This is a genomic window from Mucilaginibacter angelicae, from assembly GCF_042434235.1.
GTDB classification, from domain to species: domain Bacteria; phylum Bacteroidota; class Bacteroidia; order Sphingobacteriales; family Sphingobacteriaceae; genus Mucilaginibacter; species Mucilaginibacter angelicae.
Genome location: NZ_JBHLTS010000020.1, coordinates 115,343 through 173,013 on the forward strand (window position 1 = coordinate 115,343; position 57,671 = coordinate 173,013).

The window sequence follows — 57,671 nt, forward strand, 5'->3', positions numbered from 1 at the left end:
TCATGTTATTTAGGGCTGCTCCCTGCGGAATATCGGACGGTTTAAGCTCTGAAACAGCCAGCGCGGTTAACGGTACAATGAGCAGTGCCGCTCCTACACCACGGCAAATCAGGGGAATAAAAAAATAAGCGCCCCCGGTTTCGAGGTTCGAGCCCGACATCATAAAACCAAAAACAGCCGATAAACCGAAACCCAGGATAATAAGATATTGAGGCCGGATCCCGTTTTGAAGCATTTTACCTAAAAACGGCGAGATCATGGCAGCCATGAGTGTTCCGGGCAACAGCATAGTACCTGTTTGGAAAGCAGAGTAGCCAATAATGCGCTGGGCATACAATGGAAAAACAAATACGGCGCTGAATAAACCAAAACCCAGCACAAAGGTCATAATAGCCGAAATAGATAAAGTTGTACTTTTCAGTACCCGCAGATTGATAACAGGGTGTTCGATCCGGAGCTCCCACCAGATCAGTATTGCTAAACTTAAAGCGGAAAGTATAGTGAGCACAATGATATAACCTGCAGCAAACCAGTCATCGGTTTCGCCCCTTTCCAGCACTACCTGCAGGCAGCCAACCCCTACCGCCAGTAAAAAAATCCCAAACCAGTCAATGCTCCGGCCATCGGTTGAAGGCTTGCTGGGTTTCAGGTAAATGTATGATAACAAAGCAGCCATTAACCCTATAGGGATATTTACATAAAAAATCCATTGCCATGACAAGTTATCTACAATATAACCACCCATTACCGGGCCTATAGATGGGCCAATGATAATACCGAGACTGAAAATACCGCTGGCCGTTGCCCGTTCCTTCACCGGGAAAGTTTCAAACAGGATCGACTGTGAGGTTGATAATAACGCACCGCCGCCTATGCCCTGCAAAAACCGGAAGGCAACAAGTTCCCAAAGATTATGTGAGAACCCGCATAGCGCCGAAGCGAGTGTAAATAAAAGGATGGAGCTAATGTAATACTGCTTCCGGCCAATTTTCTCGGCCAGGAAGCTGGTCATGGGGATGATGATCACATTTGCTATAGCATAAGAAGTAATAACCCAGGCCGTGTCTTCAAGCGACGCGCCTAAATTGCCGCTCATCGTATTGATCGATACATTCACAATTGTAGTATCGATAAGCTCTATAATGGTTGAGGTGATAATCGTCACCACAATGATCCATTTTCTGAAACCTGTTTCCATAAAGCAAAAGTACCTTCACTCATTGCGCAAGGGCTTATAGTATTCAAACAGGAATTTATACAATTCAAACAATGGAAGTTTTATTAATCATTAAAAAGTCATAAATATTTATAATAATCAAATAAACATTAACTTCGTTAATGCAAACAATCGAAACGCTTGAAGAATTTTACAGGCGCCATCCTGTAGACAATCAAAAAACATTTGCCGAAAACAATACCGGGCAGGGACACTTTAATGTGTTTATGCGTAAGCCCTGTATGGTGCGCACCCCGTTTACCCGTCGCGATTTTTACAAAATAGCACTCGTTATCGGCGACGGAAAAATGCATTATACCGATAAAGAGGTAGTAGTGAACAAGCCTGCCCTTGTGTTTTCCAGCCCGTCTGTAACATCTTCCTGGGAATGCAGTACGGGGCCGCAAAGCGGCTGGTTCTGCCTGTTTACACAAGCTTTTATAGAATCAGGCGACGCCCAAAATGCAGTAAAGGATTTCCCTTTGTTTAAAGCCGGCGGCGGTCATATTGTTTTTCTTACCGAAAGTCAGCAGGATTTTTTGTCGGCCCTGTTACAAAAAATGATGGAAGAAATGGATTCCGAATATCCAGGTAAATACGACCTGCTCCGCAATTACCTGCGGATCCTGATGCACGAGGCTTTAAAAATAAGCCCTTTAGCCCCTGCCGAAAACAATACAAATGCCCCGGCGAGGATCACCAACCAGTTTCTGGAATTACTGGAAAGGCAGTTTCCTATTGATTCGCCCGGCCAATATCTTAAACTAAAAACAGCCAATGATTTTGCAAGCTGCCTGGCCGTACATACCAACCACCTAAACCGCTCGGTTAAAGAAATTACCGGCCAAACAACCAGCCGGCATATCTCTGTGCGCATTTTGAAGGAGGCACAGGCCTTATTGAAACATACCGACTGGAGTATTGCCCAGATTGCCGCCGGGCTTGGGTTTGAAGAACCTGCTTACTTCACCAATTTTTTTAAAAAACATACAGGTATTTCTCCTGCCTTATCCCGGCTGTCAAATAACTAATAAATGATAAATTACAACCAACAGTCATTATCAAATCGCTATTATCATAAATCAGCTATCATTGCATCGTTAATTTGCACATTAATAACTATACCTAATACATTGACGGGGCCATGCTAAACATTCAATTTTAAAAGTAAGGCATTTAAAACTGATTTAGCTATCACTCAATATATGTTAAAAGTTTTTGTTGCCGGCTTGCTGTACCCCTGCAATAAAACTCAACCTCGATTAAAAACAATTGATTATTAATAAATTACAGCAAATAGTATTGCTTAAAATTAGCAGATACACTTGAATATACTTAATTTTAAAAAAAGATTGATGCATACAAGCTCTCAACCGAAAACGAGAAGAGCTGATATGATACGAAAGTGCAAACTGATTATACCCTGTTTCCTTTGCATCATTTCAGTAAGGGCGCAGGAAATCACCCGGCGCCATGCTGATTCTTTGCTTTTACAAAAGGAAGCCACAGGTTCTGCTGCCGTTCGGCTCTCGTCGGTATTACAACTCGCGGAGTTTTTCGCTCATCTGCGCCACCCTACCCCCGCGCAATTAGATAGTGCCTCTTACTTTATCAATCAGGCCGAACAACTTAATCACCGCTTTCCGCAAGCGGAAGCTAACTTTCGCATTGCATTGATCCGTTCTGCGTTTTATAAATCAAAAGGTGAGCTAAAAAGCGGCAGGGTGTTACTTGAACAAACCATACAGAAAATCAAGCAGGCGCGCAACTGGCCGTTGCTTGGTAAAGCTTATTTTGAGCTATCAGAATATTATAGCCAGGATTTCCTGCAGCAAACAATGGTTTCCCGCATTTATTTTCTGAACCAGGCTGTCAACGCTTTTGAACGTACAAACCATTTGGTTGAGCTTGCAAGGTGCTACCGGTTATTAGCCGACCTGCACCAGATGATGAATAACTACACCATGGCCTTTGCCGAAGCAAGAAAAGCATTAACCTACTACAAGCAGGCACATTATACAGAAACACAAGGGCTTTATGCTTTACTGGGCAGGCTTTATTATACCCAAGGCGATTATAGAAAGGCGATAGATTATGAATTTAAAGCCCTCAAAATTGCCACGGCAAGCAGTGCAGACAATGTAAGGCTAATATGCCAGATCAATAACAACCTGGGCTATGATTTTATAAAGCTTGGTGATAACAAAAAGGCTATCACTTATTTTTCACGCGCTTTGGAAATTGCTAAAACCGAAAAAGACAATGCAACCATATACCTGCTTGCGGGCAATATAGTTGATGTTTACCTCCGGATGAACCAACCTCTAAAAGCCAAAACTTTTTTAACTCAGATAACTCAAAAATTTATATATCCTTCCGGAAAATTATATGAAGGAGGTGATGAGGTAAGTCAAACCTATCTTAAAATTTACCTGGCATTAAAACAGTATGATATAGCTAAACACTACTGCGATGAGTTGGTCCGCCGAACTAACAACCCTAACCTTAATACATATGCCCGGAGCAGCTACTATGAACTGATCATAAAGTATTACACCGCAACCGCCGGATTCGCTGAAGCACTAAAATATCTCAAGCTGAACCAAAATCTATTGCAAAAAATTGGCAATGACAATGATCTTGGCACTAATGAAATTCTTTGGTTTCACCTGGATACCTCCCGGCGGCAGTATCAATCGGCTATTTACCACCTTATATCAGCCAATACCATTAAAGACTCTATTTTTAACAGCACCAAAAGTAAACAAATAGAGCAGCTGCAAATTGAATATGAAACGCAGCAAAAAGAAGAAACAATCGCGCTTTTAAACCAAAAGAGCACGCTTGAGCAGGCCAATTTACGGCAGGCTAACCTGGTTAAAAACCTTACTATCGGCGCTATATTTTTATTGCTGATCATAGCCATTTTATTATTCAGGCAAAATGTACATAAGCAAAAGAATAATGAAGTGATCACATCCAAAAACACCCTGCTGGAAGACCTGCTGCAACAAAAAGAATGGCTGTTGAAAGAAGTGCACCACCGTGTAAAAAACAACCTGCAAATTGTAATGAGCATTCTGAATACGCAGTCGGCCTATTTACAAAATGATGTTGCCCTTGAAGCCATTCGCGGCAGCCAGCACCGGGTAAATGCTATTGCGCTCCTGCACCAGAAACTTTACAGCGGGGCCACCGCAGCTCTTGTATCCATGCCGGCCTATATTGCCGAATTAATTGATTACCTGAGCGATTCATTTGATACAAGTTTCCGGCATATTAAAATAAGGCAGGTATTAGATCCACTGAGCCTTGATCCGGCCATTGCTGTGCCTATTGGTTTGATCTTGAACGAAGCGATCACCAATGCTATAAAGTACGCTTTTGACCCTGATGGCGGAGAGATCCTGGTGAGCCTGTTTGTATCCGATAATGGTCAGGCTATTTTAAAAGTATCCGATACCGGCCGGGGCCTCCCACCCGATTTTGATTTTAATGAAGCTAACTCCCTGGGCATGGAAATGATGAAAGCACTTGGTAAACAGCTAAAGGGGAAATTTGCAGTTGAAAACAGTCATGGTGTTACACTAATGATAACTTTTCCTATTGAACAAAACCGGGTGGAAGTTTTTGAAGAAAAGGATTATTTCAGTACACTCTGATAATTACAATTTAACCTTTTGAATGGTAATTATTTTATCCCAGGTAATCGGGTGGATACAGCTTTTGACCATATTTTTCCGCTGCAGATTTCAACCTGGCCAAATCTTCTTCAGTTAAAACAGGCGGGGGCAAAAACGTTCCTGCTGCAACCGGGGTCCCTATTGTCTCAAAAAACTCATCCAGTCCTGAAGGGATAACCGTGCACAGCATGTGGGCAATTGTATTACCTGTATTTTTGAAACAATGTACCTCCCCGCCTTTTGGGATATTTACAAAAGAACCTTTTTTTGCAGTATACGGCCCTCCTTCAGTTTTAAATTCAATCTCACCCTCAATTACATAAAACGATTCCTGGATCCCGTCATGGGCATGCGGCCCGGGCCCACCACCCGGCGGTACCAGCATATCAATTACAGCATAAGCGCCACCTGTTTGCTTACCCGAAATAATGATCCGGTAAGCATCGCCAACCACAGCAAGTGTTTGGCCCTCATTTTCGTTTACGGTTATGATATTGTGTGTCATTATAAAAGCCTGTTAATGTGTATACTAACCTAACCAATATTGGCTGCATTAGTTTATAAAAATCTTAAATTGCATATGCCTATTAAATAAACCGCAATGAAAAATAACATCCGATTAATAAAAAGCATTTTTGCATTGACTATAGTCTTTTTTACGGCGCAGTCCTTTTATTACCGTTATCAAAAAAACACTTCAACATCATCGGCATTCCTGTATAAAGGCACAGTTAAACGGGCTGTAGTTTGTGGTTTTGTATACAATGGTGCGGATAGTATTCCGGATATCCCGGCATTAAAGGGTTGGGGCAATTACCAATGGAAAATTACCACCACATCAGATAGTGCACAATTTTATTTTAACCAGGGCATAAGCATGTATTATGCTTTTCATTCTATCGAAGCAATAGCATCTTTTATCAAAGCTACCCGTTTTGATCCAGAATGCGCAATGGCCTGGTATGGAAAGTCGTTGGCTATGGGGCCTACTATTAATTACCCTAACGGCTATGCCCCTCCTGCCGACGCTTATGAAGCTTCTGAAAAAAGTAAAAAACTAAGCCCCAACTGCACTCCGCTCGAAAAGGAACTTATTACGGCCATGCAGCAACGCTACAGCAAGGATAGTACTGTTACAGTAAAGCAGCTAAGAACTAATTATGCCGATGCCATGCAGGTGGTATATTTAAAGCATCCTAAAAATGCCGAAGTATTAACCTTGTATGCCGATGCATTGCTGCTACTCCATCCCTGGGACCTGTATACGCATGATTTTAAACCCAAACCCTGGACCCCTCAAATCCGTTCCCTTTTAGAACAGGCCATAGCTATTTATCCAAAACACCCCGGAGCTAATCATTTTTATATCCATACCATGGAGGCTTCCGCAACACCGCAAATGGCTTTGAAGAGCGCACATTTATTGGATACCCTGATGCCGCAGGTATCACACATAACCCATATGCCTTCGCATATTTACATCCGTACCGGTAATTATGAACAGGGTATTACAAATAATACCGCGGCCGTTGCAGGTTTTAATAATTACCTGAAACAGTATAGCCCTGTAGTAAACGGAGATATTTTATATAAGATCCACAACATCCACCTAAAAGTAAATTGTGCACAAATGGCCGGCAATTACCAAACAGCGCTCAGCGCCGCTTACGACGTGAGGGCAACGATAACGCCTTATTATTTAGGCGCTAAGGGTGCCGATGGTAATTTTTTCCAGTACGTTTATATGCAGCCGGTGTTAACCGCAGTCCGCTTTGGTAAATGGGCGGATATTTTAAATATCAAACCTGTTGATACACTTGTTTATGCATCGGTATTGCTGCATTTTTCGAAAGGGTTGGCATGGTGCAGCAAAGACAATGCTACAAATGCCAGGCATGAGCTCAAATTGCTGGAAACCAAAATGCAGGACCCGTCATTAAAAGCACCGATAGATAATTTCAGCAGCGCCTACGAATCTGCAGGAGTCGCCCGCCTTATATTACAAGGCTGTATTGCCGCTGCCGAAAAAAAGCACAATGCAGCCATTAATATTTTACAAAAAGCCGTTACTGCAGAAGATAACCTGATCTATAATGAACCCCGTGACTGGCCACTGCCCGCAAGGCATTATCTTGGCAATGCTTTGTTAAAAGCAGGCAGGTACAATGAGGCTATAGCTGTATTAAATAAAGACCTGGTAATTAATCCCAACAATGGCTGGGCATTAACCGGGCTTCAACTGGCCTATCAAAACACAAGCAATACCATAGCTTTAAATAAAGTAAAACAACAATTAAAAACCGCCTGGAAAATAAAGGATATAGCGATTGATAAGCCTGTATTTTGATGTGTGTTTACATTTCATGGTTGATAACGCCTACCCGGGAAATAAAAAATAACATTGTTTTAAAATGTTCCCGGTTTTGATTCGTCTGCATTATTAAGGATGAATAAATTAATCATTTTAATAAATAACAACATGAAAACACAGGCAATAACAGCCCTGAACAACCGGCATTTGTGGGAGGGCATAGACGACTAAAAACATAAATTGACCAGGGTTATTAGCGGCTGGTGCTGTATCTTAGCGCCATGATGGATTATAAACTGGAAGCAGCAAAAGCCGCTTTAACCTTGATAGCCCCCAATCAAACTATTGGCCTTGGGGCCGGAAGCACAATAGCTCATTTGGTTAATATGTTAGCCCAAAACCAGGAGCTTGCTGCTTCATTAACATTTACCTCATCATCATTTAAAACAACACAGCTGTTAAGCAAATACGGCTTGCGGATTCAATCGCCCGCCCTGCTCAATAAGCTCGACATCTACTTTGATGGCTGCGATCAGTTTGACAGTGAGCTAAATGCACTGAAAAGCGGCGGCGGCATCCACACTACCGAAAAGATACTGGCTTCAATGGCACAGGAATTTATTTTGCTGGGCGATGAAGGGAAATTCAGTCCTCAGCTTAATGCAACATATCCGCTGGTTATTGAGATCATGCCGCAGGCTTTACAAATTGTACTTGCAAAACTGGCTGCCTTATTTCCGCAAGCCACGCTTACCCAGCGCATGAGCACACAAAAAGACGGCGCCCTGATATCAGACAACGGCAATATGCTGGTTGATGTACAATTTACTGAACTGCCCCAACCGGCAAAATTAAATACGCTTGTTAAAATGATACCGGGTGTTGTTGAACATTCTTTATTTTACCAGATAGCAACAAGGGCAGTTATTGCAGGCGAAAATGGCATCCGGACTATAATGCCTCAGCGATAAGCGGTTAACCAGCGTTATTTAAAACTGTTATACCTTTTATGGTACAAACGCCATAATTAAAATGGTTTAAAAGCTGCAGCTGAACATCCCATAAATTAAACCCGGTATGAGGATATACGGAAGAGTTAAAGCCAAGCTCAATTTGGTTAACCCGCATAATGGCTATTATCCTTGCATCAATTTCGGGACGGATATAACCTTGTGCAATACCTTTTTTTAAAAGCTTCTCAATGATGTTTACCAGGAAACCTGTTTTAAACTTCAGGTACAGTCCCCAGCCTTCATAATGGTACTTTTGCAAATCGTACATTACGGCAGGGTTCATCCGTGAAAAGATCTCACCTGTACACCTCGTTAGCTCCATCATTTCATCTATCATATTGCCCGCATCACTGATGATAGCGCAAAGCATTGCCTCATCATCGGCAAGACGCTTTTTTACCAGTGCGGTAACAAGCTCATTTTTATCCCTGAAATGCTGATATATTGTTTTTTTGGAGATGCCCAGGTGCCGGGCAATATCATCCATGGTAATGCTTTTTATTCCCGCTTCAAGAAAAAGCTCCTCGGTCCCGGTTAAAAGCCGATCCTTATCAATCATCTCTATCTCTTTTCATTACAAAGTTATCGAAGCGGCAATCCCCCGGATGGCATCCTGCAGGATCTGCCTGTTCATATTTTCATCACGGGTAAGCTGGATCATATTAATAGCTATCAACCCATGAATCACCGACCAATAGGTATAATATTTTCTTTGCACTTCTTCGTCACTTACTTCCCGGGGCAAATATAATACACGTATCACTTCCGAAACCATTTGCGGAAAAACTATTGCTTCGGCTATCTGGTTTTCTACCGGGCTGCAGCCGGTGCCAACAGAAAACATAAGCTGGTAAAGCTCCTTATATGTACCTGCAAAATTCCAATAAGCCAGCCACATAGCCTCCATTTGTTCCAGGGCTTCGCTATGTGCTTCTTTTGCTACTTTTACCATTGCGGCCAGCTTCATGTGCCCCTTACGGGCAAGCTCAATGTATAAAGCTTCCTTGTTTTCAAAATACTCGTAAATGGCGGGGGCTGTATATTCGATATGATCGGCAAGCTTTCGCATACTTAACGCATCACAACCATCACATTTAATCATATCCAGCGCTGCGTCCAGTATTTTTCGGCGGGTATCGTCCTTTTGCCGTAATATCCGTTCTTTACTTCCCATGTTTTAACCTCTCCATTACAAGCAGAATTTAATTTAAATAATTCATTAACAAACAATTAACTGCAATTAAAGTATTAATGCAGTTTATAGGTGATGGTATTGTAACAGGTTTATATAAATATCAATTAGTTGGCATAGATAATAAATGTTTAAACAACTTCAAAATATGTCAAAATCACCACGACAATAAAAAAGCCCGGCTGCTGAATTGCAAACCGGGCTTTCACTATTAATAGGGGAATTAAATACTGTTTATTTCCAGCCGCCGCCCAAAGCGCGATAAAGGTTAACTATGGATTGCAGCTCCTGCAAACGGTCATTAACGCCGCTTAACTGGGCAGCAAGCAGGCTTTGTTCGGAAGTTAAAACATCGGTATAATTTGTAGCCGAGCTGTAACGCAGCAACTCCTTGGTATAATCAACCGATTTTTCAAGCGCCTGTAACTGCTTAGCCCTGGAGCCTTGCTTTTCAATAGCATTTTGATAAGAGAACAGCGCGTTGGTTACCTCCTGCCCTGCTGTCAGCAACGATTTTTGATAGGTATAATAAGCTTCCAGTTGCTGGGCCTGCGCCGTTCTTAAACGTGCCCTGTTTTGCCCTTTGTTGAAGATAGGCTGCGTAATGCCACCAACAAAGTTGTAAAATATGGAATGATCAAAAAAGTTCTTCAGCTGTAAAGTCGACAAGCCTGCCTGCCCGGTAATGGTAAGCTGCGGATAGAAATAAGTACGCGCCAGGTTGGTATTTTCAAAAGCACTCCTAAATGCAAACTCAGCCTCCTGCACATCCGGGCGATTTTTCAATAATTGTGAGGGAATACCAGTTTTTAGGTCTGCTACAGGTCTTTGTTCGTTCAGAGTTGTACGTTTGATGATGCCCGGAGCCCTTGCCAATAAAATACTTAAAGCATTCTCAGCTTCTCGGATACTTTGTTTAAGATCGGGAATAGTAACCTCTGCAGCATAACGGTTAGCCTCGCTTTGTACAACAGCCGCGCCATTTACAACCGCGCCTTCTTTCAGGGCTTTTACAGTTTCTACATCTTTTACCCTTATGGTAAGCGTTTGCTGCGTGATTGCCAATTGCTGATCGAGCGCCAACAGGTTATAATAAGCGTTTGCTATATCGGCTATCAGTTGAGTTTGTACAGCCCTTTTAGCCGCATCACTTTTTAATAAATCAGCCAGTGCCGCTCTTTTGGCACTGCTCAATTTACCCCAGATATCGGCTTCCCAACTGGTATTCAGAGCTGCCTGGTAAGTGGTTGTTTTCAGGTTAAATGAGCTCGCAAACTCTGGCGGGAAGTTTAAACTTGCTGCCGATGTTTTTGCCCTTGTGGCAGATGCGCTTCCTTCCAGGCTTGGCAGATATGCTGCCTTACTCTGGTTAAATGTTGCCTGGGCCTCATTAATACGCTGTACAGCCGTTTTCAGATCGAGGTTTTCGCGCAGGCCTTCCTGGATCAGGTTTACCAACACTGTATCAGAAAAAAGCTGGTTTACCGGCATGTTAGCCATTGATGTACTATCGCTGATGGTGGTATCCCGGTACAGCTTATCGGTATTTACTACCGGCTGCTGGTATTTTTTTGTAACACACGAGGCAAATACCGCCGTTGCTGCCAGCGTAGCCAATATTTGTCGTTTATATGAATAGATCATTTTATGCTTCTTTATTGTTTCTTAAAAATTTGGCCCTTAGGCCACTGTTTCTGCTTCAACCTCAATTTCTTCTCCAACCGGTGGTTTGCCGCTTATGCGTTCCTGCAGTGATTGGAAAATGATGAACAGCACCGGGATCACAAACACACCGAATATGGTACCAATCAGCATCCCTCCTACAGCACCTGTACCTATCGAACGGTTACCCTCGGCACCTGCTCCGGAGGCAAGCATCAGGGGCACCAAGCCCAGGATAAAGGCAAAGGAGGTCATCAAAATAGGCCTTAAACGGGCAACTGAACCGTCGATAGCTGCCTGCACAATACTTTCGCCGTTACGCCTGCGCGCTACAGCAAACTCAACTATCAGGATGGCGTTTTTGGCCAACAGACCAATAAGCATGATGAGGGTGATTTGCAGGTAGATATTATTTTCAATCCCGAAGATCCTGGCGAAGATGAAGGCACCGGCCAAACCAATCGGCAGTGAAAGCAATACCGCAAAGGGCAGGATATAGCTTTCGTATTGGGCACTCAATAAAAAGTACACGAACACCAAACACAACAAGAATATGAAAATAGTTTGGCTGCCGCTGGAAATCTCCTCGCGGGTAAGGCCTGAAAACTCAAATCCGTAACCGGCAGGCAATGTTTTGGCACCAACCTCTTGTATAGCTTTAATAGCATCACCGGTACTGAAGCCAGGTTTTGGCGCCCCTGTTACCGAAATAGAAGTAAACAAGTTAAAGCGGTTGATAGACTCCGGACCGTAAACCCGCTTCAGTGTAACAAACTCAGATATAGGCGCCATGGTATTATTGGCATTGCGCACATACATATTGTTCAGGCTGCCGGTGGTGCCCCTGTAAGCGGCATCGGCCTGGATCATTACGCGGTATTGCTTGCCAAACTCGTTAAAGTTAGACGCATAAACACCACCGAAATATCCCTGCAAAGCGCTCAATACCGAGTTTACGGTAATACCCGCATCCTTACATTTAGCCACGTTAACATCAACCAAAAATTGCGGGAAGTTGGTATTAAAGAAGGTAGACGCATATTGGATTTCGGGACGCTGGTTCAATGCACCAAGGAATTTACCGTTTATTTCGGCAAATTTTACAATGTCGCCCCCGGTTTTATCCTGCACCTGGAACTCGAAACCGCTGCTGTTACCAAAGCCTTGTAAGGTTGGCGGAGCAAAAAACAGAACGGTAGCACCTTTAACGCTGGCTGTCATGCCAAAAAGTTTACCGATAACTGTGTTAATATCCGTTCCCTTGGCAGTACGTTTTTCCCAGGGTTTCAGTTTGATCATGATCAGGCCGTATGAGCCGCCCGCACCGCTCAAGATCCCCTGACCGGCAACCCTGATCGTCGACTCCACCTCGGGCAGGGACCTTATCATGCCCGATACCTGGTCGATAACCTGGGTGGTACGCTCCAATGATGAAGCAGGAGGCAACGATACATCGCCAATAATAAATCCCTGATCTTCATTAGGCACAAAACCCGATGGGGTTGTTTTAAGCAGGAACCAGAAAATCAAACCAAAAACTGCGATCCCCGCAATAGCAATCCATTTTTTAGCAGCAAGAAAGCCAACCGATTTTTTATACTTACGGGTAAGCGTATCAAAGCTGGTATTGAAAGCCGTATAAAACCGCTGTAAAAGACCTGTTTTATGATGCTCTCCCTCGGGATGGGGCTTTAATAACAACGCACATAATGCCGGGCTTAATGTTAAAGCGTTTACTGCTGATATTAAGATCGCGATAGCAAGCGTTAAACCAAACTGTTTGTAAAACACCCCGGTTGAGCCGGTAATGAACGAAACCGGGATAAACACCGCCGCCATTACCAGCGTGATAGATACGATAGCCCCGCTGATATCATTCATGGCGCTGATGGTAGCTGCTTTTGCAGATTTGGCACCATGATCCAGCTTGGCATGTACTGCCTCGACCACCACAATGGCATCATCTACCACAATACCAATAGCCAGCACCATGGCAAACAGCGTAAGCAGGTTAATGGTAAAGCCAAACAATTGCAGAAAGAAGAATGTACCAACAATGGCCACAGGCACTGCAATAGCCGGGATCAGCGTTGAACGGAAATCCTGAAGAAATACGAATACTACGATAAACACCAGTATAAAGGCTTCAATCAGCGTATGTACTACTTTTTCTATCGAGGCATCTAAAAAGTCGTTAACGCTAAAAAGAGAAGTATAGCTAATGCCCGTAGGGAACGTTTTTGAAGCAGCCTCAATGGTTTGTTCGCAGTTTTTAATTAACTCATGCGCGTTTGAACCCGCCGTTTGGTAAATGGCTATAGCTACTGCAGGTTTGCCATTCATGGTAGTAGCGTTGGCATAACTTTGCGCACCAAGCTCTACCCGTGCAATATCCTTCAGGCGTAATAGTTGCCCCTTGGTTGATGAGCGGATCACGATGTTTTCAAACTCGGGCACGCTTGTAAGCCTGCCTTTGTACTTCAACACGTATTGGAACGACTGGTTATCGTTTTCTCCAACTTTACCCGGCGCAGCCTCAATATTCTGCTCGGCAAGGGCGTTGTTCACGTCATCGGGCACAAGGCCATATGTGGCCATTACATCAGGCTTCAACCAGATACGCATGGAGTAATCCTGTATACCGAATGATGACGCCTCGCCTACACCATTGATACGCTTGATCTGCGGCAGCAGGTTAATGTTGGCATAATTTTGCAGAAATTTCTCGTCATAGCTTTTATTGTCACTCGCCAGGGTAAATACCATCACCATACTGCTTTGTCGTTTGCTGGTGGTAACACCGGCCTTTGTAACTTCTGCAGGGAGTAAGCTGGTGGCTTTTGATACCCTGTTCTGCACGTTAACTGCCGCCAGATCAGGATCGGTACCTTGTTTGAAATATACCGTGATAACTGCACTGCCATCATTACTTGCGGTAGAGGTCATGTAGGTCATTTTCTCTACGCCGTTGATTTGTTCTTCAAGCGGTACAATAACGCTTTTCATCACCACTTCGGCATTGGCACCCTGGTATGATGCTGATACCTGCACCGTAGGCGGCGCTATATCGGGGTATTCGGATATGGGCAAGGTTGTAAGGCCCAGGATACCCAGTATTACTATAATTACCGATATTACGGTAGATAGTACTGGTCTTTCAATGAATGTACGTAACATATTGTTTATATTGATGTCAGGAAAAAGATCCCCGGCAGATGCTTTGAAAATTATTTTAGATCCTTGTATACTGCGGCGCTCTCCTGAGCTTCCGGCTTGATAACCATACCGTCTTTCAAACTGCCTGCACCGTCGGTAACAATGGTGTCGCCGGCTTTGAGGCCATCAGTAACCACATAATATTGGCCTGCGGTAAGGTCCATAACGTTTACCTCGGTATTTTTAACTGCTCCTTTGCTATCAACCAGGTAAACAAAATGTTTGCCCTGCAATTCGTAGGTAGCTTTTTGAGGTATCAGCACCGCATCTTTAATTGTTTGCGGGATTTGTATCGTAGCGCTACCGCCGCTGCGGATCAGGCCGACAGGATTAGGGAATGTTGCCCTGTAACTTGCCGACCCAGTTTCGGTATTAATTAAACCGCTGATGGTTTCAACCTTACCTTTTTCAGCATAAGTGCTGCCATCCGGCAATACCAGTGAAACAGGCGGCGTATTGGCCAATTTTTGGTTCATGGTGCTGCCTTTTACTGTTCTTGAAAAATCAAGCAATTGCTTTTCATTGAGGGCGAAGTAGGCATATACCTTACCGATATTTGATACTGTTGTTAAAGGCTGTGCGGTTGAACTGGTGATCAGGCTTCCTAACTTATAAGGGATAGCGCCTACCACGCCATCAACCGGGCTGGTGATAACGGTGTAACCCAAATTGGTTTTGGCGTTGGCCAAACTGGCTTTTGCCTGGGCGAGGGCGGCTTTGCGCGCTTTTAGCGTATACTCGGCCGATTCAAGCTCATAATGGCTGATGATGTCTTTTTCTACCAGTGGTTTGGTTTTATTAACCTGCAATTCGGCCGCGCTCACGTCAGCTTCAGCACTGGCGATGGCTGCATTAGCGGTATTTACTTCCTGCGCATATTGCGGCGCACTGAGTTTGAACAGTAACTGGCCTTTTTTTACCACGCTACCCTCGTCAATATAGATTTGATCAACATAACCGTCAACCTTGGGGCGGATCTCGATATTTTGCTGTCCCTGAAGTGTAGCCGGGTATTCGCTGTTTAGGGTGGCATCGTGTAAACTGATTTTTAGAACCGGGTAGCTTTGTGGCGGCTGGGGAGCTCCCGCAGCCATAGCGCCGCCCTGGTTTTGACCACCGCCGCATGACGACAATAAAATTAAGGCGGCCCCAAAGCCGGTTAGCAGTTGAGCTGTATTTTTCATAAATATAAACTTGTAGCTATTTGATTGAATTGATATAAAAGGCATTTCAGGTTATGTGTTAATTATTTTGTTTGACAATTGCGTTAATCACAGGGTAAATTTTTTATTGGAAAATCATTTTGCAGATAATCTTTTTTCGCTCGTTAATGAGACAGGCATAACTTTCACTGCTTAGTCCGAACGCCTTTTTATATATGGGGCTCATGATTAGCGGGTATGACATCAGCGAAAACAGGTTCAGCACAAAATGCATCGGGTTCATGGGTGCGATATTTCCGGCTTCCATCTCTGCGCTGATCTGCTCAAGAAACATACTGACCTGATGAGGCTTAATTTCGTCCGTATACTTACAGGCATTTGAGTTGATCTCGGTGATCAGGAAGGTTTCCTGGTAAGGATAAGTGTTGGCTTCAGTTAAAAACAGTTCAATAAAGTTTTCGATCTTTTTTTTAAACGGAAGGTCTGATGCCATAACAGCATCAAGACGTGTAGTTAAAGCAAGCATCGCCTCCTTAAATACCTGTTCAATTAATACATCCTTAGTGCGGAAATAGTAATTTAACAGCGTGCGACTTACTCCTGCGGCATCGGCAATATCCTGAGTATTTGCATGGAGCCGGCCCTCGGCAAAAAAAATGTGCTTGGCGGTGTCCTTAATTAATTGCTCGGCACCTGTATCCCTTATCGGCATAAATAAACCTGGTGTTTAACCGGGCACATTATTACGCCCGGCTGCATCAAAAATCTGATGACGGGGCAAAGTTGGTTCAATTATCGTTTTTGCAGAATGTTTAAAGGATGGAGCAATATGTCAAAAAGTCGTTTTCAATAAAAAGATTGTAACAGAATAGTAATTTAAATTATGCTATTGCAACCATATAGCCGCTTTGTAATTAAAATTACGACCAGCACTTCTAAAATGTGTAAGTATTAATTATAAGGGAGTTTGACGGTATTTACTGGGGCTAATACCGCATTGTTTTTTGAAGAACTTGCTAAAAACAAACTGATCGGCAAAGTTCAGATAATCGGCAACCTGGGCAATGGTTAGCGACGGATCGTTTAAGGCCACCTTTGCTTCCATTATTACTATTTCATCAATAAAATCGCCCGCAGTTTTACCGGTTACCTCTTTTACGGTTTGCGAAAGGTATTTAGGGGTGATATTTAGCATGGCGGCATAGGCCTGCACGCTCCTTTCTGCTTTAAAATATTGCGGAAGGATCTTCAAAAACCGAAAAGTTAGTTCTTCTTTCCGTGTACCTTTTACTTCGCCTATTTTTTGTTGCTTTTGGTACAAAGCGCTCACCTCATAAATAAAGCCCGTAAACAGGCTCAATAATACCTCATCCTGAAAAGCAAGCTCATCATGTATGTCTATTTTACTTTCGATGATGTCAAGGATTGATTTAAGCGGGGCCATTGCCTTTTCATCGGCAACTAACAGCGGACTTACCTGCGATGATAAAAAGTCAAACGCCTCTACATTTTTAGTATGGATGCTTGTGGCGGATAAGTATGTCGATGTAAAGATCACCGATGTAAGCCTGCAATCAGAAGAAACATTTAGAAACTGCCGAATAGTGTTAGGCGCTACCATCAGTACGTTATGCTCCTTTACCTTATACTCCAAAAGGCCTACATTGATAGAGAAATCTCCTTCGTGAACCAGCGTAAAAGAAAAATGATCTGACCTAAACGGATGCAGAATAGGCATCTCAATATGATCGGGATTGAACGATGCAACGTACAGCCCCTTATGCTGACTTGTAATACCAAGCGGAGCAAGTAATTGCTCCATCGTATGCATCTGTACAGGCAGGATCTCTTTTGGCATAAGGCAATAATAATGCTCCTTAAATAATTTTGCGAATAAAATTGAATAACGCTTGGGTTTCAAACGTTTTATATGAATTTATAATATTAAAAAAGCGTCATTTCGAGGAACGAAGCAATCCCCTATAAGCAGGTCAGCCCTGTATAGTTTGGGATTGCTTCGTCCCTCGCAATGACGCCTGTATTTTGGCAAACCGATAATTATAAGTATCAGCTCATTGACGGGAACGAGATGCCCTTGATTTTCCTGAAAAGTTCAACAGCGTACAGATCGGTCATGCCCGAAACAAAATCAAGAATGGTCTGGATCTTTGAATAATCGTCATCAGCTTTGGTTAAAAACTGTTTAGGGATCAGTTCAACCAGTTTGCTATGATATTTTGAATTGTTTTTTAAATACGCGGGAACAAACTCTTCCAATAAACCGCCCATTACTTTATAACCCGCTACCTCTTTTTGCACTACCGAGCTGTAGTTGTAGATCTTTTTTACAGATACATTTTCAATGGCTTTCATGGCCGACCGGAGAGGTTCTTCAATCGCGTCCATCAGCGCAGAATTAAAATCACCATTCATTATCTCTTCCTGTTTCTCATAAAACAGGTTTGAACATTGATTTACCAAAGTATTTATTGCTATTGCCCTCAAATACCCCACTTTAGCATCAGTATCATCAAACTCTTCCAATCGCTCCTCCATTCTGGGGATAGTACACAAAGGCATCAGCAATTCTTTCACTTCCTCATAGGAGAGTATTTTAAGACGATGGGCATCTTCCAGGTCAACAACATTATAGCAAATATCATCTGCTGCCTCAACCAGGTACACCAATGGGTGCCTTTTGTAAACAAGTTCGTTATCCTCTACCCTGATCAAACCCAAATCATTAGCTATCTTTTCAAAATCCTGTTGCTCGGAGGCGAAGAAGCCATATTTCTTTCGATAAATTACCCCCTTCTTATGCCCTGCTACAGATGAACAGGGATATTTTGCAATAGAGGCTATGGTTGAATAGGTTAAAGCCAGACTGCCCCTGCCTTTACCGGCAAACGGATGCGTTAATAACCTTAAGGCATTGGCATTACCTTCAAAATGCGTCAGATCTTCCCATTGCTGAGGGCTAACAGTATTTTTATATTCTTTGCCGTCTCCTTCAGCAAAATAATGCGATATAGCAGATTCGCCCGAGTGTCCGAACGCTGGGTTACCCAAATCATGGGCCAAACAAGCAGCCGCTATCATATTACCGATTTCGCTGATAAGCGGATATTTTTTTTCTACATCGGGATCTTCCTTAAGCATCCTGTTAAAGTGCATACGGCCCAATGAGCGCCCCACACTCGCTACCTCTAAACTGTGAGTAAGGCGATTATGTACAAAAACGCTCCCCGGCAGAGGGAATACCTGGGTTTTGTTTTGCAGCCTTCTGAAAGGTGACGAAAAAATTATCCGGTCATAATCCTTCTGAAATTCCGATCGTGCATCGATATGGTTTTCAATATATTTATCCTCGTAACCCCAGCGTTTTGCCGATAATAATTTATCCCAGTTCATTATGATATGATGTGTATAGAGCGGCAAAAGTAGCCATTATACCGGAAACAAATACGGGATAGTAATCCGCGGTTAAGGAAAATCATATTATGACAATATGAGCCGATGTCAGGCTATTTATTTTAATAGTTTATCAATAACTGAAGTTACCTTTTCTTCAAAATCATCACCGTAACCAACAAATACATTCGCAATCTTTCCCTCTTTGTCGATAAAATAAAAAGTAGGAAAACCTCTTACATGATATGATTTAACAGCATCGCGCCCATTTACATAGATAGGATATTTTATATTGTAATTTTTTCGAAATTCAGCAACCACCTTTTCATTATCACGTTCTGTTAAACTCACTATAGCTACATTTTGATTTTTATACTTTTCATGAATGCTGTTAAGCGGTTTAAGAGAAAGCATACAAGGATAACAACCGACAAAAAAATAATCAAGCAATACAACCTTGCCCCTGAGTTTTGATAATGTGATCTTTTTCCCATCCACTCCATCTAAAACAAAATCCGGAGCAATAGAACCCACTGGTAATAAAGGAATTTCTGGTTCATCTATTTTTTCATGAAACCCATTCGGAATAACCCAATCGGCTACACTAATATCATTCTGATCGAACTTATAGTCAAAGTAACTATCTTTTGAATAATAGTTTGTTACTGCATTTCCTATATCTGCACTTCTTACATTGCGTATAAGATATACAGGCATATCCGAAACTTTATCAATAAATAAGTGAAAACGGGTATACAAATGTTCATTATTAATAATAGTATCGCGGTAATTAATAATTAAATGCGAACAGGTAATGGCATTAATGATGGTATCGTTGGCTATCACCATTTTAGATGATTGTTTCACTGCAAAATCTTTAATCCAATTTAAATCAGTAAGTAAGCCCATCACAGCTTTACCATTGATTTCATCTATTAAATAAGTGCTGTCTGCCTGATTAATTCTTATTAAGTTCTTTCCATTATAAAACTCCGTCGAAACTGAATTACCGGCCTTATTTAATGTTTCTGTTCTGTACAGATAACCTAAGGTTTTGTCATCAGGTGCTTTTAAAATAAAATTTTTGCTTTGCCGGGTTAAAGTGTCATTAGTAAAAGATTCCTTTACCTTGCTTAAGTGTTGGTAGCTAAGGTTTTTGTAGCTTTTAATTTTGTCAATGGTTTTTTGAACCAAAGTAGCCTGGGCGTTTACATTTATGTTATACAGAAGAGCAAATACGGTGCAAATGGATATCTTGATAAGTGTTTTAATAGTGAGGTTCATTGTTTGCAATAGGTTTTAAGTTATTGCTATAACGCAAACCAATACAGCTTATTCTCTTAACCGTTTAAATCCGTTATTTTTCAGGTCATACTACCTCAAAATGCTGCCTGAACTTTTCCTCTTCCAAATCGAGCAGATCCAATTGCTGCTTTACAATATCGTCGCTGATATTCTCTTTCTTATTAAGTGTTTGCAGTAAGGCGCGCTGCTGATTCATAACATCATTTAAGATCATGCGATAGTCATGATAAAAAGAATCGGCACGTTGCTCGCTGTTGTCCTGCTCCCAATCCTTCAGGAGTTCCATATCGGCACTCAGCCTCAGCTTAAATGCCTTAACCATATCATTACCGGCTAAATGATCTGTATATTTATCTTCAAGTATTTGCAGAGCCAGTTTGGATAACTTCTTTCTAACCAGTTGCTTTTGCTGTTCTGGCGAACCTATATAATCATGGTCGGGGACATTTACAAGCTTAACCAATATGGGCAAAGTAAGCCCTTGCACAACCAGGGTAAACATGATCACCACGAATGTGATAAACAGAATGAGATTTCGTTGGGGAAAGGCCGCGCCCGAAGGCAACAGTTCGGGAATACTCAGGGCGGCAGCAAGCGAAACTACACCGCGCATGCCCGCCCATCCAAACAGTAATGGCGTTTTCCAACCGGGATTTGGGTCGGCGGTGGTAATATAGCGGCTGATGAACATGGTAAATATGGTGGCGCCATAGGTACTGGCTAAGCGGGCTAATATCAGCACACCTGTTATGATCAAGCTATAGTTTATTGCCGGTTTAAGCCCATCGGGACCAAGTGCTTTTATAAGTACCGGAAACTCCAGCCCTATCAGTATAAACACAAAACCGTTTAAAACAAAAGCTACAGTTTCCCAAACGTTAATGCCCTGCAGCCTGCTGCGATAATTTAATATTACATGCCTTTGGGATGACAGGAACAATCCGCCGCTCACTACAGCCAGCACTCCCGAAAAGTGAAATTCTTCAGCAGCCATATACATGGCATAAGGTGTAACAAACGTTAGGATAATATCAATGTTGGCTGTAGTTGGCAGCCAGCGGTGGATGGCGTAAAACACCAGGGCCACAGCCAGGCCAATAACAATCCCCATAACAATAACCAATACAAAGCTTAAAGCAGCCTGCCCAAATGCAAATTTACCGGTAATCACTGCCGCAAGTGCAAACCTGAATATCACTAAACTTGATGCATCGTTCATGAGGCTTTCACCCTCAACAATGGCTATAAACCGTTTAGGTACTTTTATATTTTTCAGGATACTGCTTGCTGATACCGCATCAGGCGGCGAAATGATCCCCCCAAGCAGGAAGCCCAGCGGCAAGGTAAAACCCGCTATAAGGCTATTGGAAACAAAGGCTATTAAGCAGGAGGTTAAAATAACGATCAAAAACGCGAAGCTGGTGATCACCCTGCGCCATTTCCAGAAATCCTTCCAGGAAGTATTCCAGGCCGATTCATAAAGCAAGGGAGGTAAAAAGATCACGAAGATCAGGTCGGGCTGGATTTCGATACCTTTTAAAAAGGGAACGAAACCAAGCGGTAAGCCAACTAAAACCAGTAATATGGGATAAGCTATTTTGATTTTTTGAGCCAGCATTACCACAAAAAGGATAACTACTAACAGGCAGGTACATTGAATAATAACATGATGCAGCATATAGCTAAAATACAATTATTCGCTGAGTAATGTTTACTGGCAGTTTTATTAAGCAGTATTAAGAAATCATGAACAAATAATCGTTTTAGCTGTTATGAAAACATCAAAAAGCGCTGTTGAAGAAAAAATTTAGATCTAAAAAGATAAAATCCTAAAAAACAGGGATAAAAAATAAAAATAAAGTCATTTTATATTAAAAAAAATACAAAATCATTTCAATAGCTTCAAATATTTTGGTAAATTCGCAATCATGGCGTCGACGTTAAAAAAAATATTCTTTGCATTATTTTTTTTTCAGCTTGCAATAGCTGTAGCCCCTGCTAACGCCGAATCAGTTTTAACCCACTACAAAAAATCGGGCCCTGCGGCCGATGCTATTTCCCTTACCCATCAAAAGATCATAGGGCAAATTCAGCAACAGGAAGTACAGGACGATTCGCCCGATTCTGATAGCAACGAAGCCAGCCATACCCGTAACATCATCCGCTTTTTGCCCGGCCGCGTTAACTATTCTTCGGCATTACTGCCCGGTCAACAGCTTTTACTGGAAGATGTTATTTCGATAGTCGAAAAACAACAAAATCAAAATAAATCCATCAAAGGCTTCCTGCCTGCGTATTACAATTTCCTTTTCAGGCTCAGTCCGTTCTGATCCTTTTTCCGTTCCAGATGCCCTTTGCGGCAAATCCCTGTTTTACAAATCAAATTTAACATTGGCTAACAGTACGTGATATGCACTGCTATGCCCTATTAATCTATCCGGAAAAAATGAAAAGGATCATCATTTATATACCCTTACTGGCCATGGCTGCCGGTATACTTGTCACGGGCTGCTCATCAAAAGCAAAAACCAATAACGAAGCTGCTGCTACTGATACCCTGCAACTCCCTGTACTTACTTTAAATACGCAGGATACTGTTCTGCAAAAATCATATGTTGCCGATATCCAGGCGCAAAAAAATATCGAGATCCGCTCACGCGTTCGCGGCTTCCTCGAAAAAACATATGTTGATGAAGGCAAGCAGGTTAAAAAAGGCCAGCTTTTATTTAAACTTAACGATCAGGAATTTAAAGTAAACCTGTCAAAAGCCAAGGCTGCACTAAGCAACGCCATGGCCGACGCCAAGGCAACCGCCCTTGAGGTAGACCGCGTTAAGTTACTGGTTAACAAGAACGTAATCTCCAAATCGGAACTGGAAGTTGCCGAGTCAAAAATGAATGCTGACAAGGCGACCATTGAAGAGGCGCGCTCCATGGTACAAAGCGCAGAAGACCAGCTGGCTTACACTTACATCCACTCTCCTTTTGATGGCATTATCGACAGGATCCCGCTTAAAGCAGGCAGCCTGATTGATGAAGGTACATTGCTTACCAGCCTGTCGGATATCAGCTCGATGTACGCATACTTCAGTTTCCCCGAAAATGAATACCTGCAATATGTACGCAAACGCCAGACAGCACCCGGCAAAACCAGCGACAAAGTTAAACTGGTACTTGCCGACGGACTGGATTTTCCATATGAAGGTGAAATTGAAACCGTGGAGGCCGAAATTGAGCAAAAAACCGGCTCTATCAATTTCAGGGCTAAGTTCCCTAATCCGCAAAAGCTGTTAAGGCATGGTGCTACGGGTAAGCTTTTCATTTCAACCAAAGCTGATAGCGTGATCATGGTACCGCAGCAGTCGGTGTTTGATATCCAGGATAAAAGTTACGTATACATAGTTGACAAGAACAATACACTGCACATGCGTGCTTTTTCGCCGCAAACCCGTTTTTCAACCTACTATATAGTGAAAGACGGCTTAAAAGCAGGCGACAGGATCTTGTACCAGGGGGCGCAGAACGTACGTGATGGCATGATCATTAAACCAAGGAAACTGGCAAAAGACTCCTTACTGGCCATGAAATAATCATCGCCAGGTTTTCCTGTTCCGGCCGCATAAAACATGCGGCATTGGTTTATTGTACACTTACCCCAACAAAACTATGTTCGAAACTTTTATAAAGCGGCCTGTGCTGTCGCTTGTTATCTCCCTGATAATTACCCTGCTGGGTGTGCTGGCGTTGATAACACTGCCTGTTACCCAGTTCCCTGATATTGTGCCGCCATCGGTAACGGTAACCGCCAACTACACGGGTGCCAATGCCGAGGTATGCGCCAAGGCTGTAGCTACCCCTCTGGAACGCGCTATCAACGGCGTGCCGGGGATGACCTACATGTCTACCGTTTGCAGTAACGATGGCTTAACGGTGATCCAGATCTATTTTAACGTGGGCATTGACCCCGATCAGGCTGCGGTGAACGTTCAAAACCGTGTAGCCACAATTATTGATGAAATGCCGGAAGAGGTGATCAAAGCCGGCGTTACCACCGAAAAGGAAGTAAACAGTATGCTGATGTACCTGAACATCATGAGCCAGGACACCAGTATGGATGAGAAATTCATTTATAACTTTACCGATATCAACGTTTTACAGGAACTTAAACGAATTGATGGTGTAGGTCGCGCCGAGATCATGGGCGCCAAAGAATACTCGATGCGTGTATGGCTAAAACCCGACAGGATGATGGCATATAAAGTATCAACCGACGAGGTAATAGATGCCATTCGCGCCCAAAACGTTGAAGCTGCACCGGGTAAAACCGGCCAAAGCTCGGATAAAACACCACAGATGCTGCAATACGTATTGCGTTATCCGGGCAAGTTTTTCGAGCCCAAACAATATGAAAACATTGTGATCCGCGCCGAAGAAGATGGCTCGGTATTAAGATTGAAGGAAATTGCTGATGTTGAATTTGGCTCCTTAACCTACAGTATGGTTTCCAATACCGACGGTAAGCCTTCGGCATCCATCATGATAAAACAACGGCCGGGTTCAAACGCCCGCGAGGTGATCAACAACATTAAAACCCGCATGGCCGAACTCAAAGAAAGCTTATTTCCTGCCGGGATGACTTTCAATGTGAACTACGACGTATCCCGCTTTTTGGATGCATCCATACATGAAGTGTTACGTACGCTGATTGAGGCTTTTGTACTGGTTTTCATTGTAGTATTTATTTTCCTGCAGGATTTCAGGTCAACACTGATCCCCGCTTTAGCCGTACCGGTGGCGCTCATTGGTTCGTTAGCTTTTATGCAGATGCTGGGTTTCTCCATTAACCTGCTTACGCTGTTTGCGCTTGTACTGGCCATAGGTATTGTGGTGGATAACGCGATAGTGGTGGTTGAGGCCGTCCACGTAAAAATGACCGAAAACCACATGAATGCGATGGATGCCACCATCAGCGCTATGCGTGAGATCAGCGGGGCCATTGTGGCTATTACACTGGTGATGTCGGCAGTATTTGTGCCGGTGGCTTTTATGTCGGGACCTGTTGGGGTGTTTTACCGGCAGTTTTCGCTTACACTGGCTATCTCTATTGTAATATCAGGTGTAAATGCACTAACCCTCACTCCCGCCCTTTGCGCCATTATGCTTAAGCATGATCCCGCTCCAAAAAAGAAAAACCTGATGCAGCGTTTTTTTAGCGGCTTTAATAATAAGTACAATGGTTTGCAGGGAAAGTATTCTACTTTCATGACCTACCTGTCGCCTCGTAAAGGCATTACCCTGATATTGCTTGCCGGTTTTTTTGTACTTACCTGGGGCACCAGCGCAATTTTGCCAACCGGCTTTATCCCTACTGAAGATCAGGGTATGCTTTACGTAAACGTAACCACCCCGGCCGGCGCTACTGTTGAACGTACAGAGCAGGTACTTAAGGAGATTGAAGCGAAAACCAAATCGATGGAAGCCATCGAATCGGTTTCAACCCTTTCGGGCTATAGTTTGGTGAACGAGATTGCCGGTGCATCATACGGTATGGCCATGATCAACCTTAAACCCTGGGATGAACGTAAAGAATCACTGGACGATATAATTGCCGGGCTAACCGAAAAAACCAAGAATATAGGCGATGCATCTATCCAGTTCTTCCCACCGCCTACTGTGCCGGGCTTTGGTAATGCCAGCGGTTTCGAGATCCGTGTGCTTGACCGCAGCGGCCAGGGCGATCTGCAAAAAGCGGCTGAGGTAACTAAAAACTTTGTTGATGCGCTTAACGCCTCACCTGAAATTTCGGGCGCGTTCACCAGCTTCGACCCCAACTTTCCGCAATATATGATCTCTGTTGATCAGCAAACGGCGGCACAAAAGGGCATTACGGTGGATAAAGCCATGTCGACCCTGCAAACATTGATGGGGAGCTTTTACGCTTCCAATTTTATCCGCTTCGGGCAGATGTATAAGGTAATGGTGCAGGCTGCCCCAGAGTATCGGTCGCGCCCCGAAGATGTATTAAACCTGCAGGTGAAGAACGACAAGGGCGAAATGGTGCCATTTTCTACCTTTATCAAAATGGAAAAGGTATTTGGCCCCGAGCAGCTTACCCGATATAACATGTATACATCGGCCATGGTTACCGGCGATGCAGCCAAAGGCTTCAGCAGCGGCGACGCTATTAAAGCTATCGAACGCATTGCTGCCGAAAAGCTGCCCAAAGGTTACGCCTTTGAATGGTCGGGCATGACGCGTGAGCAGATCCTGTCGGGCAACCAGGCTATTTACATTTTTGTGATCTGTTTGATATTTGTTTACCTGCTGCTTGCCGCCCAGTATGAAAGTTTCCTGTTACCACTTTCGGTTATCCTTTCGCTGCCTACCGGCATTTTCGGGGCGTTTTTCTTTTTGAAGATCACCGGGCTCGAAAACAACATTTATGCACAGGTAGCGCTGGTGATGCTGATAGGCTTACTTGGTAAAAACGCTATCCTGATAGTGGAGTTTGCCATACAAAGGCAAAAAGAAGGCCTCAGCATAGTAAAAGCAGCCATTGAAGGGGCCGTATCCCGTTTAAGGCCAATCCTCATGACCTCGCTGGCATTCATTGCCGGCCTGATCCCGCTTTGCGTGGCCAGCGGCGCGGGGGCAATGGGTAACCGGTCGATAGGTACTGCCGCCGCCGGGGGGATGCTACTGGGCACCATATTCGGCCTGGTGCTTATTCCAGGCTTGTATGTGATCTTCGCCGGTTTGGCTGAGCGAAGTAAAAAATCAAAACCCGCTGCAGAAGTTATTCATCCTGAACTGGATATCGTTAATAATTAATCAAGACCTACAATGCTAAAAAAAGCAATTTTCTATATATTCAATACGGTTCTTTTGATGCTGATCATGGCCGGCTGTAAAAGCTACAAGCCGGTCACGGGCCAGGAAGTTACCGCTAACCTGCCATCATCATTTAACAGCAGCATCGATACGGCAACTATTGCGGCATTACCTATAAGCCAGTTTTTTGCCGATCAAAGGCTCATCAACCTGATTGATACTGCCCTTAAAGCCAACCCCGATCTACTCAGCGCCCTGCAACGGGTTGAGGCTGCACGGGCCAATTTACGGTTCAACGCTTCAAAGCTGTTACCTACTATAAATCTCGCTGCTAATGCCGGGGTTGAAAAATATGGTGATTATACGCAAAACGGCGTCGGTAATTACGACACCAATTTCTCAAACAACATTAACAGCGATCAGCATATCCCTAACCCGGTGCCTAACTATTTCCTGGGCTTTCAAAGCTCATGGGAGGTTGATCTTTGGGGTAAACTGAACAATCAGAAAAAGGCGGCCTTTGCACGTTTCCTGGCCAGCCAAAGCGGTTATCGGTTAGTTACAACTGCCCTAACAGCCCAAATTGCAGGGCTTTATTACCAGTTACTGGCTTATGATACCGAATTGGGCATTATTAAAAAGAACATCACCCTGCAGGAGCATGCTTTAGAAATTGTTAAAATTCAAAAACTGGGCGGTCGTGCTACCGAGCTGGCCGTACAACAGTTTGAAGCGCAATTATCGCGTACTAAAGGATTAGCGTATACCACCCGTCAGCAAATTACCGAAACTGAGAACCAGATCCGTTTTTTAACCGGCAGCTATTCGGGCAATATCACAAGGGATACATCTATCATAAAAACCAAACTGCCTGTGGTAGTTGGTACCGGTGTTCCATCGCAAATGCTGTTGAACAGGCCTGATATCCGCACTGCAGAGTTGGAGCTTACCGCTATGAATGCCGATATTAAAGCAGCACGCGCTAACTTTTTCCCTACGTTAACCTTAACACCCTATGTCGGCTATAACAGCTTCAGGGCAAACCTGTTGTTTGATCCGGCCTCATTTACTTACGGTATTTTGGGTGGGATCACTGCCCCTATCTTTAACCGCAAAGCCATCAAAGCCGAATATGAGCGCACTATAGCTGAGCAGAAAATAGCGGTGTACAACTATCAGAAAAGTATCCTTTCCGGCTTCCAGGAAGTGAAGAATAACTTGAGCGGCATTGATAACTTCAATCACGCCTTTGAGTTTAAGCAACAAGAACTGCAAGCATTGAACAATGCATTATCCGTAGCTAACGACCTTTACCTTGTTGGCAGGGCCAATTACCTTGAGATCATCACTGCCCAGCGCAGCGTACTTGATGCCGAGCTTGAACTGGCCGGCATTAAACGCGATATATTTTTAAGCTCGGTTAATTTATACCAGGCTGTGGGCGGAGGTTGGAAGTAAGCTAATTCCATCAGCCTAAATTAAAGAATCGTCATTGCGAGGTACGAAGCAATCCCAGACAAACAGAGCCGCTCTGTATAGTTCGCGATTGCTTCGTACCTCGCAATGACGTTTTTTTCATCATCGGTCACAAATCTGTTACACAAATCAAATTACACCGCAACAATATTAACCAGTAGTATAAATTCCTTAATATAGTAGCTTCGGTGCTTACTGAAGGAAGCACCGGTTGACTGACTTATATACTTAAACTAATTAACACAAATGATCAAACTTTTAAAGCATGCATTGATCACTCCATCAATTGCTGTTATGGCGCTTAACGCGGCTGGCCAAACCGGGGCACAACCCAAGCTTATTGAAAAGGTTACCCGTAAGGGAACCGAGCTGGTGATCCCCTATGAAAAATATGTACTCCCCAATGGCCTTACGGTTATTTTGACCGAAGACCATTCTGATCCGCTGGTTCACGTGGATATCACTTATCACGTGGGGTCGGCCCGCGAGGAGATTGGCAAATCGGGGTTCGCGCATTTCTTTGAGCACATGATGTTCCAGGGCTCGGACCACGTAGCTAACGGCGACCACTTTAAGATCATTACCGAAGCTGGCGGAACCCTGAACGGATCAACCAACCGCGACCGTACCAATTACTATGAAACCGTACCCGCCAACCAGCTGGAAAAAATGTTGTGGTTGGAGTCGGACAGGATGGGTTTCCTGCTTGATGCCGTTACCCAGCAAAAATTTGAGGTACAACGCGCAACTGTAAAAAACGAGCGCGGACAAAACTATGATAACCGCCCATATGGCCTGGTTGGTCAATATGCTTCAAAAACATTATATCCATATGGCCACCCCTATTCATGGCTTACCATTGGCTACATTGAGGAGCTGAACAAGGTAGGCGTAAATGACCTTAAAAACTTTTTCCTGAGATGGTACGGCCCTAATAACGCCACATTAACCATCGGCGGCGATCTTAACGCTAAGCAAACGCTGGCCTGGGTGAGCAAATATTTCGGCAGCATCCCAAGGGGCCCTATAGTAAAAAACATGTCGCTACCTGCACCTGTATTAAAAGCCGACAGGTATGTATCCTACACGGATAACTACGCCAAATTGCCATTGCTGTCGGTAAGCTATCCCGGTGTTAAGATCTATGATAAGGATATGTCACCGCTGGATGCTCTATCAGCTATCATTGGCCAGGGCCGCAACTCTATCTTTTATAAAAACTTTGTAAAAACCCGTAAGGCAGCTCAAGCCACTATGAGCTCATCAAATACCGAGCTTGCCGGCGAGATCAGCATGAGGGTTGTTCCTTTCCCGGGCCAAACCCTGGCTGACGCTAAAAAATTGGTGGATGAATCATTAGCCGAGTTTGAGAAAAAAGGCGTAAGCGATGACGACCTCACCCGTTTTAAAGCAAGCTCTGAAGCTGATTATATCAACAGCCTATCAAGCGTAAGTGGTAAAGTATCAGAACTGGCACAGGCGCAAACCTTTACCGGCAACCCTAACCAGATTGGCCGAGAGCTGGATGCCATCCGTGCCGTTACCAAAGAGGATGTAATGCGCGTTTATAACCAATACATCAAAAACAAACCGGCTGTAATATTAAGCGTACTGCCTAAAGGCGGCAACATACAGCCGGTTGCACCTGATAATTTTACCGTTGATACCACAGGCTACAAAGCACCCGATTATGGTTACAATGGTTTAACCTATCACAAGCCTAAAGATAGTTTTGACCGTGCAGCAAAGCCAGGCGTAGGCCCTAACCCAGCTATCAAAGTTCCGGCTATCTGGTCGATAAATACGCCAAATGGCATCAATATTATCGGAACAGAAAATAAAGAGATCCCTGCCGTGTCTATTTCTATGTCGGTAAAAGGTGGTGGTTTATTTGCTATTAACAATCCTGCAAAAGCCGGTTTGGCAGGTATAGTAGGCCGCATGCTGAACGAGGACACCCAAAACTACACCAGCGAACAGTTTAACTCCGAACTGGATAAACTGGGCAGCAGCATAGGCATTTTTGCAAGTTTTGATGAAATTTCGGTTGAGGTATCATCACTTACAAAAAACATTACCAAAACCATGTCGCTGCTTGAAGAAAGGCTGTACCACCCTAAATTTACCCAGGATGCGCTCGACAGGATCAAGAAACAAACCCTCGAAGGTTTTAAACAAGCAAAAACCCAGCCTGCCGGTGTGGCATCAGCTGTTTACAACAAAATACTTTACGGAACAGACAATGTGCGCACTTACGCAGCAGGCGGCAACGAAGAAACTGTAGCAGGTATTACCTTACAGGATGTTCAGGATTATTATGACAGCAACTTTGCACCATCGGTAACCAAAATTGTTGTAGTGGGCGATCTTAATGAGGATTCGGCTAAAAGCGCGCTTGCTTTCCTCAATACCTGGAAGGATAAAAAAGTAAGTATCCCGGCCCCGGTTGAAGGTAAATCATTTGATAAAACCACTTTATACCTGGTTGATATTCCGGGTGCGGCACAATCAGAGATCCGCATTGGGTATTTAGATAAGCTGAACTACGATGCTACCGGCAATTATTACAAGCTGAGCATTGCCAACTACATTTTAGGCGGCGCTTTCAACAGCCACATCAACCTTAATTTGAGGGAGAAAAAAGGCTGGACTTATGGTGCCCGCTCTATATTCAGCTCAGGCAAATATGGAGGCGACTTTACCGCATCGGCAGGTGTATTGGCTACTGCTACTGATAGCTCGGTGGTTGAGTTTATGAAGGAGATCACCAATTATCAAAAAACAGGGATCACACCCGAGGAATTGAAATTTACTCAAACCTCCATAGGCCAAAGCGATGCCCGCCGTTATGAAACCAATGCGCAAAAGGCTGCCTTTTTATCACGCATCCAGGAGTATGATCTAAAACCTACTTTTGTTGACGAGCAAAACAAGATCTTGTCGACCATCACCCCTGCCGAGATCAATAGCCTGGCTTCAAAATATCTTAACCCCGATAATATGATCATTTTGGTTGTTGGCGATAAGGCAAGGATTTATCCAGGGTTACAAAAACTGGGGTATCCTATTGTTGAACTCGATGCCGATGGCAAGCCAAAGCAATAAGTTAACATAGCAATAAGTCCCAAAATCCCCTTATGCCAGCGCAGGCATGAGGGGATTTTTATTTTGAAAATCAATGTTTTAAATAGAAATAAAAAACCTGCTATTCCGATTTATACTAATGCTCTGCAACTGAAAAGTTACCATCAAAAACGCATTTGTTAACATTTATTTAACTCAAATTAAATACATAAAGTTCAATTTTGAATTAAGTTTTTATCGGCACAAAAGGTGCTGCTTCGTTGGGTTCAGGTTTTATTTCTGCCAGAAAAAATAAATGAGTATTGTAAAGGGAATTTTTGGGCAAAAGAATAATGCTACCGCATCAGCAGAAAATGTTGATCTGGATGTTCTCTTCAAACAATATTACGACAGGCTGGTATACTTCTCTCTCCAGCTTATTAAAGATAAAGACCAGGCCGAAGACATTGTACAGGATGCCTTCATCAAGTACTGGAACCAACGCGAAACTGTAATACAGAACAGGATCGCCATAAAAAACTTTCTGTACAGCACAGTCCGCAATGCAAGCTTAAATACGATCAGGCATGGTAAAGTTGTTGAAGCCTATATTCAATATCAAGGCAATACCGAACCGGAAGAACCACCGGTAATTGAAGCCATCATCACCGCCGAAGCTGTGGCCGAAATTCACGCCGCATTACATTCCCTGCCCGAAAGCCACCGCACTATATCTATCATGGGCTATTTCGACGGTAAAAAGAACCAGGAAATTGCCGATGAGCTTGACATGTCGGTAAATACCGTTAAAAAACAAAAACAGCGCGCCCTTGAGCTGATGCGTGTAAAACTTTCGCCCGAAATGTTTACCGCGTTTATCATGCTTGGTGTTAGCTTTTTTAAGCGGTAAGGTTCTTCAGTAATGATCTCTTCAATTTAATATTTAATAAAAACAAGTAATACAAAAAGCGTCATTGCGAGGGACGAAGCAATCCCCGATTAGCAGAGTCGCCCTGTATAGTTTGGGATTGCTTCGTCCCTTATAATGACGTGACTGTAAGTTATTGATTATTAAGTATGTTTTTTTATCGATTTATGAATATGGGCGTTGCCTGCGGCCCGGGCTTTCCGTTGCAAGTCCTCGCCTTTCCTGCCCCCAATCCCGACACGCGCTGTGGGCTTTACACTGCAATCCCTAACGCTGCCCCGCGCACCATTGCTAAAATATATTTTATACGTCATCACGGTTTTTTTCAGGTTCCCTGATGGTTACTCGCAATGACGCCTTTTATTCTACACCCCCCCTTTGTGAAGAGAAACTGTGTCCCCTCAGGGGCTTTCATAGAGCCCCCTGAGGGAACGGAAAAGGGGATTACCTTTTTTGAAATGAAAACAACCACGGGAACAAATCGGGTTCAGCAAATACCCTTGCTTCAATGTCATGTTTTAATCCTGGATATTCGGTGTATTTTGCATTTTTAGCACCGCTTTGTTGCAACGCTTTGATCATGCTCCTGTCGGGCCAGGGGTTAATAACGTCATCGGCCGCGCCGTGAAAGATCCACACCGGAACGTTAGCTGCCCTTTTTGGATATAGCACTACGTTAGCCTGCCCGCAGATAGGGAAAGCAGCCGCAAAAAAGCCTGGATAATGGCTTACCAAATCGTAAGTGCCAAAGGCGCCAAGCGAAGTGCCGCCCAGGTAAATTCTTTTTTTATCTGCGATTTTATGTTTAACTAAACTATCAATCAAAAGTTTCACCATCCGTTCTGGCGTTGAAAGCGCCAGGGTGTTCATCTTATGGTTAAACGCTGCTGTTGTATCGTAGGGCGGCCCCGGAGGGATTTTGAACCACATGCTGTCCGCAGGACATTGCGGGAAAACTACAAGTGCAGGATATTTTTTCCGGACCGAATCATTTAAAAAATCCTTGCCAGCTCCATAATACCTGCTACTTCCGCCCAGTTGTTGTTCATTATCATTTCCTCTGAAGCCCGCACCATGCAGGTAAACAACCAAAGGGTATGATTTTTCGGGGTCATAGTTTTCAGGATATAATATCCTGTAAGGTAACGTGTCTTTGCCATTAATAAAAAGCGCTTTTTTATATAGATTAAGATCCTGCGCCCGGGAGAAATGAGCGTTTGTTAACAACGCCAAAACTACCAGGATCCCCTTGATCCATGTATTTTCTGTGATCGAATTGTTAAATCTTTTTTTCATCTTTTGTTTAAACCAGATGTTCCATTGCCCTGATATAACCGAATCCTCAAAAGGTTATAACAGGACTCAATCATAATCCTTTCATACTTAAAGATAACCACCGCTTTCGGCGAACCGAAATATAATTGACGAACGACGGCAGCCAATTGACGACCTGCAGGAAATTGTACGATCAGAAAGCTTTAGGCCGTGATGACAGAAAATTGATGAAAATCTTTTTTAGGTAAATAAGACTTCATTGCCGTTGGTTTTAACCAACGGAACAATGAGTAGCGATATGATGGGCTTCAGCCCAAATCCGCTTGCATAATTAGGCTAAAGCCAAGACTTTTCAACTTATTTACCGTTGGTTAAAACCAACGGCAATGAATATTTTGCATTTTTTAAACAGCTTCTAAGGCAAATAAGACCAACTTCGGAAACTGCGCTCATATAGGAGGCACCTACGGAGCCAATTTTGTTTGATTTTCATTTCTACAAACATGTTACTCCTCCGGAGTTATAATCATATACTTTTTTTAAACTCCGTAGGAGTAACATGTTTATAGCAAAACAAGACATATGTTTTGGCTCCGTAGGTGCCTCCTATTCGCGCTTGATTTCAAACGCAACTTTCCATAAAGAGCCTCTGGAATTTCACATCGCTAAAAAAAATTAAAAAATATCCCCCCGCCTTTATCCACTTTCAAAACGAAGGTGTCTTTATGTACGAAAAGGAAAAATGAATAATTACGAATCATACTTTGACCTGGGCCAGCTGATCGCAAAATATATGCGAAACGAGCTGAGCGACCAGGAAAAACTCCAGCTTGATCAATGGATCCAGGCTGATGCCCGCAACCAGGAATTATTCAAAAAATTAACCGACGAACACCTGCTCAATAATGAGCTGGAAACCTTTTCAGTAAGCAATAAAACCAAAGCATGGCAAAACATTGCCAAAGGCACGGGGTTTAAACGTAAAGGCAACAACTTACGTTGGGTAGGATATGCAGCAGCTGTGCTATTACTGGCTGCAGTAACCATCACCCTCAATAATAAACGCCGCACCGCAGAGCAGCCACAAAACCTGGCCAATCAACATAAAGATATCCCGCCGGGAACCAACAAAGCAGTACTTACGCTTGCCGATGGCTCAACCATAGTTTTGGATAGCGCCAAACACGGGCAAATTGCCAGCCAGCAACATGCAGTGATTAAAGAAGATGAAAACGGCAAGGTTGTTTATGAAGCTACCCATGAGGCTGAAAATCCATCAGCCCCTGCCCCTGCCGAAACTATTGCCATGAACATGCTGGCTACCCCGCGTGGCGGCCAATACCAGGTTGTTTTACCCGATGGCACAAGAGTTTGGTTAAATGCTGCATCATCGCTAAAATATCCGACCGCTTTTACCGGCAACGAGCGCAGGGTTGAGCTTACCGGTGAGGCCTATTTTGAAGTAAGCAAAGATCCGTCAAAGCCTTTCAATGTAAAAACAGCAAGCCAAACGGTTACTGTTTTGGGCACCCACTTTAATATAAACAGCTATGCCGATGAAGGCGCTACCAAAACTACCCTGCTTGAAGGCAGTGTACGCGTTACCGGCAGTACGGGCCAGTCGGTTAAAATAAAACCAGGTGAGCAGGCTATCAATACGTTAAACAACATCGGCATCAATGAAAATGCCAATATTGATGAAGCCATGGCCTGGAAAAACGGAAAGTTTGTTTTCAGCAATACCGATCTGCAAACCATTATGCGCCAGCTATCACGCTGGTATGATGTGGATGTGGAGTACCAGGGTAAAACATCGCAAAAGCATTACATGGGGCGCATATCGCGCAATGTACCCGTGTCGCAAATATTTGAGATCCTTAAAACAAGCGGCTTAAACTTCACAATTAACGGGAGGAAGATTATAGTAAAATCATAACAAAAATCCAATATGCAGTAAACGGCAAGGCCGGTTTACTAAAAGTTGGCCCATAAAAAAACCGAAAGTGTTGCGACCACTTCCGGCTATTTTTTCGGGCAAACACAATCCAAATCATATCGACTAAATACTTTTTAAACTAATTAACCCAAAACAAAAATATGGATTTTTCTACATTTCCTGTGCCTGTACACAACGATGGCCGGGTAAATAAATTCAAAAACGCTACAAAAGGTTTTTTCCGGGTGAGTCCGGATACAAAAAGAAAATTTATTATGCGGATAAAGCTTATCGCCGTCCTGTTATTTGCAGTTTGTCTGCATCTCAGCGCTAAAAGTTTCAGCCAAAACATCACTTTAGCCGAAAAAAACAGCAGCCTCCAGGCGGTACTGAACAAAATTGAGCAGCAAAGCGGCTATGATATTTTCATGCAAACCGAACTGCTTGCCGGCAGCAACAAGGTATCGTTAAATGTAAAAAACGAAGCTTTAACCAAGGTGCTTGACAGGGTATTTAAAGGCCAGCCTGTTACCTATGCTATTGTAGGGCACACCATTGTTGTAAAAGAAAAAAACGCGCAAACTTCTGCAAACTCAGCAAACACACCGGCTTCATTATATATCGGTAAAGTTGTTGATGCTACTACCAAAGAACCTCTTATCGGCGCTTCGGTAGGTGTTAAAGGAGGCGGCAAAGCTACTTCAACAAGCCTTAACGGTACATTTAAGCTTAATTTGGATAACGGTGATGGTACTGTGCTGGTAGTTTCGTACATCGGTTACATTACTAAAGAAATCACGCTTTCGGGCACTACCAATCTCGGCGATATCGAGCTTAAATCAAGCGCAAGCTCAATGCATGAGGTTGTAGTAACCGGCGATGTGGCTATTGACCGTAAAACCCCTGTTGCTGTAACAACTTTAAACCAGCGTTTTATTGAGGAAAAACTGGGCAGCCAGGATATCCCGCAATTATTAAGCGTGGTACCAGGCGTAATGGCAACACAAGGCGATGGTGGTTATGGTGATTCGCGCATTAACATCCGCGGCTTTAACAGCGGATCGAAAAAAGGTAACGTTGCTTTAACCATTAACGGTATCCCTGTTAATGATATGGAAAATGGTTCATTGTACTGGTCGGATTTTTCGGGCCTTACCGATGTAACTACCTCATTGCAGTTGCAACGCGGCTTAGGTGCGTCAAAAATCATTGTGCCTTCATTTGGTGGTACAATCAACATCACTACCCGTGGTACTGAAACTGAAAAAGGCGGCTATATTTCACAGGGTATCGGCAGCGACGGCTATGAAAAAACAGCTGTCCTGTTATCAACCGGTTTAGATAAAAACGGCTGGGCAGCCACCTTTCAGGGCAGCAGGACGCAAGGCCGTGGTAATGCAGATGGTTTAAACTTTTTAGGTTATAACTACTTCTTTAACATTTCAAAACAGCTTACCTCAAGCCAAACATTATCACTATCGGTAATGGGTGCTAACCAAACGCACGGTCAAAGGCCGGACGAGCTGATCTCTGACTGGCAAAACGCCCCTCAAGGTATCCGCTGGAACTATGAATTGGGTGTAAAGGATGGCAAACAGATCAACCCGTACAACAATAACTTCAGCAAGCCATTGTTTTCGTTAAACCATGAGTGGAACATCAACGGAAGCTCAAGCTTATCAACCGTTTTATACGCAACTTACGGCACCGGCGGCGGCGGCGGCATCCAGGGCGAAGCACCAAGGGTAAGCAACCTGTATTCGCCATATGACTATACAGCAGCCGAAAAAGCAAACTTCGCTAACCCCGATGGTTCTGCAAGCACTTACTTCTATTCTTCACATAATGACCATACCTGGTATGGTGTAAGAAGTACTTACCGTACAGAATTGAGCAAATCAATTAACCTGTCGGCAGGTGTTGATTTAAGATCATACAAAGGCACCCATTACAAAACCGTTACCGATTTATTAGGTGCTGATTATGTTTATGATCCCTTTACCGGCAACAGTGCCCCAGGCAGCCGCTCGGGCGATATCAATAATCCGGAGCACCGCGCTATTGTTGGTGATAAAATTGGTTATTACAACAAGGACAACGTGATATCAGGCGGTGCATTTGCACAGGCCGAATATTCAAAAGATGATTTCTCGGCTTTTGTAACTGTTACAGGAACCGGTACCGGCAACAAACGTACCGACCTTTATAACTACCTGAACAGCGATCCGAACCAGACAAGCAAGTACGTTAACTTCTTTAACTACCAGGCTAAGGCAGGTGCAAACTACAACATCAATGATGCCATGAACGTGTTTGCCAACGTGGGTTATATGACCAAGCCACCTTATTTTGATAATATTTTCCAAAAGTTCACCAACAATATCAACCCAAGTTCGGTATCTGAAAAACTGTTGAGCTATGAGTTGGGCTACGGTCTCAAACTGGCTCACTTCAGCGCTAAATTAAACGCTTACAGAACGTCATACAACGACGAATCATTTGCAACAGCTTACTTTGACCAGCCTACCAACCAGCTTTATACAGTAAACGTTGCCGGTGTTGATGAACTGCACCAGGGCCTTGAGCTTGAAATGAAATTAAAGCCAATTAAAGAAGTTACAATAAGCGGTATGTTATCATACGGCGACTGGCACTACACCAATGATGCAGGCCCGTCAACAGTTTATAACTCACAACAGCAGGCTGTAAAAACAGTTAACAAAGTTTATCTGAAAGATATTAAAGTAGGTGATGCTGCACAAACTACCGCAGCCTTAGGCGCCGATATCGATATACTGCCCGACCTGAGCATAGGCGGTAACTATTTTTACTACGGTAACTATTATTCCGATTTCAACTTTGCTAATGCTGGCACAGCCGGTTTAAGCCCATACAAACTGCCAAACTACTCTATCTGGAACCTTAACGGTGTGTTCAGGTTTAAAATTGCAGGTTTAGATGCCGTATTGATAGGCAACGTAAACAACCTGCTTAACACCAAATACATTGCCGACTCTTATGACGGTAACCTAACCGGTAATGCAGCCAATGCGCTGGTTTACTATGGCTTAGGCAGAACGTTTGTAACCAGTTTAAAAATTAAATTTTAATAAAACTTTTAAGTAATTAAAATGAAAAAGATATTTTATTTATTAGCTTTTGCAGCATTGTTTTTTACGGCATGTCAAAAACAGCCTGTAATCCCAAATTCGGCTGCTAAACATACCCCGGCACTTGCACTTACGTTATTACCTGCCGATTATAAATTGCTGGATACATCCATCTACGCGTCAAAAACCAACAATTTCATTTCTGATGCTGATGCCAAATTATATGTTCCGCAAATTCTGGCTGCCAAATATCCGCGTGTTGATGACAAATCAACTGCCGATGTAACCGTGGCTATAGGTACACCAAAAATTACTTTGGCCGACAGTGTTTTCAAGAATGTTGCTTACACACTTACCAATGCTGATTACTTGTTATTGCCCGGCAACAAATTCACTGATTTTACTGCCGCCCAGATCCTGTCATGGTTGCCTTACGGTCCTAAAACACAAAACCCAAAGCCAAACCAATTGGCTGTATTAACATTTAACTACTATTCGGGCACTACTACAGTACAAACATTTTCATACCTGTATTTGAATGGTGCATGGCAGCAAATTTATATGCTTAGCCCGGCTCAGTATGCTTCGGTAGGCCGGTCAAGCTTTAATCAATTTACATCTGCAGATGATGCCAGCCTTACAGCCTATATCAATGGTATATTAAAAGCCGATATTGTACTTACTGCTACTACCAAAACAGGCGATGTAAAATATGTAAGCTTTAACTATTACAGCGCAGCTAAGGTTACCAGCCAAAGGGTAATAGCATTTGCTTTTGATGGTACCAACTGGGTTACCGGTTCAACAGCCGAAACATTATCATTTGAAAGAAACGGTGGCAAATGGCTGCTTAACAGTGCCATAAGCTATACTTTGGTAAAAGACGATTATACTTATATCGGCACCAAAACAACAGCCGGTAGTGATGCAGCAAGGGCTAACGTTGCACAATACCCCGACTTTAACATCAGTGCTGCAACCGATGCTACCTTCTGGAGCGATGCCGATCTGAATGCCGCTTTAAGCGCCGTTTTGGTTGAAAAATATAAAGCTACAGCCAATCCGGGTCAAAAATACATAGTGACATATACTGTTTACAGTTTCGGAAAAACTTCCAATACTTCTAAAACGTTCACTTACAACGGCACCGACTTTGTAATTGCACAATAATTATATAAACAGGAGCATGTGAAATGCATGCTCCTGTTTCCTATCTCCCCTAAATCTTTCCGGTTTAAAAAAATTGCACAGCATAAACGCGTGGGCTGTGCTTTGTATTTATCTGTCATAAAAACAACCATTATGAAAATTAACAACCTGCTTATCGGCCTGGGTTTAGCTTTAACCTTTGCCGGATGTTCTAAAGACCTTAAAACCTCACCAACTCCGCCACCAAAATCGGGCGACACTACTGTAACAACTCCACCGGCTCCTGTTCCTTACACCATTACCGAGGATTTTGAACAGGGAAGCAAAACTGCCTATGCGGCAGCCGATATCACCCTGAGCACAGGAAGCTGGAATTTTGCCGACGCCCTGATAGGTAACCTTGCTGCCGACCTGAAAGACGGCAGTAAATCGGTAAGGATCCGTACTGGGGATATAGCCATGAATTTCGACATTAAAGGCCTTACCACTTTGTATATTAAACATGGTAAATATGGTACTGATGCCACATCAACATGGCAATTGCTTATGTCGACCGATGGTGGAGCTAATTATAACCAGGTAGGCACCGATATCAGCGAAACCAATACCACCCTGGTAACCGACTCGTTTAAAGTGAGCGTTACAGGTAAAGTTAGGTTTGAGATCAAGAAAGCAGGCACAACCCGTATCAATATTGATGATATTACCTTTAAAGGTACCGGCGATCCGGGTATAACCATTGGTACACCTGATACCGGCGGCAGCGATACTACCGGTACATCAAACTCTTCTACACCAAGGGACGTTACCGCCGGGGCCGATGCACCACCAACAAGCGGCGATAACAGCAACCTGCTTTTTGGTAATCCGTCAAATGCGCTTTCAACTCTTGCATCTATGGATAATTACCTTGTAGATCAGAAATATTATGTAGAATCATACAACGCTACCAAAGGCGAACCAAACTGGGTAAGCTGGCACCTTGACGCTACCAATACCACCAATGCAACCGGTCGTTTGGATGATTTTGCTGGCTGGAGCGGCTTGCCAACAGGCTGGTACCAGGTAGAGAGCAACAGCTACTCTGGAAGCGGTTTTGACAGGGGCCATAATTGCCCGTCGGCTGATCGCACCAGCTCAACCGGGGCAAATGCTTCAACCTTCCTGATGACCAATATGATACCACAGGCACCTCAAAATAACCAGCAAACCTGGGCCAACCTTGAAAACTACCTGCGCGAACAGGTTGCTGCCGGCAACGAGGTTTATATTATTATGGGTAGCTACGGTACAGGCGGTACAGGGTCAAACGGTTCTGCAAACACCATCAACAGTGGCCATGTAAACGTACCAAGCAATGTTTGGAAAGTTGCCCTGATCATCCCTAAAGGTGATGGTGACGTAGCACGCGTTACTGCTTCAACAAGGGTTATTGCGGTAAATACACCTAATATCAACAGCATCAATTCCGACTGGACTAAGTACATTACCACTGTTAAGAGTATTGAAACAGCAACTGGTTATACCCTGCTATCAAGCCTGCCAACTGCGGTTAGGACAGCGCTTGAAGTTAAAGTGGATAACGGCGCTTCGGGATCTTAAAAGCTAATAATTTGAAAAAGAGAAGCCGGGGGTATTACATACCTCCGGCTTTTTTGTTGATGTTTTTGCAGTGTTCAGTTTTTTAAAAACGGGTGTTCAGCTTTTTAAAATCAACTTTGGTAACTCATTGATTATCAACAATAACTTGTTCAAGTTAGTTTATTGGACGTTTTCTGATATTCACAATCAATTGATTATCAAGCAATAAAATTTAGACAAAAATAACAAGTGTTCACACTTTTAAAAATTGAACACCTGCCGTTTTGTGTTTGTCTTGCTGATACTGATTGTATAGTGGATGGGATCAATCCACTCCTTTTACGTTCATTTTTAAAACGTAAACCGCTTTTGAGGCTGTCATAAATAAGATGTCCTTATTCTTTCCACCGAAGCAGATATTGGCTGTCCATGGTTCATCAATATCTATATGGCCTATCTTTTCGCCTTTGGGGTTAACTATGGTAACGCCTTTGCCGCACATATAAATATTGCCATGCTCATCAATCGTCATCCCATCGCATCCCATAGCTATGAACAGGGTACGGTTAGATAAAGTACCGTCTTTATTGATATCATAACGATAGGTTTTGTTATCCCCGATATCGGCTACATACAAGGTCTTTCCATCCGGAGTACCGATGATACCATTTGGGCGTACAAACTTATCATCAACCATAACAGCCGGTGCTTTGCCTTTGGCCAGGAAATACAGTTTTTGCCCGTCGAGATCGGGTTGCTTGCGGGTCCAGTAATCGCGCTGGTAATAAGGATCGGTTATGTAGATCCCTCCGTCAGGGCGTACCCAAACATCATTGGGGCCATTGAATTTATGTCCCTGGTAGTCTTTCAGCAAAACAGTCACCTTGCCTTTAGGGCTGATAGACCAAAGCTGATCATCGGCATCGGCACAGCTGATCAGGTTGCCTTTTTTATCAAAATACATCCCGTTTGAGCGGCCTGCACTATCCAGGAAAACAGAAAGCTTGCCTTCGGTATCATATTTCCAGATTTTGTTGTTGGGCTGATCGGTAAAAAACACATTGCCTTTTTTATCAACAGCCGGCCCCTCTGTAAACGAGAATTGTTTGGCAACAAGCTGGGGTTTGGCATTGGGATCGTACAAATTGGTTTCAGTTTGGGCGAATGCCTTACCCGACAGCGCCGAGATCAATAAAATGAGAACAGGTAGTTTTTTCATGGTTTACGAAGTGCTATAATGGTTTTGCTAAAGTAATATGTTTTTGAGACCGATTATTTTACAGGGGTAAAATATTTGATACAAGTAGTGGATTTGTATGATTGAAGAGTTGAGCAATCCATCATTTAGCACTATTCACAATCTCTTTAAAAAGAACTCATTAAAAACGCTATTTTTGCACCTTTATTAAAATACCGTACATCACATGAGTATTGCATTATCCGAACAGGAAATCATTCGCCGCAAATCTTTACAAGAGTTACGCGCACTGGGTATTAACCCTTACCCTGCCGAAGCTTTTAATGTTAACGCCTGGGCACAGGATATAGCTGATAATTTTAAGGATAAACCCGAGGCCTACCAGGATGTTGTAATTGCAGGCCGGATCATGACCCGCAGGATCATGGGCAGCGCTTCGTTTGCTGAGTTACAGGATTCAACCGGTCGTGTGCAAATTTACCTGAAACGCGATGATATCTGCCCTGGTGAGGATAAAACATTATATAATACCGTATTTAAAAAACTGCTTGATATCGGTGACTATGTTGGCGTAAAAGGCTATGTGTTTACCACTCAAACCGGCGAGATCTCGGTTCACGTACGCGAGCTGGTTGTGCTTTCAAAATCTTTGAAACCCCTCCCGGTTGTTAAACGTGAAGATGACGGAACCATCCACGATGGCTTCACCGACCCGGAACTGCGTTACCGCCAGCGTTATGTGGATTTAACCGTTAATCCCGATTACAAACAGATTTTCATCAACCGCTCAAAAGTGATCAGCGCTATGCGTAATTACTTTAATGGGCAGGGATGGATGGAGGTTGAAACCCCTATCCTTCAGCCTGTTCATGGTGGCGCAGCGGCCCGTCCGTTTGCTACCCATCATAATACGCTTGATATGCCGCTATTTTTACGTATTGCCAATGAGCTTTACTTAAAGAGGCTTATCGTTGCCGGCTTTGACGGTGTTTATGAGTTTGGCAAAATGTTCCGTAACGAAGGCATGGACCGCACCCACAACCCGGAGTTTACCGCCATGGAAATTTATGTAGCCTATAAAGACTATATCTGGATGATGGCCATGGTTGAGGAATGTTTGGAAACCGTTGCAAGAGCAGTTCATGGCATCCCGGTTGTACAGGTTGGCAGCAATGAAATTAACTTTGCAGGCCCGTACGAAAAACTATCGATGTATGATTCGATCCTGAAATACACAGGTATTGATGTATCAGCAATGGACGAAGCCGGTTTACGCGAGGTTTGTAACGAACTGAAAATAGAAATAAACCCAAGTATGGGTAAAGGCAAACTGATCGATGAAATTTTCAGCGCTAAAGTTGAACATCACCTGATCCAGCCTACTTATATTACCGACTACCCTATCGAAATGACGCCGCTTGCTAAAAAGCACCGTACTAAAGATGGATTGGTTGAGCGTTTTGAGTTGTTCGTAAATGGCAAAGAGATCGCAAACGCCTATTCTGAACTAAATGACCCTATCGACCAGCGTGAGCGTCTGGAAGAGCAGCTGATCCTGGCTGGCAGAGGTGATGATGAAGCTATGGCTATGGATGATGACTTTTTACGTGCCCTTGAATACGGTATGCCGCCAACATCAGGCTTAGGTATCGGTATCGACAGGTTAGTAATGTTGATGACTAATCAAAGTACTATCCAGGAAGTGCTATTCTTCCCGCAAATGCGCCCTGAGAAAAAAGCTAAAGTTGCCACTGCCGATGACTTTGTAAACATAGGCGTACCGGCCGAATGGGTACCTGTACTTAATAAAATGGGCTTTAACACTGTTGAAGAACTAAAAGCAGGCAACCCTAACAAGGTATTTAATGACCTTGGCGGGATGCGTAAAAAGCTAAAACTGGATATTACCATGCCGACTAAAGAAGTGGTAATGGCCTGGTTTGAATAGTAATATACTTATAACAGTATCTTCTTTTTAAATTCTGCTTTTTGTGATATATTTGAGATAGGATTTACACAGTGATGTTTTTTCGCTGTGTAAATCCACCTTGATCATATCACATTTCAATGAAATTAAACCTGCCCGTTCTCAATTTTAAAAGGGAACATGTTTCAAAAACGGCCATGGTACGGCCCATTTTCAATCTTACAGTATATTTTTCGGGCGAAGGAGAACTTCCGGAAAGCAAGGAAAACAGTATACCGGCTCAACAGGCCGAAACTCCTGAAGAAACAATCAATCCCGGCACTGTATGTGCATTCTGCAAAAAAGACTATGGTACACTGCTTAATAAACTTTCGGTTTACCCGATTTGCGACAATTGCAGCGTCGATCTCGAAAAAAAGATCTTCCCGCAATGGGTCAAACTTTTTTTTGGCGGTGTAATATTGCTGGTTGTATTTTCCATATTCTGGAACTGGCGCTTTTATGCGGGGTACAATAATTTAAACAAAGCCAATATAGCTTTTTCAAAATCGGATGTTTCAAATGCGGCACAATTCATGACCAAAGCTGCCGAAGAAGTACCCGAAACCCGCGATCTTGTACAAATGGCTGCTTATTTTCGTGGTATTGATTTTTTGTCAAAAGATAAATCGGCTTTTGCTTTAGCCGAATTTAACAAATGTAAAGACCTGGGCGCTGACTTTCACATTAACCAATGGATACTCAACTCCGAAATTGGTGTTGCTTATGACAAGAAAGATTACCCGATGTTTTTAAAAACATCAAGAGCTGTTTTGGAGCTTGATTCTACAGTAGCCCAATCATGGGCAGGAGTAGCCTCAGCATATGCCTGTTTATATGCACAAAACGGCCAGGACTCACTAAAACAGCTTTCGCTGCAATACCTTCAAAAGGCCAGAAAATTGGATGATACAAGCACTGTATCAAAAGATTACACCGGCCGGATCTTATATAGGATTGATAGCAAACAGATCATCAGCCGTGATGAGTTTCTGAAAAAATTCCCTAATGGTTACACCTCTGCTTTAAACAAATAAATATGTTCATTCCTGGTATTCTTATCTCTATTGCTACCTTTCCCGGCGTTATTGTACATGAGTTTGCACACCTGCTTTTTTGCAGGTTATGCAAAGTAGCTGTTTTTGATGTTTGTTATTTCAGATTTGCCAACCCGGTAGGTTATGTGATCCATGAAAACACAAACAATTTTTATACAACCTTTTTAATAAGCATGGGCCCGTTTTTTATAAACACTTTATTATGCCTGCTTATTTGCATCCCGGCTTATATCCCTATTAGTTTTTTCAATGTCGATCATCCGCTGTCGTACTTTTTAATGTGGCTTGGCGTATCAATAGGCATGCATGCAATACCATCAAACCAGGATGCTAAAAACCTATATGAACAGGCAAAAGTTAAAGCCCAGGAAAAAAACGTATTAGCCATTATATCCTTTCCAATCATCGGACTGATTTATGTGTTTAACCTGCTGCGCTTTTTCTGGGCCGATTTTTTCTATGGTATTGCTATAGGTGTTGGATTACCTTCGTTACTTTTTAAAGCATAGCTTAAACAAATAAAAATTTAGCTATCACAATTTCTTAACAAAAGCTTAAAAAAAATAATACTTTCATTTAAAAAGAGTTAGCTATCATTGTAATAAACATAGATTACAAATATCATGACCAACTCAATATTGGAGATCACCGAAAACGAATACCTGATTAAACTTAACAGGAGCAACTTTAACCTGTCGTTCATCAGGAGTTTACTGAAACTTGTTGAAGTGGCCAACCCGTCTGAAGAATCTGAATATTCATCATATACAGACAGCTACGTTCAGCCGTATCAGAACCATTCAGCTACGCCTGATTATTTCAGCGCCATTGAAGAAAAATAAAAGGGACGCGGTTTTCGCGTCCCTTTTATTTTTTATTCCTTTTCTTTTATTCTGTTTTAAAACTGGCGATATCCGCCCCTTACTACCTGCTTATCCATCTGTGCCAACTGGCTTTTCATCATCTTGATCTGTTCGGTAAGCAGTTTGTTCTTATCATCCTTTGCAGCTTCTGATAAATACATTTGTGCTTCGCGCTTGTTGCGCTTTGCCATGGAAATACCCGCCAGGCTTAACTTTGCTAAAGCCACATTGTGCGACATTTTCATGCCCAGCGATAAAGCTTTCTTAAAGAATTTCTCTGATTTCATCGGTGCCTTGCGTGATTCGATCAAACCAATCAGCAAGTTGTAATAACCATGTTGATTTTTGTGCAGCTGTTTTTCGTAATCGGTAATTTTCAACAACCATTCTTCTGATTTTTCAGAATTCTCCTTACGTAAAAAATACTGGGCAATAATCATGTTTTCATTAAAGAAAAAGCTAAGCAATATAACACCGCCCATTAACAAAACAATAATTCCCCAGGCCCAAAAACTGAATGCACAAAGCGCTACCGCCGCACCCATCACTACACAAGCAAAAACTAACCGAACAATATTTGACATAATTTGTGATACTAATATTAGCACAAATATCTGTTTATTTGTACGCTAAACCAACTTCTATATAAATATTTATGGCGATTGCATTACCACCATCATGGCTTGAGGTTTTACAGCAGGAATTTGGCAAACCTTACATGATAAAACTTAAACAATTTTTGAAAGAAGAGCAGGAATCAGGGCAAATTGTTTATCCTAAAAACAGCGAAATTTTCAATGCTTTTAATACTACCCACTTTGACGATGTTAAAGTGGTAATATTAGGTCAGGACCCTTATCATGGAGCACACCAGGCCCATGGCCTTTCGTTCTCGGTACAAAAAGGTATTGCCACTCCCCGCTCGTTAATAAACATTTACAAAGAGCTTCAAACTGATATTCCCGGGTTTAATATCCCGGCACATGGCAACCTCGAAGAATGGGCTAAACAGGGTGTACTATTGCTTAATGCTACCTTAACTGTCAGAGCAGGCAGCCCGGGCTCACACCAAAAAAGAGGTTGGGAAGAATTTACCGACGAAGTGATCAAAACCATCTCCGATAAAAAAGAAGGCATTGTATTTATACTGTGGGGGGCTTTTGCACAATCGAAAGCTGTTTTGATCAACGAAAAGAAACATTTTATCCTGCGCTCCCCTCATCCTTCACCGTTCTCAGCCGATCGCGGTTTTTTTGGCAGTAAGCCTTTTTCAAAAACAAACGAGATCCTGAAAAAAGAAGGTAAAGAGCCAATTGACTGGCAAATACATTAGGATAGAAGCAAGACAAAAAGATTCAGGAGCCAGGATTATAACATTATTATCAGGCTTTAAAAAAGCCTGATAATAATGAGAGTCAGGAAATAAAAAATGTTTAAATCTTTTTTATACTTATTTCCCTAAAGCTTCCTGCTCTTTCAGGGCAGCTATATTATTGTTATCGCTGTAGCTTGCGGTTTGATTGGCAAAGTCCTCAAGGATGGCAGCTATGGTATCCAGGTTATCAGATACACGCTGGTGCATATCGGGCAGTTCCTTTTCAAGGCGTTTATCGCCCAGGTCAATATTGTCAACTTCTATTTTAGCCAATTTGGTGATTATAGCCTGCTGGCTATTTTTCAGGTCTTCCAGTTCATGGACAATTTTTTCCATCAGTCCAAACTTCTTTAACTTATCCATAATATGTGGTTTTAATTATTACTATACGAATCTAACCCCATTAATAAAAAATTGTTTCAGATTTGGAATTATCACCTTTAACTAATACTTTAGTTAAACTGAATATTTAGTTATGAAAAATCTCATTATAACCCTGCTCCTTACCTTATCAGTATTGCGAATACACGCCCAGCAAGCCGCTAACGATTCGCTCCTGCTTGATTATTACCAAAACCAGCGCTTTGCCGATGCCGCCGATTATCTTAAAAAAGCATATCCTGAACCGGTCACCGATTTAAAAGTATTGGCTAAACTGGCTTACACTTCAAAAATGGCCTCCCGCCTGCCCGATGCCGAAAGTTATTATCAGCGCATTTATGCTACGGATACCACCAGTCTCACTAACCTGTATAACATGAGTGAGATCATCAAAAGGCGGGGCAACAACAAAAAGGCGCTGATGTATGTAAAGAAGATCCTACTGAAAGACACCACCAACTTTGATGTTTATAAACAACTGGCTGATCTTTCACAAAATGTAGGCGACTTACCAGGAAGCATAGTATACCTGCAAAAAGCCAACCATATCAATCCGCTTAATCCCGATGTAGCGTATGACCTGTCCAGCTTTTATATCAACCTCAAACTATATGATAATGCCGAAAATGTAATTGATAAGGCACTTATTGCCGATACAGCCAACCTGCTGCTGTTGAAAGGGAAAGCCCAGACCTCATACGCGTTAAAAAAATACCCGGTAACCATTGCCATCACCAAAAAACTGATGGATGCAGGCGAACAGGCCGGAAGCATTGTATCCATGCTGGCCACCTCCTATTACATGACTGCCAGCTATCCTGATTGCATAAAGACTTTTAAAACGTTGGAAGATGGCGGTACCGGCACCGAAGCTTCATTTTATTACACGGCCATGAGCTACAAGGCCTTGCATAACAATACTAAAGCTATTGCCTATTTAGATAAAGCTATTGAAGAAGCAATATCTACCGGGGTAAGTTCCTACTATAGTGAAAAGGGTGATTCGTACGATCGCCTGCACCAGCTAAAAAGCGCGGTTGAGGCTTATCAGAAAAGCCTGCTTTATAAACCGGATCCCATTACTTATTACGCCTTGGCTACCCTTTATGATACTGAGTTAAAAAACAAAGCAACAGCACTTAAATACTATAAAAAATACCTGGCGAGCAAACCAAAGGATACCCAAAAAGCTTATATAACCTACTCAAAAGAACGCATTAAATCATTAGGGGTTTAGCGCTGCATGAGGCGGGCAACGTATTTGCCAATAATATCAAACTCGAGGTTTACGTGGCTGCCAACCTTCACATTGTGCAGGTTGGTATGCTCAAATGTATAGGGGATGATAGCTACAGAAAAACTATTGGCATGTGAATTAACCACAGTAAGGCTGATCCCATTCACACAGATAGATCCTTTTTCGACTGTTACATTACCGCTTGAAGCATCATACTCAAAAGTGTATTCCCAGCTGCCGTTAAGTTCATTAAAGGCGGTGCAAACAGCCACCTGGTCAACATGGCCCTGAACAATGTGGCCGTCAAGCCGGGCATTCATTTGCATGCAGCGTTCCAGGTTTACAGGGTCGCCCACTTTAAGCTGGCCAAGGTTTGTTTTGCTGAGTGTTTCTTCAATAGCAGTTACCACGTGCAAACCATCGGCTAAAGCTACCACAGTAAGGCAAACGCCATTGTGCGCCACCGATTGATCGATCTTGAGCTCATGTGATATGGCCGATTCGACGGTAATATTAAGGTTGCCTTTTTCCTGTTGTAAATCGGTGATCTTACCTAAAGTTTCTATAATTCCTGTAAACATATACCTCCCGGCCCCCTGAAAGGGCTATTTTGATTAGCATCAAAGCTAAAATATTTTACAGTATGGTTTGTCAGCAGTAAATGAAATTATTTGAAACTCGAGAACAAATCTTTACGCTTGTTACGGAGGTCTTTGCCGCCTTCCAGTACCGATTTCAGGTTAGCAAGATAAAACGTCCAGCCAAGCTGGCATTGCACATAAAGATTTTTGGCGGGGTCTGCTTCCTCGGGGATATTTTCCTGTGTTAACTCAACAATAACGACACCTAATTTGCAACCGATAGATACGCTGACTATACTCCCGCCGGTAAAGGTAAATTTTAAAAAATCGGATCCGTTAGCTTCCAGTACCTGTCCGTTTTCAACAATACTGTCATCAAACCCATGCCAATGCCAGGTATAAGTGTCCTCTTTTTTGATGAATTCCTGCGGTTCGCGCTGACGACCGGCTATGGCAAAAAAATCGGCCTTGCGTAAAAACCAGGTTTCAAGGCCTTCGGGGGTAGCCCAGGCTTCATACATACTGCGTACATCAATGTCAACATCAGCTGTTACTTTAAATTTGTTCCATCTGTCGTCTGCCATAATAATTGTATATCGGTTTGGGGTGTTTGTATCAAAAATAACAATTATAATTAAGGCTTTCATTAACTTGCCTTTAAATCTTAAACATGCCAAAGCAAAGCGCCGGGATTTTATTATACCGCAAAACACCCCAGGGGTTACAGGTGTTTCTTGTACATCCGGGAGGGCCGTTTTTTAAAAACAAGGATGACGGCTCATGGTCGGTACCCAAAGGCGAATACCTGCCCGATGAGGATGCACTCACAGCAGCCAAACGCGAATTCAGGGAAGAAACCGGGCATGAAATAACGGGAGATTTTATAGCATTAATTCCGATAAAGCAAAAAGGCGGCAAAACGGTACAGGCCTGGGCCGTTGAGGGCAATATCGATCCGGAAAATATTAAGAGCAATACTTTTGAAATAGAATGGCCGCCCCGCTCGGGCAAAAAACAAGCTTTTGATGAAATTGACCGGGCCGAATGGTTTGATATACCAACTGCAAAAATAAAGATCAACCCTGCCCAAACAGCTTTAATAAACGAACTGAGTGCAATGAATAATAATTAAGCTGTTTCCTTTTTTACTGCAGTTGTTGTTCCCGGTGATTAATAGCCGGAGACGTCAATGCTTTGCTCAGCCCTCCAGGCTCTTTTATCTAAAAAAATGTACTTAAAAGCTAAAAAACATTATTTAGAAACCCACCTATAGGTTCTGCGGGAACATTTATAACAGATATATTTTTTAATGGGTAAGCCCAACAGGAAAAATTTAGCCAGGTTACTCCGTTTAATACGGCTTAACTGGGTCTTGCATTTCCGGCAGGTCAATTCGACGGAATTTATTGATGTATTATCAGGCGCTTGTGGCTTTATATGGAACTCGGCAGTCATGTGTTAATTATGATAATTAAAGGTTATAACAATTAATCTATCAGCTCCATAATCCATTTGCAAAATTGGCCGTAAACCAACACACAATTTTCAATAAAACCAGTCAATTATTGTTTTGTATAAAAATAGTTACAAAGCATGAATTTTTCATGAACGCAGCTTAAAATTATCCCCAAAAACAATACCCACTCAACGGTTAAGTACATAATTCATAACATAATTTTCATGCATAAGGTATCATATAAATGATAATAAGTCATATAAAACAAAAATGCCCCTGGTTTTACCAAAGGCATTTTATTTATAAAATATGATTATCAATTATGGCTTGGTTGGCGCAGGCGCTCCCGGAGCAGCACCACCCGGCGGCGGACCTGGCTGACCAGGGCCCATTCCCGGGCCTTTTCCGTCCGGTACCATCACTTCAGGATGGGCTGTACCGCGGTGGCAGGTATTGCAGTTTACACCACTTTGCATGATCATGCCCAATGAATCTTTTTTAGCATGAAAATACTTCTGGTTAATTTTATTCATCATTTTAAACATGTCGCGTGCCATTTGCTTTTCGGGTTTGGCATCGCTTGCCCAGTCTATCTTTTTAGTTTCCTCGTTTCGGGCATGGCAAAAGTTGCAATGTACACCTAAGGAGTGCTCCCAGTCTTCCATTACCTTATGCAGGTTATCCGGCGAAATATTTTTAGGCAACACTTTAAGGTTCTTAAAACCTTCGTCCTGTGGTTTACTTGTGGTCATGGCTCCAAACACTACTATAGATAGCAGGCCAAGCGTAACTAATAATTTTTTGTTAACAGGCATAATTGTCATGTTTAAGTCATCTAAATTAACTTATTGATTTTAATGTTGCAACATTTTCAGGCAAATGATTGAATTATTCACGGTAAGTTCATAATTACTGAACCATCCATAAAACCTAAGCAAGTGATTTACTGATCAATTTATCACTTATCTGCCATAGTTTTTCCTGAGCGGCAGCGTTTTGTGCTACGGTAGCGGTTTTAGCAACTTTCTTCTTTTTAAAATAGCTGCCGTTAAATTGATCGAGCCTGGGTGCTGTTGCAAGGAATATGGATGTTTCGGCCCCTTGTTCGGATGTGATCATAAACGGCCCGGCCAGTTTCATCAATACTTTATCAAAGCCCTTAAGTTTATCAGCAAAGTTACTGCTCACAACACCGGGATGCAGGGAAAAAGCCAGGATCCCTTTTTCACCAAACTTTTGTGCAAGCGACCGGGCAAAGTATATATTAAACAGCTTAGCCATACCGTATGCTTTAAATGACGAATAGCTTTGTGCCGATTGCAGATCGTCAAAATTGGGTTTGCCTAATTTATGCCCTTCCGAGCTTACATTAATAATGCGTGCCTGTCCGCGTTCCAATAATGGCATCAGGCTGGTAGTCAATAAAAAGTGCCCGAGATGGTTGGTAGCGAAAGTCATTTCAAACCCATCCTTACTTAACTGCCTTTCACTAAAACCGGCCCCTGCATTATTAATAAGAATATTAACAGCCATCAACTTTTGTGAAAGCTCAGCCGCAGCTTCCCGAACGCTTTGCAGATCGGCCAGATCGCATTTGATCACATAGATCTGCTTATTGCCCGTTTGTGCGACGATCTCCTGCTTAACTGCCTCACCTTTAATAATATTACGAACCAGCAGGTAAACCGCATGATCCTGTGCGGCGAGCGCCATGGCAGTCGCTTTCCCTATGCCGGAGGTGGCCCCGGTAATAACTGTTGTTTTTATTGGCATAAGCCCTTGAGTATGGTTAATGCAGATGGGCAAGATACCCATTTCTGCCACTCATGCATCCCGGTAATGGAGTTTTTACCTTGATGAGGCTTTTTATCTCAAAGAGCCTTCATCATAAATAATAATTGGCCTCTTTGAGAAAAACAAAATTATAAAACAGGTGAGTTGATTTTCCCGGCAGGCAACTTATCTATATCCATACTGTAATGTATAAGGAATTGGCGATATCTTCTTTTTGGCGATATTATCCGGGGTTACGTAAACCAAATCAAGCTTACGGCCCCCTTCCTTTTGAAAATATTCTATCCGCAGGGGATAAAACCCTTTTTTTAGGGGAACGATGTATGATCGCTCTATATCGCCATCGTGCAAACCATCAAGATCTATTATAACCTTGTCATCCAGGTACACTTTGCAGCCATCGTCACTCCCTAAGCCAAAAATGTAATAACCTTCCTGTTTAACTTCTAATTGCCCATCCATAACTACACCAAAATTATTTTGGCGGGGGAGTTTATTGATATTAAAGGTACTATCGCCAATGCCTTCTTTAACAGGTTTTAAAGTCTTAAAATCGGGCAGCTTATCCCATTGCCCCTCGTAATAGGCGTAATGAAAGCCGCCGGACTGATAGTTTTTTTTGAGCCGCGTTGCCGGCAGATAAGTGCCTTCCCTGAATTCGCCGCTGGAGCTCTTATCAAATTTAGCACGATCGGCAATCAACCGCATGGTAACTTTCGCAGGGCCTGATAATTCTATGTCCGACTTTACAACCGGCGATGTCATTAATGGCTGCGAGCCATCAAATGTATAATGCACTTTTGTTGTATCATCGAAGTACCAGATCTTTATCGGCTTGTTTTTTAGCACGATCCCGCCCGATGGGTGAAACTCCAGCGGCTTACCGCCATAATCGTTGTAGGCAAACCTCAGGCCATCATAAAAGTTTTTCAACCTTACGGTGCCATGTGATTCTTTGGGATAAGCTTTTACTACCCATTCAAAACCTGCCGGGGCATCTTTTTTCAGCAGGCTATCCATCGGGTTAATGTTCATTTCCTTCATGCCCTGTCCCTCACGGCCACCTATATAAAGCGACTTTCCCTTACCTGCAAGCGACGGTAATTTCTCTTTAACCTGTTTAAGCATAATACCATTATCCCACCAGTAGCTCGGGTCGCCGGCAATGTAATTATTGAAAAGCTGCGGCTCGTTCAATAAAGCATAGGTAACAAACACGCCGCCGAAGGAATGGCCAAAAAGTGTATTGTCGCCGTCAGAAGGATAGGTTTTATCGATATAAGGTATCAGCTCGTCCCTGAAAAATTTCAGAAACTTATCAGCCCCGCCCGAGGTATTATTTCCTTTATTATGAGTTGGCAAAAAATCCCTGTCGCGGTCGGTATTTAATACGCCGACGATTATCATTGGCGGCATGGTGTGCTCATCCATGATAAAGTGCTGTATGTCGCGCCCTAATTTTATATTCCAGTCGTCAATTATATACAACACATCATATTTAGTTGCCGAACCAGCTTTATAGTTATCGGGCAATATTACCTGGATAACGCGTTTCTCATTTAATACAACCGAATTGATGGAGTCGCGTTTACCGGGCATGTCCTGCGCCTCAGCGCGGCCTAACAGGTTAAATGTTAATACAACAGCAACGGCTAAAGAAAGGTAGCGCTTGATATTCATAATGATAGGCATTTTGATTACAAGTTAGACGATACCTTGATAAAGATAGTTACAGTAAAACCTGGTAAAAATAAAAACAGGCTGCCCCTTTGAAGGCAGCCTGTTTCATTAAGGGAAGCAAGGAATAAGTAATTACTTCTGCATCACCATTACACCATTCATGAGCAGGGTGCTGCCGCCATCGGCAACAATATTATATACTCTTTGTACGCCGCCTGCATGTTCAGTTTTCTGTAATACGGTAAAAGCTTCGTATTTGCCGGTTTGTTCATTCAGGCAAAGCACCTCCTGCCCTGTTGCCACGGCTCCTATTTTAATGTTGCCCTGTTTGGTTAACATGGGGTGATTGGGCGTAGCCTGTAAAACCTTGCTGTTTAGTTTTACCTGAGTGCCTGCTGCCGTATTTTTTGTTTGGGCCGATACCAGTACCAGTTGGGTTATAGCATAGTTTTTAGCATCATGTATGGTAAGTTCCTTTACCTTAACAGCTGTGCTTTTTTTAGTTTGAGGATCAACGGTTATTACTTCATCGCCGCTTTTTACAGCTTTCAGCATCTTTTTATCGCCGTTAGCCATGGTTACCAGCTCTTCGCCGGGGAAACAAATATCATTACCATAGGTGGCGGCTTCTTCCTTCATATCCTTACCGCCATTAAGTACTTTATATTGCTGAAAGCTAACTTCCTTTGATAAAACGTAAGATAGCTTAAGGATGAAATTTTGCTCCACTTTGTTGATATTATCAATATCCTGGAAATACTGTTCCCAAACTTTAGCATCGGCAGTAAAATCAGGAACGAGGGCTTTATACAGCTTACCTTTTTCGTTGGTATAAAATACCATCAGACCAATTTCCTGCATGCCTTCTTTAGCAATTAGTTTATACAGATCAATACGTTTTTTCAACCCGTCAGATCCGGTTATAAAATAGGGTTTGCGGCTTTCGTACCGGTCAAGTACATAGGTATTTTCAAACTTAACGTAGGTATCATTATCCAAATTGGCAATAGTGAATACCTGTGCCTTTTTATACTCATCCATAGTAAGCGGACGAGGGTTTACTGTTTGCCCCTGGGCAAAATAAAGTGAAGAAGTTAGTAGAAGTGTTAATGTTAGTTTACGCACTTTGTTTTAGAGATTAGAGGTTGGAGATTAGTGGTTAGAGGTTAGAGATCGGAGATTAGGTTTTGCTTTCCTAATCTCTAACCTCCAATCTCTAATCACCACTTAAGACAACTGTTTAAACGCATCGGCAAAGGCTTCCATTTCGTCCATACGACCGATGCTTACACGGCACCAGTCCTTGCCGTTAAACTGCCAGTTACGAACGCCTACGCCGCGTTTCATCATTTCGCCGACAAATTTTTTGCCGTCCATTTTAAGCGGGAACATCACAAAATTTGCAGAAGAGGGAATGTATTCATACCCTTCTTTTTTAAGTACCGAGTACAGGTATTCTTTTGATGCATTTGTTTTTTCAAGGGCTTCTTTTAAGAATGCCTCTTCGCGATAAGCTGCGATAGCGCCCGCTATGGTTGTGGCCGAAAGCGAAAAACCGGTAGTGTACATCGATAAAGTTTTTATGGTATCTGGCAGGGCAATTACATAGCCGCAACGCAAACCTGCAAAGCCATACAACTTTGAAAAAGTACGGGCCACAATAACATTTTGCCCGGCCTTTACAGCACTGATCATGGTAGTTGCCTGCGGATCGGGCAGGTAATCGATATAGGCCTCATCAACAAAAACGGTTGTCTTTTTTGAAACCCGCTCGCAAAAAGCTTTCAGCTTAGCAGTATCTAATATCGTAGCTGTCGGATTGTTGGGGTTACAGATATATACCAACCCGGTGTTATCGTCAATTTTGGCTTCCATGGCATCCAGATCAAGCTTGTAATCGGCCGTAAGTGGCACTTTAATCCACTTACCTTCCAGTTGCTGCGCATGCGATGGCAGGTCATCATAAGATGGATCGCCGGTGATGATGCTTTTACCACCTTTGCTGAAATGTATAGCTGCTGCCAGTAATAACGGCGACGAGCCCGACTCCATCAGGATATTATTATAGTTGATACCCTCATATTGAGCTATTTTGTTATACAGGGTACCCTGTGTCATGAAGGGGTATTGATAACTTTTATCAATGGCATCCTGAATGGCTTTTTTAGCTGCCGGTGAAGGGCCAAAAGGGTTTTCATTAGCCAGTAGCCTTGCTTTTAGCTCAAAGCCTGCATTGGTAACAGCTTCCTGATCGGTTAAACTGCGGCTTAATGGTTTAAATACACGGGCCGGCATGGCTGCCAGCTTGCCAATTGTTCCTGAAAAAAGGGCCAGTCCCCCGGCCATAAATGCGCTGGATTTGATCCAGTTTCTGCGGTTAAGTGTACTTGACATGGTGGTGGTATTTAATGCTTTTATACGTTAATATTATTTTTGAACCGGATATTGCGTACGCTGATCGGTAACCCTGGCGTGTATGGCAGCAACCGTACTCCGTGCCGACTCAAAGGCCCCGGCCATCCAGGCATTGAGGTATGTTAAATGCTCGCCTGCAAAATATAC

At 42.9% G+C, this 57,671-nt stretch carries 45 protein-coding genes (2 of these 45 running past the window's edge); 21 read left to right on the forward strand and 24 right to left on the reverse strand.

Features of this window, described 5'->3' with window-relative positions:
- Positions 1-1,198: the 5' portion of a DHA2 family efflux MFS transporter permease subunit gene (locus tag ACFFGT_RS08760; RefSeq protein WP_377022143.1), read on the reverse strand. The gene continues 362 nt to the left of window position 1, outside the view; only the first 1,198 of its 1,560 coding nucleotides appear in the window; its start codon is at positions 1,196-1,198; the stop codon falls past the left edge of the window.
- 140 nt (positions 1,199-1,338) lie between these two features.
- Here ACFFGT_RS08760 and ACFFGT_RS08765 point away from each other — a divergent pair, with 140 nt between their 5' ends.
- Both ACFFGT_RS08765 and ACFFGT_RS08770 read left to right on the forward strand, forming a co-directional pair.
- The gene (locus ACFFGT_RS08765) at positions 1,339-2,247 is read left to right on the forward strand and encodes a helix-turn-helix domain-containing protein (RefSeq protein WP_377022144.1); all 909 of its coding nucleotides are present in this window, start codon (positions 1,339-1,341) and stop codon (positions 2,245-2,247) included.
- 363 nt (positions 2,248-2,610) lie between these two features.
- Positions 2,611-4,878 (forward strand): tetratricopeptide repeat-containing sensor histidine kinase, encoded by a 2,268-nt coding sequence (locus ACFFGT_RS08770; RefSeq protein ID WP_377022145.1) that lies wholly within the window; start codon positions 2,611-2,613, stop codon positions 4,876-4,878.
- A gap of 34 nt (positions 4,879-4,912) precedes the next feature.
- Here the strand turns inward: ACFFGT_RS08770 and ACFFGT_RS08775 are convergent, their stop codons facing one another.
- Positions 4,913-5,404: a cupin domain-containing protein gene (locus tag ACFFGT_RS08775; protein WP_377022146.1), complete on the reverse strand. Its 492-nt coding sequence runs from the start codon at positions 5,402-5,404 to the stop codon at positions 4,913-4,915.
- Between the two features lie 96 nt (positions 5,405-5,500).
- On the opposite strand from ACFFGT_RS08775, the gene ACFFGT_RS08780 reads away from it, so the two are divergent.
- Positions 5,501-7,246 carry a tetratricopeptide repeat protein gene (locus ACFFGT_RS08780; RefSeq protein ID WP_377022147.1) on the forward strand — a complete coding sequence of 582 codons (1,746 nt, stop codon included), beginning with the start codon at positions 5,501-5,503 and terminating at the stop codon, positions 7,244-7,246.
- A 245-nt stretch (positions 7,247-7,491) separates the two neighbouring features.
- Positions 7,492-8,181 carry a ribose 5-phosphate isomerase A gene (gene rpiA, locus ACFFGT_RS08785; RefSeq protein ID WP_377022148.1) on the forward strand — a complete coding sequence of 230 codons (690 nt, stop codon included), beginning with the start codon at positions 7,492-7,494 and terminating at the stop codon, positions 8,179-8,181.
- A gap of 4 nt (positions 8,182-8,185) precedes the next feature.
- Here rpiA and ACFFGT_RS08790 read toward each other — a convergent pair whose 3' ends face one another.
- The 10 genes from ACFFGT_RS08790 to ACFFGT_RS08835 form a co-directional block, all read right to left on the reverse strand.
- Positions 8,186-8,782 (reverse strand): TetR/AcrR family transcriptional regulator, encoded by a 597-nt coding sequence (locus ACFFGT_RS08790; protein WP_377022149.1) that lies wholly within the window; start codon positions 8,780-8,782, stop codon positions 8,186-8,188.
- Positions 8,783-8,797: 15 nt separating this feature from the next.
- Positions 8,798-9,397, reverse strand: a complete 600-nt coding sequence (locus ACFFGT_RS08795) for a TetR/AcrR family transcriptional regulator (protein WP_377022150.1) — start codon at positions 9,395-9,397, stop codon at positions 8,798-8,800.
- 252 nt (positions 9,398-9,649) lie between these two features.
- Positions 9,650-11,059 carry an efflux transporter outer membrane subunit gene (locus tag ACFFGT_RS08800; RefSeq protein WP_377022151.1) on the reverse strand — a complete coding sequence of 470 codons (1,410 nt, stop codon included), beginning with the start codon at positions 11,057-11,059 and terminating at the stop codon, positions 9,650-9,652.
- A 36-nt stretch (positions 11,060-11,095) separates the two neighbouring features.
- Complete coding sequence (locus ACFFGT_RS08805) at positions 11,096-14,254, reverse strand: efflux RND transporter permease subunit (protein ID WP_377022152.1); 3,159 nt, start codon at positions 14,252-14,254, stop codon at positions 11,096-11,098.
- A 50-nt stretch (positions 14,255-14,304) separates the two neighbouring features.
- Complete coding sequence (locus ACFFGT_RS08810; protein WP_377022153.1) at positions 14,305-15,477, reverse strand: efflux RND transporter periplasmic adaptor subunit; 1,173 nt, start codon at positions 15,475-15,477, stop codon at positions 14,305-14,307.
- 103 nt (positions 15,478-15,580) lie between these two features.
- Positions 15,581-16,168, reverse strand: a complete 588-nt coding sequence (locus ACFFGT_RS08815; protein ID WP_377022154.1) for a TetR/AcrR family transcriptional regulator — start codon at positions 16,166-16,168, stop codon at positions 15,581-15,583.
- A gap of 243 nt (positions 16,169-16,411) precedes the next feature.
- The gene (locus tag ACFFGT_RS08820) at positions 16,412-17,314 is read right to left on the reverse strand and encodes a helix-turn-helix domain-containing protein (protein WP_377022155.1); all 903 of its coding nucleotides are present in this window, start codon (positions 17,312-17,314) and stop codon (positions 16,412-16,414) included.
- Between the two features lie 209 nt (positions 17,315-17,523).
- Complete coding sequence (locus ACFFGT_RS08825) at positions 17,524-18,867, reverse strand: deoxyguanosinetriphosphate triphosphohydrolase (protein ID WP_377022156.1); 1,344 nt, start codon at positions 18,865-18,867, stop codon at positions 17,524-17,526.
- Between the two features lie 117 nt (positions 18,868-18,984).
- A complete protein-coding gene (locus ACFFGT_RS08830; RefSeq protein WP_377022157.1) occupies positions 18,985-20,151 on the reverse strand; it encodes a TlpA family protein disulfide reductase in 1,167 nt (388 codons plus the stop codon).
- Between the two features lie 85 nt (positions 20,152-20,236).
- On the reverse strand, positions 20,237-21,850 hold the full coding sequence (locus ACFFGT_RS08835) for a Na+/H+ antiporter (protein ID WP_377022158.1): 1,614 nt from the start codon (positions 21,848-21,850) through the stop codon (positions 20,237-20,239).
- Between the two features lie 250 nt (positions 21,851-22,100).
- Between ACFFGT_RS08835 and ACFFGT_RS08840 the strand changes: the two genes are divergently transcribed.
- The 6 genes from ACFFGT_RS08840 to ACFFGT_RS08865 all read left to right on the forward strand — a co-directional run bounded on the left by ACFFGT_RS08840 (position 22,101) and on the right by ACFFGT_RS08865 (position 32,451).
- The gene (locus tag ACFFGT_RS08840; RefSeq protein ID WP_377022159.1) at positions 22,101-22,502 is read left to right on the forward strand and encodes a hypothetical protein; all 402 of its coding nucleotides are present in this window, start codon (positions 22,101-22,103) and stop codon (positions 22,500-22,502) included.
- Between the two features lie 116 nt (positions 22,503-22,618).
- Positions 22,619-23,761, forward strand: a complete 1,143-nt coding sequence (locus tag ACFFGT_RS08845; protein ID WP_377022160.1) for an efflux RND transporter periplasmic adaptor subunit — start codon at positions 22,619-22,621, stop codon at positions 23,759-23,761.
- A 76-nt stretch (positions 23,762-23,837) separates the two neighbouring features.
- Complete coding sequence (locus ACFFGT_RS08850; protein WP_377022161.1) at positions 23,838-27,002, forward strand: efflux RND transporter permease subunit; 3,165 nt, start codon at positions 23,838-23,840, stop codon at positions 27,000-27,002.
- A gap of 12 nt (positions 27,003-27,014) precedes the next feature.
- Positions 27,015-28,460, forward strand: a complete 1,446-nt coding sequence (locus ACFFGT_RS08855) for a TolC family protein (protein ID WP_377022162.1) — start codon at positions 27,015-27,017, stop codon at positions 28,458-28,460.
- Positions 28,461-28,724: 264 nt separating this feature from the next.
- Entirely contained in the window at positions 28,725-31,583 is a 2,859-nt protein-coding gene (locus ACFFGT_RS08860; RefSeq protein ID WP_377022163.1) for a M16 family metallopeptidase, read from the forward strand.
- 274 nt (positions 31,584-31,857) lie between these two features.
- The gene (locus ACFFGT_RS08865) at positions 31,858-32,451 is read left to right on the forward strand and encodes an RNA polymerase sigma-70 factor (protein ID WP_377022164.1); all 594 of its coding nucleotides are present in this window, start codon (positions 31,858-31,860) and stop codon (positions 32,449-32,451) included.
- Between the two features lie 462 nt (positions 32,452-32,913).
- On the opposite strand, the gene ACFFGT_RS08870 is transcribed toward ACFFGT_RS08865, so the two are convergent.
- A complete protein-coding gene (locus ACFFGT_RS08870) occupies positions 32,914-33,765 on the reverse strand; it encodes a carboxylesterase family protein (protein WP_377022165.1) in 852 nt (283 codons plus the stop codon).
- A 721-nt stretch (positions 33,766-34,486) separates the two neighbouring features.
- Here ACFFGT_RS08870 and ACFFGT_RS08875 point away from each other — a divergent pair.
- The 4 genes from ACFFGT_RS08875 to ACFFGT_RS08890 all read left to right on the forward strand — a co-directional run bounded on the left by ACFFGT_RS08875 (position 34,487) and on the right by ACFFGT_RS08890 (position 41,541).
- Positions 34,487-35,680 (forward strand): FecR family protein, encoded by a 1,194-nt coding sequence (locus ACFFGT_RS08875; RefSeq protein WP_377022166.1) that lies wholly within the window; start codon positions 34,487-34,489, stop codon positions 35,678-35,680.
- 161 nt (positions 35,681-35,841) lie between these two features.
- Complete coding sequence (locus tag ACFFGT_RS08880) at positions 35,842-38,790, forward strand: TonB-dependent receptor domain-containing protein (RefSeq protein ID WP_377022167.1); 2,949 nt, start codon at positions 35,842-35,844, stop codon at positions 38,788-38,790.
- Positions 38,791-38,811: 21 nt separating this feature from the next.
- The gene (locus ACFFGT_RS08885) at positions 38,812-39,960 is read left to right on the forward strand and encodes a hypothetical protein (protein WP_377022168.1); all 1,149 of its coding nucleotides are present in this window, start codon (positions 38,812-38,814) and stop codon (positions 39,958-39,960) included.
- Between the two features lie 132 nt (positions 39,961-40,092).
- Positions 40,093-41,541, forward strand: a complete 1,449-nt coding sequence (locus ACFFGT_RS08890) for a DNA/RNA non-specific endonuclease (protein ID WP_377022169.1) — start codon at positions 40,093-40,095, stop codon at positions 41,539-41,541.
- 304 nt (positions 41,542-41,845) lie between these two features.
- Here the strand turns inward: ACFFGT_RS08890 and ACFFGT_RS08895 are convergent, their stop codons facing one another.
- Positions 41,846-42,739: an SMP-30/gluconolactonase/LRE family protein gene (locus ACFFGT_RS08895; protein WP_377022170.1), complete on the reverse strand. Its 894-nt coding sequence runs from the start codon at positions 42,737-42,739 to the stop codon at positions 41,846-41,848.
- Positions 42,740-42,944: 205 nt separating this feature from the next.
- On the opposite strand from ACFFGT_RS08895, the gene lysS reads away from it, so the two are divergent.
- The 4 genes from lysS (at position 42,945) to ACFFGT_RS08915 (ending at position 46,584) form a co-directional block, all read left to right on the forward strand.
- Complete coding sequence (lysS, locus tag ACFFGT_RS08900; protein ID WP_377022171.1) at positions 42,945-44,666, forward strand: lysine--tRNA ligase; 1,722 nt, start codon at positions 42,945-42,947, stop codon at positions 44,664-44,666.
- A 119-nt stretch (positions 44,667-44,785) separates the two neighbouring features.
- Positions 44,786-45,721, forward strand: coding sequence for a hypothetical protein (locus tag ACFFGT_RS08905; RefSeq protein WP_377022172.1), 936 nt, complete (start codon positions 44,786-44,788; stop codon positions 45,719-45,721).
- Between the two features lie 2 nt (positions 45,722-45,723).
- A complete protein-coding gene (locus ACFFGT_RS08910; protein ID WP_377022173.1) occupies positions 45,724-46,251 on the forward strand; it encodes a hypothetical protein in 528 nt (175 codons plus the stop codon).
- A gap of 114 nt (positions 46,252-46,365) precedes the next feature.
- Positions 46,366-46,584 (forward strand): hypothetical protein, encoded by a 219-nt coding sequence (locus ACFFGT_RS08915; protein WP_090527160.1) that lies wholly within the window; start codon positions 46,366-46,368, stop codon positions 46,582-46,584.
- 56 nt (positions 46,585-46,640) lie between these two features.
- Here the strand turns inward: ACFFGT_RS08915 and ACFFGT_RS08920 are convergent, their stop codons facing one another.
- Entirely contained in the window at positions 46,641-47,189 is a 549-nt protein-coding gene (locus tag ACFFGT_RS08920; RefSeq protein ID WP_377022174.1) for a DUF2892 domain-containing protein, read from the reverse strand.
- Positions 47,190-47,260: 71 nt separating this feature from the next.
- Here ACFFGT_RS08920 and ung point away from each other — a divergent pair, with 71 nt between their 5' ends.
- Positions 47,261-47,938 (forward strand): uracil-DNA glycosylase, encoded by a 678-nt coding sequence (gene ung, locus ACFFGT_RS08925; protein ID WP_377022175.1) that lies wholly within the window; start codon positions 47,261-47,263, stop codon positions 47,936-47,938.
- Positions 47,939-48,055: 117 nt separating this feature from the next.
- On the opposite strand, the gene ACFFGT_RS08930 is transcribed toward ung, so the two are convergent.
- Positions 48,056-48,343 (reverse strand): hypothetical protein, encoded by a 288-nt coding sequence (locus ACFFGT_RS08930; protein WP_377022176.1) that lies wholly within the window; start codon positions 48,341-48,343, stop codon positions 48,056-48,058.
- Positions 48,344-48,455: 112 nt separating this feature from the next.
- Between ACFFGT_RS08930 and ACFFGT_RS08935 the strand changes: the two genes are divergently transcribed.
- Positions 48,456-49,598, forward strand: a complete 1,143-nt coding sequence (locus ACFFGT_RS08935; protein ID WP_377022177.1) for a tetratricopeptide repeat protein — start codon at positions 48,456-48,458, stop codon at positions 49,596-49,598.
- Here ACFFGT_RS08935 and ACFFGT_RS08940 read toward each other — a convergent pair.
- Both ACFFGT_RS08940 and ACFFGT_RS08945 read right to left on the reverse strand, forming a co-directional pair.
- Positions 49,595-50,179: a riboflavin synthase gene (locus ACFFGT_RS08940; RefSeq protein WP_377022178.1), complete on the reverse strand. Its 585-nt coding sequence runs from the start codon at positions 50,177-50,179 to the stop codon at positions 49,595-49,597. The two genes, ACFFGT_RS08935 and ACFFGT_RS08940, sit on opposite strands and share 4 nt — an antisense overlap.
- A gap of 86 nt (positions 50,180-50,265) precedes the next feature.
- Positions 50,266-50,763, reverse strand: a complete 498-nt coding sequence (locus tag ACFFGT_RS08945; RefSeq protein WP_377022179.1) for an SRPBCC family protein — start codon at positions 50,761-50,763, stop codon at positions 50,266-50,268.
- Between the two features lie 86 nt (positions 50,764-50,849).
- Between ACFFGT_RS08945 and ACFFGT_RS08950 the strand changes: the two genes are divergently transcribed.
- A complete protein-coding gene (locus tag ACFFGT_RS08950; protein ID WP_377022180.1) occupies positions 50,850-51,311 on the forward strand; it encodes an NUDIX hydrolase in 462 nt (153 codons plus the stop codon).
- A gap of 644 nt (positions 51,312-51,955) precedes the next feature.
- Here ACFFGT_RS08950 and ACFFGT_RS08955 read toward each other — a convergent pair.
- The 6 genes from ACFFGT_RS08955 to ACFFGT_RS08980 all read right to left on the reverse strand — a co-directional run.
- Entirely contained in the window at positions 51,956-52,450 is a 495-nt protein-coding gene (locus ACFFGT_RS08955) for a c-type cytochrome (protein ID WP_377022181.1), read from the reverse strand.
- A 115-nt stretch (positions 52,451-52,565) separates the two neighbouring features.
- On the reverse strand, positions 52,566-53,408 hold the full coding sequence (locus ACFFGT_RS08960) for an SDR family oxidoreductase (protein ID WP_377022182.1): 843 nt from the start codon (positions 53,406-53,408) through the stop codon (positions 52,566-52,568).
- A gap of 186 nt (positions 53,409-53,594) precedes the next feature.
- The gene (locus tag ACFFGT_RS08965; protein WP_377022183.1) at positions 53,595-55,109 is read right to left on the reverse strand and encodes a PA14 domain-containing protein; all 1,515 of its coding nucleotides are present in this window, start codon (positions 55,107-55,109) and stop codon (positions 53,595-53,597) included.
- 132 nt (positions 55,110-55,241) lie between these two features.
- On the reverse strand, positions 55,242-56,234 hold the full coding sequence (locus ACFFGT_RS08970) for a Hint domain-containing protein (RefSeq protein ID WP_377022184.1): 993 nt from the start codon (positions 56,232-56,234) through the stop codon (positions 55,242-55,244).
- Positions 56,235-56,336: 102 nt separating this feature from the next.
- A complete protein-coding gene (locus tag ACFFGT_RS08975; RefSeq protein WP_377022185.1) occupies positions 56,337-57,503 on the reverse strand; it encodes a pyridoxal phosphate-dependent aminotransferase in 1,167 nt (388 codons plus the stop codon).
- Positions 57,504-57,536: 33 nt separating this feature from the next.
- A protein-coding gene (locus ACFFGT_RS08980) for a flavin monoamine oxidase family protein (protein ID WP_377022186.1) crosses the window boundary here: on the reverse strand, positions 57,537-57,671 show its 3' end. It continues 1,449 nt past the right edge of the window; the window shows 135 of its 1,584 coding nt (coding positions 1,450-1,584); its start codon lies beyond the right edge, outside the window; the stop codon is at positions 57,537-57,539.

Bases quoted from the DNA above. Each gene is read 5' to 3' on its own strand.
- ACFFGT_RS08765 (WP_377022144.1), top strand. From the start codon at position 1,339: ATGCAAACAATCGAAACGCTTGAAGAATTTTACAGGCGCCATCCTGTA.
- ACFFGT_RS08770 (WP_377022145.1), top strand. From the start codon at position 2,611: ATGATACGAAAGTGCAAACTGATTATACCCTGTTTCCTTTGCATCATT.
- ACFFGT_RS08775 (WP_377022146.1), bottom strand. From the start codon at position 5,404: ATGACACACAATATCATAACCGTAAACGAAAATGAGGGCCAAACACTT.
- ACFFGT_RS08780 (WP_377022147.1), top strand. From the start codon at position 5,501: ATGAAAAATAACATCCGATTAATAAAAAGCATTTTTGCATTGACTATA.
- rpiA (WP_377022148.1), top strand. From the start codon at position 7,492: ATGATGGATTATAAACTGGAAGCAGCAAAAGCCGCTTTAACCTTGATA.
- ACFFGT_RS08790 (WP_377022149.1), bottom strand. From the start codon at position 8,782: ATGATTGATAAGGATCGGCTTTTAACCGGGACCGAGGAGCTTTTTCTT.
- ACFFGT_RS08795 (WP_377022150.1), bottom strand. From the start codon at position 9,397: ATGGGAAGTAAAGAACGGATATTACGGCAAAAGGACGATACCCGCCGA.
- ACFFGT_RS08800 (WP_377022151.1), bottom strand. From the start codon at position 11,059: ATGATCTATTCATATAAACGACAAATATTGGCTACGCTGGCAGCAACG.
- ACFFGT_RS08805 (WP_377022152.1), bottom strand. From the start codon at position 14,254: ATGTTACGTACATTCATTGAAAGACCAGTACTATCTACCGTAATATCG.
- ACFFGT_RS08810 (WP_377022153.1), bottom strand. From the start codon at position 15,477: ATGAAAAATACAGCTCAACTGCTAACCGGCTTTGGGGCCGCCTTAATT.
- ACFFGT_RS08815 (WP_377022154.1), bottom strand. From the start codon at position 16,168: ATGCCGATAAGGGATACAGGTGCCGAGCAATTAATTAAGGACACCGCC.
- ACFFGT_RS08820 (WP_377022155.1), bottom strand. From the start codon at position 17,314: ATGCCAAAAGAGATCCTGCCTGTACAGATGCATACGATGGAGCAATTA.
- ACFFGT_RS08825 (WP_377022156.1), bottom strand. From the start codon at position 18,867: ATGAACTGGGATAAATTATTATCGGCAAAACGCTGGGGTTACGAGGAT.
- ACFFGT_RS08830 (WP_377022157.1), bottom strand. From the start codon at position 20,151: ATGAACCTCACTATTAAAACACTTATCAAGATATCCATTTGCACCGTA.
- ACFFGT_RS08835 (WP_377022158.1), bottom strand. From the start codon at position 21,850: ATGCTGCATCATGTTATTATTCAATGTACCTGCCTGTTAGTAGTTATC.
- ACFFGT_RS08840 (WP_377022159.1), top strand. From the start codon at position 22,101: ATGGCGTCGACGTTAAAAAAAATATTCTTTGCATTATTTTTTTTTCAG.
- ACFFGT_RS08845 (WP_377022160.1), top strand. From the start codon at position 22,619: ATGAAAAGGATCATCATTTATATACCCTTACTGGCCATGGCTGCCGGT.
- ACFFGT_RS08850 (WP_377022161.1), top strand. From the start codon at position 23,838: ATGTTCGAAACTTTTATAAAGCGGCCTGTGCTGTCGCTTGTTATCTCC.
- ACFFGT_RS08855 (WP_377022162.1), top strand. From the start codon at position 27,015: ATGCTAAAAAAAGCAATTTTCTATATATTCAATACGGTTCTTTTGATG.
- ACFFGT_RS08860 (WP_377022163.1), top strand. From the start codon at position 28,725: ATGATCAAACTTTTAAAGCATGCATTGATCACTCCATCAATTGCTGTT.
- ACFFGT_RS08865 (WP_377022164.1), top strand. From the start codon at position 31,858: ATGAGTATTGTAAAGGGAATTTTTGGGCAAAAGAATAATGCTACCGCA.
- ACFFGT_RS08870 (WP_377022165.1), bottom strand. From the start codon at position 33,765: ATGAAAAAAAGATTTAACAATTCGATCACAGAAAATACATGGATCAAG.
- ACFFGT_RS08875 (WP_377022166.1), top strand. From the start codon at position 34,487: ATGAATAATTACGAATCATACTTTGACCTGGGCCAGCTGATCGCAAAA.
- ACFFGT_RS08880 (WP_377022167.1), top strand. From the start codon at position 35,842: ATGGATTTTTCTACATTTCCTGTGCCTGTACACAACGATGGCCGGGTA.
- ACFFGT_RS08885 (WP_377022168.1), top strand. From the start codon at position 38,812: ATGAAAAAGATATTTTATTTATTAGCTTTTGCAGCATTGTTTTTTACG.
- ACFFGT_RS08890 (WP_377022169.1), top strand. From the start codon at position 40,093: ATGAAAATTAACAACCTGCTTATCGGCCTGGGTTTAGCTTTAACCTTT.
- ACFFGT_RS08895 (WP_377022170.1), bottom strand. From the start codon at position 42,739: ATGAAAAAACTACCTGTTCTCATTTTATTGATCTCGGCGCTGTCGGGT.
- lysS (WP_377022171.1), top strand. From the start codon at position 42,945: ATGAGTATTGCATTATCCGAACAGGAAATCATTCGCCGCAAATCTTTA.
- ACFFGT_RS08905 (WP_377022172.1), top strand. From the start codon at position 44,786: ATGAAATTAAACCTGCCCGTTCTCAATTTTAAAAGGGAACATGTTTCA.
- ACFFGT_RS08910 (WP_377022173.1), top strand. From the start codon at position 45,724: ATGTTCATTCCTGGTATTCTTATCTCTATTGCTACCTTTCCCGGCGTT.
- ACFFGT_RS08915 (WP_090527160.1), top strand. From the start codon at position 46,366: ATGACCAACTCAATATTGGAGATCACCGAAAACGAATACCTGATTAAA.
- ACFFGT_RS08920 (WP_377022174.1), bottom strand. From the start codon at position 47,189: ATGTCAAATATTGTTCGGTTAGTTTTTGCTTGTGTAGTGATGGGTGCG.
- ung (WP_377022175.1), top strand. From the start codon at position 47,261: ATGGCGATTGCATTACCACCATCATGGCTTGAGGTTTTACAGCAGGAA.
- ACFFGT_RS08930 (WP_377022176.1), bottom strand. From the start codon at position 48,343: ATGGATAAGTTAAAGAAGTTTGGACTGATGGAAAAAATTGTCCATGAA.
- ACFFGT_RS08935 (WP_377022177.1), top strand. From the start codon at position 48,456: ATGAAAAATCTCATTATAACCCTGCTCCTTACCTTATCAGTATTGCGA.
- ACFFGT_RS08940 (WP_377022178.1), bottom strand. From the start codon at position 50,179: ATGTTTACAGGAATTATAGAAACTTTAGGTAAGATCACCGATTTACAA.
- ACFFGT_RS08945 (WP_377022179.1), bottom strand. From the start codon at position 50,763: ATGGCAGACGACAGATGGAACAAATTTAAAGTAACAGCTGATGTTGAC.
- ACFFGT_RS08950 (WP_377022180.1), top strand. From the start codon at position 50,850: ATGCCAAAGCAAAGCGCCGGGATTTTATTATACCGCAAAACACCCCAG.
- ACFFGT_RS08955 (WP_377022181.1), bottom strand. From the start codon at position 52,450: ATGCCTGTTAACAAAAAATTATTAGTTACGCTTGGCCTGCTATCTATA.
- ACFFGT_RS08960 (WP_377022182.1), bottom strand. From the start codon at position 53,408: ATGCCAATAAAAACAACAGTTATTACCGGGGCCACCTCCGGCATAGGG.
- ACFFGT_RS08965 (WP_377022183.1), bottom strand. From the start codon at position 55,109: ATGAATATCAAGCGCTACCTTTCTTTAGCCGTTGCTGTTGTATTAACA.
- ACFFGT_RS08975 (WP_377022185.1), bottom strand. From the start codon at position 57,503: ATGTCAAGTACACTTAACCGCAGAAACTGGATCAAATCCAGCGCATTT.